A 57,671-nucleotide genomic window follows, 5' to 3' on the forward strand; every position below is an offset into this window, starting at 1 on the left:
AAAGTAGTGAGTACTCTCTCCCGTCGGAGATTTTCTCACTACTAATCTTAGTATGTTTGTCAACTGTAGTGAGTTGATGAAAAGCTAGAGTTCCACAACTGGGAATATCTAGCTTTTTTGTGGCTGAGAATTATTTTGTCGCAGACTCTTTTTAATTTTATAGGTAGAACTATCGGGCTATACAGAAAAAGCTTGATAAGTTTTATGAAACTAAGTATACTAGAAGGTAACAAGCGTTTTCAGACGGTATATTAGGGAGTATACTTAGAAATTGAGAGGGAGATATGAGAATAAGAAAATTTCGATTATTGATGTCCAAGTATGGCTTTAGTATTGCGATTATCCTGATAGAATTATTTCTTGTTTTCGGAATTATTCTTTACATGAGCCAGATTGCTCCGATTATTTGGGTGATTCTTGTATTTTTAATCAGCGTAGCAACCGTTATAGCGATTGTCAATCGTTCGATGTCACCTGAAAGCAAAGTGACTTGGTTGATTGTGACCTTTGTACCGGTGTTTGGTCCACTGCTTTATCTCATGTTCGGTGAGAGAAGACTATCAAAAAAAGAAATGAAACAGCTGAAGGAACTACGCTCCATTACTAACCATGAAAAGAGTGAGTTTGCTCTTCATCAAGGGTTAAAGGATAGAGATAAGTCTGCTTATGGGATTATCAATGCCTTGCTACATATGGATAGCAATGCAGAGGTGTACGAGCAGACAGATTCTCAATTTTTCTCTACTGGAGAGGCTATGTGGAGACAAATCTTAGAGGATTTGAAAAAGGCTGAGAAATTTATCTTCCTGGAATACTACATTGTCGAAGAAGGCTTGATGTGGGACAGCATGCTTGAGATTCTGGAAGAAAAGGCAGCTCAAGGAGTTGAGGTCAAGATGCTCTATGACGATATTGGTTGTATGGTGACTTTGCCTGGGGATTATACTGTTTATTTGCGTTCAAAAGGAATTGATGCTCATAAGTTTAATAAGGTGATTCCTCGTATGACCGTGGCCTATAACAATCGTGACCACCGTAAAATCTTGGTCATTGATGGGCAGATTGCCTATACTGGTGGCGTCAATCTTGCGGATGAGTATATCAACCAGATTGAACGTTTTGGCTATTGGAAAGATAGTGGCCTTCGTATAGACGGTCCAGCTGTTCAGGCTTTTACAAGACTATTTCTCATGAACTGGTACATCAACCGTGGTGAAATCAGTGACTTTGATCAGTATCACTTGGAAAATCAAACGCGGTCTGGAGCAGGTTTGTGCATTCCTTATGGAAGTGGTCCCAAGCCTATCTACCAGATGAAGGTAGGGAAAGTAGTTTATCAAAATCTCATCAATCAAGCGACAGACTTTGTCTATATTACCACGCCTTACTTGATTATTGATTATGATTTGACGGAAGATATTAAAAATGCGGCCATGCGAGGGGTGGATGTGCGAATTGTCACTCCCTTTGTACCCGACAAGGAGCTTATTCAACTGATAACACGAGGAGCTTATCCGGATCTTTTGTCTGCTGGTGTCCGTATTTATGAGTATACTCCTGGTTTTATCCATAGTAAGCAGATGATTGTTGATGATCGATACGCAGTTGTTGGAACCATAAATCTAGATTATCGTAGCTTGGTTCATCACTATGAAAATGCGGTTTTGTTGTACGAAACACCATCGATTGCAGATATTCGTAAGGACTTTGAAGAGATTTTTGAAGTATCGCAGGAAGTATTTCCAGGGACGATCAATCCTACCTGGTATCAAACATTAATCAAGGAAGTGACCCAGTTGTTTGCGCCAATGCTTTAAGTGGAAGAATTAATTGAGAATAGATGATTAGAGGAAGAGGTTGGGACAAAAGTCCTAGCCTCTCAATTTTCTTTGGATTGTCGAGCAAGACGCAGTGGTTGAGTGGGCTCTACTATGCTGATTTCATCATCTTTTACAGCTCTACTCAACTGTGCGGAGGTGGGACGACGAAATCGAATTCTAACGAATTACCGATTTCTGTCCCACTCTCTTTTCTGTAAGCAGTTTCCTTGACATCTTATTTATTTTTCGTTATCATATGTCCATATAATATATGGGAGTCTGTGTACAGTCTGAGAGGAAGTGTTAAACTTCGACCGCACCTGATCTGGGTAATGCCAGCGTAGGGAACGATACTTGGCCTAATTTTGCACCTTTTTCATATATGAAAGAGGTTTTTCTTTTTTCATAAAGAAAAACTGTAAATTAAAAGGAGGTTTGAATGAAAGCAAGCATTGCTTTACAAGTCCTGCCCCTGTCACAGGGGATTGACCGCATAGCTGTAATTGATAAGGTCATTGCTTATCTGCAATCTCAAGAAGTGACCATGGTGGTGACACCATTTGAAACGGTCTTGGAGGGGGAGTTTGATGAGCTTATGCGTATTCTCAAAGAAGCGTTAGAAGTGGCGGGGCAAGGAGCAGACAATGTCTTTGCCAATGTGAAAATAAATATAGGAGAGATTTTAAGCATCGATGAGAAACTTGAAAAGTATAATGAGACGGCATATTAGTCTGCTAGGATTTTTGGGTGTCTTATCCGCTTGGCAGGTGGCGGGACTCTTAAAACTCTTACCAAAGTTTATCCTGCCGACACCACTTGAGATTCTTCAGTCTTTTGTTCGTGACAGAGAATTTCTCTGGTACCATAGCTGGGCAACCTTGAGAGTAGCCTTATTAGGCTTGTTCTTGGGTGTCTTGATAGCCTGTATCATGGCCGTCCTTATGGATAGTTTGGGCTGGCTCAATGACCTGATTTACCCCATGATGGTGGTTGTCCAGACTATACCGACAATTGCCATAGCCCCTATCCTAGTTTTATGGTTGGGTTATGGAATCTTGCCCAAGATTGTTTTGATTATCTTGACGACTACTTTTCCTATCATCGTTAGTATTTTAGATGGTTTTAGGCATTGTGACAAGGATATGCTGACCTTGTTTAGTTTGATGCGAGCGAATCCATGGCAAATCCTGTGGCATTTTAAAATTCCAGTCAGTCTGCCTTACTTTTATGCAGGTCTGAGGGTCAGTGTCTCCTACGCCTTTATCACAACAGTGGTATCTGAGTGGTTGGGAGGCTTTGAAGGACTTGGTGTCTACATGATTCAGTCCAAAAAACTGTTTCAGTATGATACTATGTTTGCCATTATTATTCTGGTATCACTGATCAGTCTTCTGGGGATGAAGCTAGTCGATATCAGTGAAAAATATGTGATTAAATGGAAACGTACTTAAAATAGAGCGTTTTGTAAAAAGAAAAGAGGAAATAAAAATGAAGAAAACATGGAAAGTGTTTTTAACGGTTGTAACAGCTCTTCTAGCTGTCGTGCTTGTGGCTTGTGGCCAAGGAACAGCTTCTAAGGATAACAAAGAAGCAGAACTCAAAAAAATTGACTTTATCCTAGACTGGACACCCAATACCAACCACACAGGGCTTTATGTAGCTAAAGAAAAAGGTTATTTCAAAGAAGCTGGAGTGGATGTTGATTTGAAATTGCCACCTGAAGAAAGCTCGTCAGACTTGGTTATCAATGGTAAGGCGCCATTTGCTATCTATTTCCAAGATTACATGGCTAAGAAATTGGAAAAAGGGGCAGGCATTACTGCAGTTGCAGCAATCGTTGAGCACAATACATCAGGGATCATCTCTCGTAAGTCTGACAATATCAATAGTCCTAAAGACTTGGTTGGGAAGAAATACGGAACTTGGAATGACCCAACTGAGCTTGCTATGTTGAAAACCTTGGTAGAATCTCAAGGTGGAGACTTTGAGAAGGTTGAAAAAGTACCAAACAATGACTCAAACTCGATCACACCGATTGCCAATGGCGTTTTTGACTCTGCCTGGATTTATTATGGTTGGGACGGTATTCTTGCTAAATCGCAAGGTGTGGATGCCAACTTCATGTATTTGAAAGACTACGTCAAAGAGTTTGACTACTACTCACCAGTTATCATCGCTAACAATGACTATCTGAAAGACAACAAAGAAGAAGCTCGTAAAGTCATCCAAGCTATTAAAAAAGGTTATCAATACGCTATGGAGCATCCAGAAGAAGCGGCTGATATCCTGATCAAGAATGCCCCAGAACTCAAAGATAAGCGTGATTTCGTTATCGAATCTCAAAAATACTTGTCAAAAGAATATGCAAGTGATAAGGAAAAATGGGGACAATTTGATGCGGATCGCTGGAATGCCTTCTACAAATGGGATAAAGAAAATGGAATCCTCAAGGAAGACTTGACTGATAAAGGATTTACTAACGAATTTGTAAAATAATGACAGAAATTAGACTAGAACATGTAAGCTATGCCTACGACAATGAAAAGATTTTAGAGGATATTAACCTACAGGTAACTTCAGGTGAAGTGGTCTCTATCCTAGGCCCCAGTGGTGTAGGAAAGACTACTCTCTTTAACCTGATTGCAGGGATTTTAGAAGTCCAGTCAGGTAGAATTGTGCTTGATGGGGAGGAAAATCCCAAGGGGCGCGTGAGCTATATGCTACAAAAGGATTTGCTCTTGGAGCACAAGACGGTGCTAGGCAATATCATTTTGCCCCTCTTGATCCAAAAGGTGGACAAGGCAGAAGCTGTTGCGAAAGCAGATGAAATCCTTGCTACCTTTCAATTGACGGCTGTAAGGGATAAGTACCCTCATGAACTCAGTGGTGGGATGCGCCAGCGTGTGGCCTTACTCCGTACCTACCTTTTCGGGCACAAGCTCTTTCTTCTAGATGAGGCCTTTAGTGCTTTGGACGAGATGACAAAGATGGAACTCCACGCCTGGTATTTGGAGATTCACAAACAGCTGGAGTTGACAACACTCATCATTACGCATAGTATCGAGGAGGCGCTGAACCTCAGTGATCGGATTTATATCTTGAAAAATCGCCCTGGGCAGATCGTCTCTGAAGTCAAACTCGACTGGTCTGAAACCGAAGACAAGGAAGTTCAAAAAATTGCTTATAAACGTCAAATTTTAGCGGAATTGGGATTAAATAATTAGAAAGACAGGGAGTTGGTGAGGATTCTTCATTACCAGCCCCTTTTTCTTTTAAAAAATCGAAAAATTCGGTATAATAGTCAAAGATAGTCAAGGTTTAAAGAGAGGTGGGTTTGTTATGAGACTTAAAAATACATCAGATCATATTGAGGCCTACATCAAGGCAATTCTAGATCAATCTGGTATTGTGGAGTTGCAACGGAGTCAGTTGGCAGATACTTTCCAGGTTGTTCCTAGTCAGATTAACTATGTGATTAAGACTCGTTTTACAGAAAGCAGGGGATACTTGGTTGAAAGTAAGCGTGGTGGTGGTGGCTACATTCGTATAGGACGGATTGAGTTCTCAAACCACCATGAAATGCTCCGCGATTTACTGTATTCGGTGGGCGAAGAAGTTAGCCTAGTTATCTTTGAAGATGTTTTAAGACTCTTGTTTGAACAGGATTTAGTGACTCGTCAGGAGATGAATCTATTATTAGCAATGGCGACAGACCGGGTTTTAGGTGAGGATGCCAATCTTATCCGTGCCAATATGCTCCGACAGTTATTACAAGAGGTAGATAGAAAAGGAAAATAGAACTAAATGAAATATTCAAAAGCATTGAAAGAATGTATAGACAGTGCCTTTCTGGTCGCAAGTCATTTTGGGGCAGAATACCTAGAGTCTTGGCACCTATTGATTGCTATGGCCAATCATAGTTACAGTGTAGCTGGGGCGACTTTAAACGAATTTCCTTATGAGATTGATCGTCTGGAGGAAGTTGCTGTAGAGCTGACTGAAACAAAGTATAGCGATAAGGAAAATTATCAGGAGTTGCCTTTTTCACACCGTTTGAAGGTATTATTGTTGGAAGCAGAGCACGTTGCTTCTGTCGTTCATGCCAAGGTATTAGGAACAGAGCACGTGCTTTATGCTATCTTACATGATGGCAATGCCTTGGCTACTCGTATTCTAGAAAAAGCGGGATTTTCTTACGAAGATCAGAAGGATCAGGTCAAGATTGCTGGACTTCGTCGTAGTCTTGAAGCGCGTGCTGGTTGGACTAGAGATGATTTGAAGGCCCTTCGTCAACGCCATCGTACGGTAGCGGACAAGCAAAATTCTATGGCTAATATGATGGGCATGCCTCAGACACCAAGTGGAGGTTTGGAAGATTATACGCATGACCTTACGGAGCAAGCTCGCTCAGGTAAATTGGAACCAGTCATCGGGCGCGACCAAGAAATCTCTCGTATGATTCAAATCTTGAGTCGTAAGACCAAAAATAATCCGGTCCTAGTTGGAGATGCGGGTGTGGGTAAAACAGCGTTGGCACTTGGTCTTGCCCAACGTATTGCCAACGGAGATGTACCAGCTGAGATGGCTAAAATGCGAGTTTTAGAGCTTGATTTGATGAATGTGGTTGCGGGAACTCGTTTCCGTGGAGACTTTGAAGAACGTATGAACAATATCATCAAAGATATCGAGGAAGATGGCAAGGTCATCCTCTTTATCGATGAGCTTCATACCATTATGGGTTCAGGAAGTGGGATTGATTCGACCTTGGATGCGGCCAATATCCTAAAACCTGCCTTGGCGCGTGGAACTCTGAGAACTGTCGGTGCGACTACTCAGGAAGAGTATCAAAAGCACATCGAAAAAGACGCAGCTCTTTCTCGTCGCTTTGCAAAGGTGATGATTGAGGAGCCAAGTTTAGCAGATAGTATGGCTATTTTGCAGGGCTTGAAAGCAACCTATGAGAAACACCACCATGTCCAAATTACAGACGATGCAGTCGAAACAGCTGTCAAAATGGCACATCGTTATTTGACGAGTCGTCATTTGCCAGACTCAGCAATCGATCTTTTGGATGAAGCGGCAGCAACAGTGCAAAATAAATCGAAACACGCTAAACAAGAAGAGTCAGGTTTAACACCAGCTGATAAGGCCTTGATGGATGGAAAATGGAAGCAAGCAGCTCAGCTCATTGCAAAAGAGCAGGAAGTACCTGTTTATAAAGATGTAGTAGAAGAATCTGATATTTTGACCACCTTGAGTCGCTTATCAGGAATTCCTGTGCAAAAATTAACCCAAACGGATGCCAAGAAGTATCTCAACCTTGAAGCTGAACTGCATAAACGTGTGATTGGACAGGAACAGGCTGTATCTAGTATCAGTCGTGCCATTCGCCGAAATCAATCTGGTATTCGTAGTCATAAACGTCCAATCGGATCCTTTATGTTCCTTGGACCGACAGGTGTCGGTAAGACCGAATTAGCCAAGGCCTTGGCTGAGGTCCTCTTTGATGATGAGTCTGCCCTTATCCGATTTGATATGAGTGAGTACATGGAGAAATTTGCGGCTAGTCGCCTCAACGGAGCACCTCCAGGTTATGTAGGCTACGAAGAAGGTGGAGAGTTGACCGAGAAGGTTCGTAACAAACCGTACTCAGTCTTGCTCTTTGACGAGGTAGAGAAGGCCCACCCAGACATCTTTAATGTCCTCTTACAAGTCTTGGACGATGGGGTTCTGACAGATAGTAAGGGACGCAAGGTTGACTTCTCCAATACCATCATCATCATGACATCAAACCTTGGTGCGACAGCGCTTCGTGATGACAAAACAGTTGGATTTGGAGCTAAGGATATTCGTTTTGACCAAGAAAATATGGAAAAACGGATGTTTGAGGAGCTGAAAAAGGCTTATCGTCCAGAGTTTATCAACCGTATTGATGAGAAGGTAGTCTTCCATAGCTTGTCAAGTCAAGATATGCAGGAAGTAGTTAAGATTATGGTCAAACCATTGATTGCAAGCCTGGCAGAAAAAGGAATTGACTTGAAACTCCAAGCATCTGCCCTAAAACTTCTAGCTCAGCAAGGCTATGATCCAGAGATGGGGGCTCGTCCACTTCGTAGAACTTTGCAAACGGAAGTAGAAGACAAGCTAGCAGAGCTTCTCCTTAAAGGTGAATTGGAAGCTGGAAAGACTCTGAAGATTGGTGTTAAAGCTGGTCAATTAAAATTTGAGATTGTTTAAAAATGTGAGGTTGGAACAGATTGTTTCAACCTCTTTTTTGAAAAGTTGTTGCCCAAATAGCTACTTGGATTGTGCATTTATTTTAAGGATTTCAAAACAGAATTCTCCTGATCCGGTTTTGCATATCAAGTAAAAAATTCTTATCATTTAGCAACGTTTTTATAAAAAATAATAAAAAAGCGTTGACAAACAGAACAAGACAGAGTATAATACAAAATATAAAAAATTATAAAAAGGTTAAACAGATATGAAAAAGAGTATAGCGGTGGTTTTTGGCACCTTTGCTCCCTTACATCAAGGGCATATTGATTTAATCCAAAGAGCAAAACGTCAATGTGATGCTGTATGGGTGGTAGTTTCAGGTTATAAGGGAGATCGTGGTGAACAGGTGGGGCTTACACTACAAAAGAGATTTCGCTATATTCGTGAAGCTTTTCGAGATGATGAGTTGACCTCTGTTTGTAAACTTGACGAAACCAATATTCCACGTTATCCAATGGGCTGGCAGGAGTGGTTGGATCAGATGTTGCAGGCCATTTCCTATGACCAGACTGGTCAGGAGCTTATCTTTTTTGTAGGAGAGTCCGAATACCAACAAGAATTGTCAAAACGTGGTTTTGAGACTGTTCTACAGGAAAGAAAATTTGGAATTTCGGCTAGCATGATTCGTGAAAATCCAAGTAAATATTGGAAATATATCGCTCAACCTTTCCGCCGTCAGTTTACGAAAAAAGTGTTGATTATGGGAAGTGCTAGTAATGGGAAAACAACTCTAGCCAAGGATTTAGCTCGTTTTTATGATGCGCCAGTCAGTCTGGAATATGCACGTGAGTATCAGATAAAAAATAATGTCCGAGATGATGAGCTTACCCCAAAAGACTATTATTACCTTCTATTGGGGCAATATGATCAAACTTCCAAGTTAATCGATAGCCATGCCAATCGAGGCCTGGTCATTGCAGATACCAACTCACTAGTAACCAAGGGCTACTACGATTACTACATGGAAACTGAAGAGCAGGGGGACTTGTCCGTAGAGACCTTTGATAATCTCTTTGTTTCCATCTTAGCCAAGGAAAAGTGGGATCTAATCCTCTTTGTGCAACCTGTTGGCTCTTATGTTAATGATGGTTTTCGAGACATGACCATGGCAGAAGACCATATCCGTCATAGTTTTTCTCAGCATTTGGATATGATGAGGGAGCAATATCTGGCTACTATCCCTCATGTTTATCTAGCTGATGACTATCTAGGAAATTATGAAGCAGCAAAAGTAGCTATTGATGCCATTTACCAAGCAGATTAGGAGAAGAAAATGAAAAAAATAACTGAAAAAATTACACGATTTATTGAAAACTTTAAAAATGTTCACGCAGAAGCTCGTAAAATTGGTTTTGCAGGAGTTATGCGTTTGCTTTGGAAAGACCTCTTTGTGGGACGCAGTCTTTTCCAGTGGCTCTATTTGATTGCTTTATCAAGTGTTCCTCTTATTCTGGAGTTTACACAAAACACAGAAAGTCATGACTGGATTGGTCTCTTGGCCTCTTGGACAGGGATTGTCTGCGTTATCTTAGTAGCTGAAGGTCGAGCTAGTAACTACCTTTTTGGAGCTATTAACTCTGCAATCTATTTGGTCCTAGCTATGAATGCGACTTTCTATGGTGAAGTTTTGACGACTGTTTACTTCTTTGTCATGCAGCCTATTGGTCTCTATACTTGGTTGTCTAATCGGATCAATGAGCAAGGAAGACCAGAGGAGTCTCACTTTGAAGCTAAGAAACTTGGTCTGATTGATTGGCTCAAGTACTTGGCTTTGACTGCCATCATCTGGATTGGCATGGGATTAGCCTACCAAAGTATCAGCAGTGCTCGTCCTTTCCGTGATAGTGTTACCGATGCGACCAATGGTGTTGGTCAGCTCTTGATGACACGTCTTTACCGTGAGCAATGGATTTTCTGGATTGCAACCAATCTCTTTAGTATCTACCTCTGGTGGGGTGAAAACATCCATATCCAAGGGATGTACTGGGTTTATACCATCAATAGTCTAGTCGGTTGGTACCAATGGACTAAGGCTGTCAAGGAGGGATAAGATGACTGAAACGATAATCCCGGCTGGAATGACAGAGAGAGAATATTTTGAGATTCATGCGACTGAGAAGGAATTTTTAGACTGGTACTGCAAACAGGATCTTCCTCAGTATGAAAAACCGAGCGTGACGGTGGATATGGTAGCTTATTGCTTTGTGGAAGGGAAAATCAAACTCTTGCTAATTCGTCGCAAGGCCCATCCTTATCAAAACTGTTTGGCTTTGGTCGGTGGTTTTATGGATAAGAGCGAAGATGCAAGGCATGCTTGTCAGCGTGAAGTGAGAGAGGAGGTTAATCTTGACCTTCCTTTGGAAAAAATCGAACAGTTGATGACAGTGTCTACCCCAGGTCGTGATCCGCGGGGCTGGACGGTTACTATCGCCCACTTGGTGTATCTACCTAGCAGAGCACTCGATCTCGTTCAAGCTGGAGATGATGCCAAGGATGTGGTTTTTGTCGATGTCGATTTTCAGACGGGCAAGTGCTTCCTAGAGGGACTAGAGCTGGGGGAGCAAGCCTTCGCCTTTGACCATTATGCCATTATTCAAGAATCCATCAAACGAATCCAAGGCCGTCTCGATTGGAACCCAACCTTCCTTTATCTGTTGGAGGAGGAATTCACTGTCTATGAAGGAACCGAATTAGTCAATCTCATCAACCCAGGACGACCAATCGTCAGCAATAACTTTCTTGTAAAATACGGAGAATATGTAGAAGAAGTTGGGCTCAAACGAGTTCCTAAAAAGAAACCAAGAAAAACCTATCGATTGAAATAAAAGGTTTGGGAGCAGAAATCGATAGCCCAAGTCTTGATTTCCTAGTTTCAATCCTGAGAAGTTTCAACAAGTCCGATGACTGGTTGAACTTGAGAATAGAGAAAATACAGTTTGTGTCAAAAGTCAATTCAGCCATCGTGTCAAAGACTTATTAGTCATAAAAAAGCGAGGTCGGGAAAAATCTCGACCTCTTTTTGACTACTAAGGATGTTTATCTTTCTTTGAATTGCTCATGATTCGAATGAATAAATCCTTGTATTTATATTTTAAATAGGTTTCGTGTAAATACAATAAAGCCACGTAGACAATCATGAAAATAGCAGTTAGGTAGAACAAATCAAATGTTGTTTGAGCGTAATGAGTAGCTGCCCCATAAGAAACGAAAGCATCTAAAATCACCCAAGGAAGATACTTGTAATATTTACTTAACATAAGCCTACACCTCCAATATCCTATCTCAATTTTATTATAGCCCTTCAAGAAAAAAATGCAAGCGATTACACTTTGAAATATAGCACTTTATCAGGAAGAACTTTTGTGTTTTTTAAAATTCTTTACGAATAAAAGATATAAGAGGGGTAAGAAAATAAATGTACTAAAAAATAATTCTAAAAAATTTTAGATAAATAGTTGACAGATTTAAAAACAAATATTACAATAATGTTACAAAAATATTTCTTAATATTTCAAAAATGTTACAAAGGAGCATAACATGAAAACTAAAACTTCTATCAGATTAATGGCCGTAACTGTACTCGCTTCAACATTACTATTGGGGGCTTGTGGTAATAAGAAAGAAAATACCACAAGTGATAGTTCTAGCAAGACAACACAAGCATCTTCTAGTTCTAAGGCCAGTTCTTCAAGTAAAGAGAACAAAACTCAGAAGTCCTCAAGTTCAACTTCATCAGAAAAAGCTAAGACCTCCTCTTCTGACCAGTCAGAAACTACTGCAAATCAATCCCCAACAACACCAGCACCAGCACAAGAAACAAGACAGAGCCAAGAAGCTTATAACCAACAGGCATCTTCGCAAACTCCCTCAAATCAACAAGGTTCTCAAGCACAGACTAGCCAGTCAACTTATGATCCAACTACTGACCGCAAACTTCAAGATAAGCAAGCAGAACACAACAAACGTTACAAGGGTGTTCTAACCATGGTTGATGGAGATTTCTCTGCTGCAGCTGGCAACTGGAAGGGGGCTAATGGCGAGACTATCACTGTTTCATCAGGTGGTCAATTTACAGTAGAATCTGCTGATGGTAAGAAAGAAAACTACTCGATCCAAGGCTATGCCTATACCCTTGATGATGGTAAATATAATGCCAAAATTGGTGGTGGAAAAGTCATTCAAATTACAACAGGTGCAGATGGTACTGTTTCAAGTGTTACTTTGATTAAGCCATAGACTTCAGTACAGAAATAATTTGTTTAAAAATAGTTCAGTTGATGAGTATTACAGTATTTCGATTTGATAAGACATCATAAATGAACTCCAGAGATGAGATTAACTTAGGAGTATATGTAATTATGTCTACCTGAACTGACCGTTTTTCACTTAGTTTCTCCGAGAGAAGTGGTATAATGAATGCATTAAAGGAAAACGAGTGATGAATCAATGCCAGATAAATTAATTTTACCTCAAAACACACGACTCATGGGAGTGTTCCTGGGTTTTATAGGTGGTTCTTTGGATGTATTCTGTCATATCCAGTACCATAGTTTGGTGGCAACGCAGACAGGGAATATTCTTCTACTGATATCAGATTGGCACGATTCACATGTTATCAATACCATATTGCGATTCTGCTCGATTATATTCTTTTCCCTAGGTTTTCTTTTTGCCTTGTACATGAAAGAATATCGCAAAACAGCCTATTGGCGGGTTAAGATGCTACTTCCTTTATTTATCGGGACCCTTGTTCTGCCCTTCTTTTCCCGCTTTCCTTTATTAGAAGTTCCTTTTATTGCTTTTGGAACAGGCATGATGATGCTAACATTTACGGGTAGTTTGATTGAAGATCATCCCTATGTCATTTTTATGACCTCTGGAAATTACCGAAAAATGTTGACTGCTTTGTATCGCATCGTTAGAGGAGAAGGAGATGTTCAAGAATATCGTCGCCAATCCTTGAACTATGGAATTGTTGTAGGAAGTTTCGTAGTGGGTGCCATTAGCTTGGCTGTATCTATGCATTTTTTTCATGAATGGTCTATCTGGATTGTCAGCTTCAATTTGTTTTTGATCATGTCCTACTATATTGCTAGAGTGAAGCAGCTCGATTTGCAAGATGAAAATATATAAAAATGGCAAATCTCTCAAATTGAGATTTGCCATTTTTGGTATGATGGCCATGTCGTACATCTGAGGTGAAAGTCCTCCGTGGGCTCCTCGCTACCAGTGAACTTTTGAGTAACTGAATTTGTCCATTCGGGGATGGATAAACTATTTCTCATTGGGAAATATGAGGCGCATAGTCACCAGCGTAGATGAGCGATTGCGAACTCGCCTACAAGTGATTATCTGGAAGTAATGGAAAAAGAAACCTAGTTAACTGTGGGCCCTACTTAAGTTAGGAATTACTAAATGGATAGCAGATAAGGTATCTGGCCGGGGTGACCACTATCAATTAGGGCTCAGAGGTCGGTACTTAAACGTGATATATCAAAACCAGTCCTCGAAAACGTGGACTGGTTTCTTACTTGGTTTACTACCTTGAACGACATGTGTTAAAAGTTAGTTGGACCGCCGTATGCCGAATGGTACGTACCGTGGTGGGAGAGGGGCTAGTCTTAGTCCATGTTCTATATGATAATATGTATTTAAATAGAAATATTTACTTCATTTTTCTAAAATTCAATGTTTACTCAGTATGAGGATTTTGAAAGATCGAGATCTAGATTTAGATACATTTTTTCTGAAGACAAATCATTTTGACCACTGAGCAAGAGATTTTCAAAAAAAGCTGTTAAAAACTCAGGACGTCGCTGTAAAATCTTTGCATTATCTAATACCAAGGCATCACGAAAATACTTGGCATGTTGCTGAAATGGTGTATTATCAATATCAAAACCAAACTCACGAAGATACTGAATCAAAAACACAGTTACCGTCCGAGTGTTTCCTTCGCGAAATGGATGAATCTGCCAGATTCCTGAAATAAAATGCTGGATTTGTTTAACCATATCCGCCTGTGTTTGTGTCGCATATGCAACTTGTCTTTCCTGATTAAAATCATAATCCAAGGTCATTTGAATCATAGAGTAATCAGAGTAGACAACACTTTCACCATTCAAAACAGGTTCATTCTTTGTGATATTGGTCTGACGAAATTGCTCCACCGGAATAGAGGGTTCAAATATATCCTGAAACAATTCCTTATGGATAGCAAGTAGGGTCGCAGGACTGAAGCTAAAGCCTCTTCGAGATAATAGTTCCACGATACGAAGAGAAACCAAGTCTGCCTCCTCTGTACTTGCATCAATGGTATGATGATAAGCCTTTGCATCTTCATAAACCTGCTCGTAAGTCAGTTCACCTCGGGATTGTTTCTCAGCCAAAGATTTCATATACTCTGATGGCACTAGATTATCAACCTTCTGTAGACCAAAACCGATCTGCCATAAATCACGCTTAGTTTCATAAGACAAGTTTGGATTGTCAATGTTGTAAGTTGATTGCATAGAAAGGTCCTTTCAATTGTTTTTCTGTGTCATCGGTAAATGGTGAAATGGGTATGGAATTGGCGTAAATTATAAAAATCCTTCACAATAAGTTCTATGAAGAGAAATAATGAAAGAGTTATATTCAACATCCCATGCACTCATTTGTAATGCCTTTTGGATGAATGGTTGGATTAAATGAATAATTCTAGCTTGTATACTTATCAAACTCATAGGCTACACCATTTTGAACTCGTTGGTTTGTTCAAATCCCTCCAACACCTGAGAAGAATGCTGCAATCTTGTACTTCTCAGGTCGGTTCGAACTTAGAAGGTTTGTTGTGTAGGAAGTTGCTTTCTAGAAATTCTTAACAAGAGTAGTATATCATAGATTTAACGAATGTTTATTAATTCTTTTTCACCTAAAGATTTCAATTTTATTGACATCTAATTTACCTTTTATTATCTTGTTGGTTCACCTTGTCATATTACAGTCCTTTTCAGTGAATCTGTGTCTCGTATAAAAATAAACTAAAAATTAACCAAACTATTTATAACGATATCTCCTCGTTTGCTTTATATCAATATTACTATTCTGGGTGTTTAAAATATCATTTAATTTAGAAACTATCTCTCTTTTATTAGAAGTTGAAACTTTTTCAAAATCACAAATTTTTTCAGAAATAGTATCTACATACTCCTCGATTGTCATATTGAAATTCAATTGTTTCTCTAATTTATATTTAAATCCATTGATAAATTCTTTGTCTTGATATAAATCAAAATAATAACTATCAATAAGTTTCAAAATATAAAAATCTAAGATATTACTACTATTATTAAAGAGCCATTTAAATTCTCCCATTGAATCAAATATAACTCTATTATTAAAGTTAGGGTTAAGGTTATTTCTTAAAACATGCTCTAATCTTAGTAATCCGGTTAAAGATAATTTTCCAGAAACGTATTGGAGATTAATATCTCCTTCACTCAAAATATACTCAATTATAAATTGCAAGTCATTTTTGTGCCAGTTGTAATACTCTTTTTTAAATAAACCGGGTAACATATCAGTGAAAATAAAATAGTCTACACAAATTTCATTATTGAATTCATTATTATTAAATTTTTCAAACCTATTTCTAGGGGAATGATTTCTTTCAGTTAACAACCACTGGATATACAATATTTTAAATTTTGACATCCTGTGTCTATTTCCAAATTTCTCAAACCAAGTAATAGTATTGATTTTGTCATTACGAGTGTTCCATAATTTATCTAAAAATTCTTTTGTAATACGATGATTGATATCGGTACTTAATAAAATATTTTTTGCTTTATGAAATAAATAATCTTGATGGTTTTTATTTTCATCCATTATTTTTTTGATATGAGTATCATAAAAATTAATATTATTATCCCAAAGATCACCATCTGTGTATAATAATTGATATAGCATGAATGCTAAGCAATACTCTTCATTCATACTCAAGATAAGTTTCTGTATTTTTTGAGCCTTTAATTTTTGTTTTTTCTGCTCCTCACTATCATCTCCTTTAACTTTCAGTTGACTAAAATCTTCAATTCTTCCTCTATCTAAGTAATTAAAACAGATTTCTGAATAAAACATACTGTTATAGAAATCATTCCGTTTACTCCCATCAAACTCATAATACAACTTTTTAAATTCTGGAAGAGAAAACTCTCTTTCACCTCGCTCGTATTTTTTGAATAGCTGATTTAATTTAAAACGTAAAAAATCTTCATTTTGTCTTTGCAATTCTTTCTCATCTTTGGAATTTTTAATAGATTGTAACTCACTCTTCAAGTCTTCAACTATTACATTTAGATTGATGTTTTTGTTATTAATAAGAGTCTCAAATAGATATTCTTTGATTTTATAATCGCTTGATTGTCTCCAGTATACTCTCGTAGGTTTCTCAATTTGTAAAACTTCAAATGTACCATCTTTTTTCTCAAGACTTTGGAAAACTCTAAGATCCTGCTCAATTAGTTCTTTCCATGTATTCGAAAGAATATTATCCTGAAATTTCTTCAAAAATTCCCACTTATATTTGCAATACTTTCTATAGAAGTTATAGAAATCAGAAATTTGCTTAGATGAAAGCTTTTCTAAATATTCATCGATTGAGTAAGCTAAGTTATAATTTCTCCAATATTCTTTATGAAAGATAGAAAATACAAAGTCATTACGCTCTTCTACATCAATTAATAAAAAACGATTTTCTAGAAAGACGGATACAAAATTATCGACATATTCATCTGGTTTTTTATATACTTTCCAAAATAACTCCTTCATTTCTCTTTGAAGAGAGATAGAAATTTCCTCATTAACACTTGTTTTCCTTAATTCTCTTATTTTTTTCATCTCAGCAGATGACGAATCTTGTTTTTGAATTTTTTTATGAATCCCTTCGGCGTTTAATCTAAAAACATTATAAGCAACACTTATATTCAATTTAAGTAGATGAATATAAATCATGATTACTATTCCTGAACTTGCTTGCCAAATATATTCAAAATAATACGGTTGATGAATAAAATTACTTAAAACAGGCATTGCAACTGTGAGGAGTAAAAGAACATGGAATAATTTTGTCCGAGTGAATCTTGACCAAATTGATTTATCTAGCATGAATTTAGTCTTGCTTACTCCCAGATAATAAGTCTTATCATTTTCCGTTAAAAATTGAAGAAAACCAACGTATATACCATACAGACTAAATACTCCTATTTCAAAACTAATTAACTCAACGATATTGGTATCGGTATTTTGAAACGAAACTGTGGGCACTTTATAAAACTCTTGAACATAGATTAATGTTATCAGTAATAAAAGCAAGACAATCTCACTTATATCTCGCATATGAATACTAATTTTATACTTTAGATAATCCTTAAGATTAATGAACTTCAATATAATATTTCGAACTAGAGGTATACTCAATCCAACAATTCTTAATCCCCACAAAATATCCGATAGAGAATAAAATAGCAATATAATGATAAGAGCAACATCTAAATTTTGTATTGATGTAGAAATTAATTTACATAACAAATACAAATAACCAATTACTATCACTAAATCTAGTTTACTACAACCATTAATAAACAAATTAGTAAAGAATAGAAAGAATAAAATCCCAATTAAAATAAACATATATCCTCCAAGATAACTTGTTCTTTCCAAATTATACCAAAAACCTCAGCAAATTGCCGAGGTTTATAGTTTATTCCACCAATTTCTTCATCTCATCAATACGTACGACGGTCGCATCGTATTTAGCTTGGTAGTCGGCTTGTTTGTCGCGTTCTTTTTGGACGACTTCTGGTTTGGCATTGGCTACGAAGCGTTCGTTAGAGAGCTTCTTACCGACCATATCCAGTTCTTTTTGCCATTTAGCCAGTTCCTTGTCGAGACGAGCCAGTTCTTCTTCGACATTGAGGAGGTCAGCGAGAGGCAAGTAGATTTCTGCTCCTGTGATGACGCTTGACATAGCGAGTTCAGGTGCGGGGATGTTTGATGCGATTTCCAAGTGTTCTGGATTTGTGAAGCGTTTGATGTAGTTGACATTGCTGTTAAAGAAGGCTTCCAAGTCGCTATCGCTGGTCTTAACAAGGATGGTGATTGGCTTGCTTGGAGCTACGTTTACTTCCGCACGCGCATTCCGAACAGCACGGATCAAGTCTTTGAGGCTTTCTACACCAGTGTGGGCAGCAAGGTCTTCAAAGGCTGGGTTAACCGTTGGGTATTCTGCTGTAACGATAGAGCCTTCTGAGATTTGTCCAAAGATTTCCTCTGTCACGAATGGCATGATTGGGTGAAGGAGACGAAGGATTTTGTCCAAAGTGTAAAGGAGAACAGAACGTGTGATGATTTTCTCTTCTTCGTTATCGCTATAAAGGACTTCCTTGGTCAACTCAACATACCAGTCCGCAAACTCGTCCCAGATGAAGTTGTAGAGGATGTGTCCAGCCACACCAAACTCAAACTTGTCAAAGTTTTCAGTAACTTTTCCAATCGTTTCATTGAGGTTATGGAGAATCCAGCGGTCAGTGACATTTCCAACTTCCTTGTTAACAACTTTTTCCACATTAGCAGTTGCTTGCTCAAGGGTCAATCCTTCATTGTTCATGAGGATGTAGCGAGAGATGTTCCAGATCTTGTTGATGAAGTTCCATGAAGCATCCATTTTCTCATAAGAGAAGCGCACGTCTTGACCTGGTGCAGAACCGTTTGAAAGGAACCAACGAAGGGCATCGGCACCGTATTTCTCAATAACATCCATAGGGTCAATCCCGTTACCGAGAGATTTCGACATCTTGCGTCCTTGCTCGTCACGAATGAGACCATGGATAAGAACGTTTTGGAATGGCTGACGGCCAGTGAATTCCAAGGATTGGAAGATCATACGAGACACCCAGAAGAAGATGATGTCGTAACCTGTAACCAAGGTTGAAGTTGGGAAGTAACGTTTGAAGTCTTCTGAGTCGACATCCGGCCAGCCCATGGTTGAGAATGGCCAAAGGGCAGAACTGAACCAAGTGTCTAAGACGTCTTCGTCCTGAGTCCATCCGTCACCTTCTGGTGCTTCTTCACCGACGTACATTTCACCCTCGGCATTGTACCAAGCAGGGATTTGGTGCCCCCACCAGAGCTGACGAGAGATTACCCAGTCGTGGACATTTTCCATCCATTGGAGGAAGGTATCGTTGAAACGAGGTGGGTAAAATTCTACCTTGTCATCTGTGTCTTGGTTGGCAATGGCATTCTTAGCTAATTGGTCCATCTTGACGAACCATTGCGTAGACAAGCGTGGCTCAACCACAACACCTGTACGCTCTGAGTGGCCAACACTGTGAACACGTTTTTCGATTTTGACGAGGGCACCGATTTCTTCCAACTTAGCAACGACTGCCTTACGAGCTTCAAAACGGTCCATGCCTGCAAATTCAAAGGCCAAGTCATTCATAGTGCCGTCATCGTTCATAACATTGACTTGTGGCAAGTTGTGGCGTTGACCAACCAAGAAGTCGTTTGGATCATGAGCAGGTGTGATTTTCACGACACCTGTACCAAACTCAGGATCAGCATGCTCATCCCCAACGATTGGGATTAATTTATTAGCGATTGGAAGGATGACGTTTTTACCAATCAAATCCTTGTAGCGTGGGTCTTCTGGGTTGACCGCAACGGCAACGTCCCCAAACATAGTCTCAGGACGAGTTGTGGCAACTTCAAGGGCTCGTGAGCCATCTTCCAGCATGTAGTTCATATGGTAGAAGGCACCTTCGACATCCTTGTGAATCACCTCGATATCAGAAAGGGCTGTGCGAGCTGCTGGGTCCCAGTTGATGATAAACTCACCACGGTAAATCCAACCTTTCTTGTAAAGGTCCACAAAGACCTTGCGAACCGCTTTTGACAAACCTTCGTCAAGAGTGAAACGCTCACGAGAGTAGTCTACAGAAAGCCCCATCTTGCCCCATTGTTCCTTGATGGTAGTGGCATATTCGTCTTTCCATTCCCAAACTTTCGTCAAGAAAGACTCACGGCCGAGGTCATAACGCGTAATGCCTTCTCCACGCAAGCGCTCCTCAACCTTAGCTTGAGTGGCAATACCAGCGTGGTCCATACCAGGAAGCCAAAGTGTATCAAAACCTTGCATACGTTTTTGACGGATGATGATATCTTGAAGAGTTGTGTCCCAAGCGTGACCAAGGTGGAGTTTACCTGTAACGTTTGGTGGTGGAATCACGATTGAATAAGGCTTAGCCTTTTGATCTCCTGAAGGCTTGAAAACATCCGCATCAAGCCATTTTTGGTAACGACCAGCCTCAACCTCGGCTGGATTGTATTTAGGTGAAAGTTCTTTAGACATGTGTTTGTCCTTTCTCTATTGTATTCATTTTATTTTGAATTTGCTTAGCAGCTTCTTCTGCAGACAAATTCGTATTATTTATTTTAAAGTAGTGGTGCAGCTCATTCGGTTGATGTTGGGAATTTAATTGAAGTGTTTCAGCGGTCTCTAAAATTTCTCTTTCAGATACCTCAATATGTCGTTTTAAGGGTTTGTGCTTCAACCGGTTCTCCGTTCGATTTCGACGTAAGCGCTCTTCAAGACTTGTTTCCAACTCCACAAAAAGAATCTCTTGATGAAAGTTATCCAATAAATCCTGAATTTGTTTTAAATACATCAGCTGGTACTTATTTGAAAAATCAATTACGTCAGTTAAAATTACTGATCGCTGATTTCTTGCACTTGCTCCAAGGAAAGAAAAGGTCATTCCACGAACAAATTCCCACATTTCCTCTGTAAAGTCCTGATAGATTTCTAATGCAAAATCGATGGCTTGATGGTTATAAAAGAGGGTAGCATCTGTCAGTCGAGATAACTCTTGACCAATCGTCATTTTTCCTGATGCTGGAGCACCAATGATGAAAAGATGCATCAAATTACCTCCCACTCACTCCTCAGCAAACCATATATCAGACTGTCACAGCGGTTTCCTTGAACATCCTTTCTGTCTCTTATTCGAGCTTCGAGGGTAAATCCAAGTTTCTCTGCGACTCGTTTACTTTGAAGGTTGTAACCAAAGCAAGACAATTCAATCTTGTGAAGCTCCAGTTCTTTAAAAGCTAAATCAATCAAGGCACGGGCCGCTTCAGGCACATAGCCTCGTCCCCAATAGTCTGGGTGCAAGGTATAGCCAATCACCAGCACATCGTCTTCGTGGCGATGGTTGAAATCAACAGAGCCGATAATCTTATCAGTCCCTTTGACCACAATCCCATAACCATCTGGGAGATTGTCCTTTTGATTGCGCTCGGGAAGGATATGTTCTAGGTAATAAATCTCATCTTCCAAGGTCTTGACGGGTGAAAAGCCTGCTGGGTAAGAGACTTCTGGACGACTAGCATAGTCAAAGATATCCTCTACATCTGCCACTGTTCGGACTCGCAGGACCAGTCGCTCTGTTTCGATTCGTTCTGGCAGTTCAGCTCTTGTCATTCTTCTTCCTCGCTTTCTTGATGAAGATTCCCATGGGATCGACTCGGTCATCTAGATAACGGTAAACGCGCTGATGGCCGTCCCCCATAAAGTAAGTCGGCGCAAAACGGTCATTTTTAAAATGGCCCTTGTCATCTAAGAGCTCTGGATCAGCCAGTCGCTCGAGAATCTTGGCAAAGATATGGCAGATGCCATCTTCCTCGATAATTCGATCTACCTGGCAATCCAAAACGACTGGACAAGCCTCTAAAATCGGTGCCTGAGTTCGTTCAGAAATCTCATAGTCAAGCCCCAGGTGTTTCAATTTCTCCCGATGACTGATAAAGCCAGCCTGCTCCATCTCAAGCATGAGGTTTTCGTCAGGGATGTTCACAGTGAACTTCTGGTAATGCTTAATCTGGTCTGCCGCATTTTCCTCAGCACCAACCCCGATGACTAGCCAATCGCCTAGACTATAGGAGGAACTGCAGGTCGTGATATTGTGCTCAAAGTTCTGGTCCTGATACCCCAAAATGAAGATTGGAAAACCAAAGTAGAGCTTACTTGTTTTAAAAGATTGTTTCATGACAACCTCCTTTTACTAGGTCGCAACAAAAAAATCGCCCCTGTCATTAATCTGACAGGGACGAATGTGTTAATCCGCGGTACCACCCAATTTCGGGCAGATGCCCGCATCTCTCGTCTTTTAAACAAAAAGACATTTATATTTCATTTTTTAATTTCATCCATTAGCAACCAGTTTTGACACATTTGTGGACTTCTCAGCACCGCCACTTTCTGTAAAATGTGGGACTCAAAACACCTCTAATGGCTTTATTTTAACAAGTTTTTGATGGAAAAGCAAGGAACAAGAAAGATTACTTGAACTTAATGCCGTTTTCTTTTAATTTCTTGATAGTAGCTGGACCGATTCCTTTCAAAGCAAGGAGTTCTTTTTCTGTCCAGTTTTTGAAGTCAGCAGCAGACTTGATCCCTTCATCGTAGAAAGTTTTAGCGCGGTCTACTGAAAGTCCCCCTAGGTTTGCTGCGAAATCTTCTACAGAGGTAGCAACTTTTTGAGCTTGCTCTTTGGTTGCTTCTACAGTTTTTTCAACCTTTTTAGAGACAACTTTACCTGCATCGCTTGCTGCTTTTTCAGCATGTTTCACAACTTTTTTTGTTTCTTCGACAACCTTGTTTACAGTGTTTGAAAATGCACCTGAGCGACGGAGGCTGTTTCTTAATTGTTTTTTACGTTGGAGTGTCTTTGACATGATAAAATCCTTTCAATAAAAAATCCCTGTGGCTGAACAAGGATCGAATCTCTATGGTTTTATTGTATCAACTTTCTTTAGGAATTGCAAGGCTTGATATACTGGAAATATAGGAGATATATGGGAAATTTCGCCGTAGAATGATAGGCGATAATAGAAGAAAAGTGAAAAATATGGTATAATGAAACGATAGATTTTTGAATAGGAATACAATCATGTTTGGATTTTTAAAAAAAGATAAAGCAACAGAAACCCCGACAATGGTGCCAGACCACATCGGTGTGATCATGGATGGGAATGGCCGTTGGGCTAAAAAACGGATGCAGCCACGAGTCTTTGGCCATAAGGCTGGGATGGATGCTTTGAGAAAGGTAGCTATTGCTGCTAGTGATATGGGCGTCAAAGCCTTGACAGTCTATGCCTTCTCAACTGAAAATTGGACACGTCCAGACCAGGAAGTCAAGTTTATCATGAACTTACCTGTTGAATTTTATGATAAGTTTGTTCCCGAATTGCATCAGAAGAACATGAAGATTCAAATGATTGGGGAGACTGATCGTTTGCCGAAGCAGACTTTTGATGCTCTTAAAAAGGCAGAAGAGCTGACTAAGTTAAATACAGGATTGATTCTCAATTTTGCCCTTAATTATGGTGGACGAGCTGAGATTACACAAGCGGTCAAGTTGATTGCACAGGATGTTTTAGATGCTAAGATCAATCCTGGTGATATCACAGAGGAATTGATTGGGGAATATCTCTTTACGGGACATTTGCCAAAAGTCTTGCGTGATCCTGACTTGATTATTCGAACCAGCGGTGAACTTCGTTTGAGTAATTTCTTGCCTTGGCAGGCTGCTTATAGCGAGCTCTATTTCACGGATGTCTTGTGGCCTGACTTTGATGGGGAAGCCTTGAAAGATGCTATCATCGAGTACAATCATCGCAATCGTCGTTTTGGAGGAGTTTAGGAGATATTATGATACAGGATTTACAAAAGAGAACCCTTTTTGCTATCTTGGCCTTGGCTATCTTTATCCCAATCGTGGCGATTGGTGGCTTATGGCTTCAGATTGCCATGGGGATTGTGGCTATGTTGGGAGTACATGAGTTACTGCGCATGAAGGGTTTAAATACCATGACGCCTGAAGGACTCTTGACTTTACTAGCGACCTTTGCTCTGACCGTACCTTTGGAAAACTACTGGAAGTTTTTACCTGTAGATGGGAATGTTGTAGCTTATAGTGTCGTGATACTGATTTTACTAGGGGCAACAGTCTTCAGCAAGAACTATACCATTGAGGATGCTGTTTTTCCGATTGCCATGAGTTTTTATGTTGGCTCTGGCTTTAATGCTTTGGTCGATGCTCGTATCGCAGGTTTGGATAAGGCGCTTTTGGGGCTTTGTATGGTCTGGGCAACCGATAGTGGAGCCTATCTAGTAGGGATGAAGTTTGGTAAGAGAAAACTAGCTCCGAGAGTTTCCCCTAACAAGACCATAGAGGGTGCTATGGGAGGTATATTGGCTGCTATGCTAGTGACTTTGATTTTTATGCTAGTTGATAGTACTGTTGCTTTACCTTATGGGATTTACAAAATGATGGTTTTTGCTATTTTCTTTAGTATAGCTGGTCAGTTGGGAGATTTGATTGAAAGTGCTATGAAACGTCACTTTGGTGTCAAAGACTCAGGCAAGTTTATCCCAGGTCATGGTGGGGTATTGGATCGTTTTGATTGCATGCTGGCTGTCTTCCCTATTATGCACCTCTTTGGCTTATTTTAAGGAAAGGTAAATAGAAATTAAATGATAGGATTACTAACATTTATCCTGGTCTTTGGGATTATCGTAGTGGTTCACGAATTCGGCCATTTTTACTTTGCTAAGAAATCTGGGATTTTAGTTCGTGAATTTGCCATCGGTATGGGCCCCAAAATCTTTGCCCATATAGGAAAAGATGGAACTGCTTATACCATTCGTCTCCTGCCACTTGGTGGTTACGTTCGGATGGCAGGTTGGGGTGAAGATACGACAGAAATTAAGACTGGAACTCCTGCAAGCCTAACATTGGCAGCGGATGGTAAGGTCAAACGCATCAATCTCTCTGGTAAAAAGGTTGACCAGACAGCTCTGCCAATGCAGGTCACTCAGTTTGATTTTGAGGATAAACTCTTTATTAGAGGCTTGGTCTTAGAAGAGGAAAAGACTTTCTCAGTAGACCATGATGCGACCATTGTGGAAGCTGATGGAACGGAAGTTCGTATCGCTCCCTTAGACGTCCAATATCAGAATGCGACTGTCTGGGGCAAATTGATTACCAACTTTGCTGGTCCTATGAATAATTTTATCCTAGGAGTCGTCGTTTTCTGGATCTTGATTTTCATGCAAGGCGGTGTTCGTGATACGCAAACGAACAATTTCAGCATTATTCCAGATAGCGCTTTGGCTAAGGTTGGAGTTGAAAATACGGCCCAAATTACTAAGGTCGGCAGTTATGAGATTTCAAACTGGTCAGATCTGATCCAGGCTGTTGATGCAGAAACCAGGGACAAAACAGATCCCGTTTTGGATGTGACAGTCTCTGAAAATGGAACTGAAAAACAAGTGAGTGTGATACCTGAAGAAAGCCAAGGACGCTATATCTTGGGTGTTCAACCGAGACTCAAATCAGATATATGGTCTATGTTTATGGGTGGATTTACAACTGCGGCTGATTCAGCTTTGCGCATCCTCAATGCTTTGAAGAGTCTGATTTTTCACCCAGATTTGAATAAGCTGGGCGGTCCCGTTGCTATCTTTAAGGCAAGTAGCGATGCTGCCAAGAATGGACTGGAAAATGTCTTGTACTTCTTGGCTATGATTTCCATCAATATCGGGATTTTTAACTTGATTCCAATCCCTGCGCTAGATGGTGGAAAAATCGTGCTCAATATCCTAGAAGCGATCCGTCGCAAACCACTAAAACAAGAAATTGAAACCTATGTCACTCTGGTCGGAGTTGTCATTATGGTCGTTTTGATGATCGCCGTAACTTGGAATGACATCATGCGAACCTTCTTTTAAGAAATAGAGGAGTCATTATGAAACAAAGTAAAATGCTTATCCCAACGCTTCGCGAAATGCCAAGCGATGCTCAAGTTATCAGTCACGCACTTATGTTGCGTGCTGGTTATGTTCGTCAAGTATCTGCAGGTGTTTACTCTTACTTACCACTTGCTAACCGTGTTATCGAAAAAGCTAAGAAGATCATGCGTCAAGAGTTTGACAAGATTGGTGCGGTTGAGATGTTGACTCCAGCACTTCTCAGTGCTGACCTTTGGCGTGAGTCTGGCCGTTATGAAACCTACGGTGAGGACTTGTACAAATTGAAAAACCGTGAGAAGTCAGACTTTATCTTGGGGCCAACTCACGAAGAAACTTTTACAGCTATTGTCCGTGATTCTGTCAAGTCTTACAAACAATTACCTTTGAACTTGTATCAAATCCAGCCTAAGTATCGTGATGAAAAACGTCCACGTAATGGACTTCTTCGGACCCGTGAGTTCATCATGAAAGATGGTTATAGCTTCCACGCTAACTACGATAGCTTGGATGTAACCTATGATGAGTACAAGGCTGCTTACGAGCGTATCTTTACTCGTAGTGGCTTGGACTTCAAGGCAATCATCGGTGACGGTGGAGCTATGGGTGGTAAGGATAGCCAAGAATTTATGGCCATCACACCTGCTCGTACAGATCTTGACCGTTGGGTTGTTTTAGACAAGTCCGTCGCATCATTTGACGAGATTCCTGCAGAAGTGCAAGAAGAAATCAAGGCAGAATTGCTCAAATGGATGGTTTCTGGTGAAGATACCATTGCCTACTCAAGTGAATCAAGCTATGCAGCTAACTTGGAAATGGCAACCAACGAGTACAAACCAAGCAATCGTGTTGTGACTGAAGAAGAAGTATCTCGCGTGGAAACACCAGGTGTCAAATCGATTGATGAAGTCGCAGCCTTCTTGAATGTCTCTGAAGAGCAAACAATCAAGACCTTGGTTTATATCGCAGATGAGGAGCCAGTTGTAGCTCTATTGGTTGGCAACGACCAACTTAATGAAGTCAAATTGAAAAACTACCTTGGAGCAGATTTCTTGGAGCCAGCAACTGAGGCAGGAGTGAAAGAATTGTTGGGAGCTGAATTTGGTTCTCTTGGACCAGTTGGTCTACCTGAAAATGTTAAGATTATTGCTGACCGCAAGGTGCAAGATAGTCGCAATGCTGTTGCTGGTGCTAACGAAGATGGTTACCACTTGACTGGTGTTAATCCAGGTCGTGATTTCACTGCTGAGTATGTCGATATCCGTGAAGTTCGTGAGGGTGAGATCTCCCCAGACGGACAAGGTGTTCTCAACTTTGCGCGTGGTATCGAAATTGGTCACATCTTTAAACTGGGTACTCGTTACTCAGCAAGTATGGGAGCAGATGTCTTGGATGAAAATGGTCGTGCTGTGCCAATCATCATGGGCTGCTACGGTATCGGTGTCAGTCGTCTCCTTTCAGCAGTTATGGAGCAACACGCTCGCCTCTTTGTTAACAAAACGCCTAAAGGTGAATACCGTTATGCTTGGGGAATCAACTTCCCTAAAGAATTGGCACCGTTTGATGTGCACTTGATTCCAGTTAATGTCAAGGATGAAGCAAGTCTTGACTTGACTAATCGTATCGAAGAAGCCTTAGTCAACAAAGGCTACGAAGTCTTGACAGATGACCGTAATGAACGTGTCGGAGTTAAATTCAGCGATAGTGACTTGATCGGTCTTCCAATTCGTATCACTGTTGGTAAGAAAGCAGCTGACGGTATCGTAGAAGTGAAGATCAAGGCGACAGGAGATACAATCGAAGTTCACGCAGATAACTTGCTTGAAACCCTTGAAATCTTAACCAACAAATAAAATCTATAATCAGAAGAAAAACAAGATAAAAATGTAACTAGTTTTTGCCTTGTTTTTTCTGTATAATGAGAGAAAGTAAGACTCAATGAAAATCAAAGAGCAAACTAGGAAACTAGCCGCAGGTTGCTCAAAACACCGTTTTGAGGTTGTGGATAGAACTGACGAAGTCAGTAACACATATACGGCAAGGCGACGTTGACGCGGTTTGAATTTGATTTTCGAAGAGTATAAACATTAAAAGCGTAAAAAGAGGTAGTACTATGCTAAAATTTCCAAAGGATTTTGTCTGGGGGTCCTCAACTTCTGGACCACAGACAGAAGGACGAGTGCCTGGTGACGGCAAGGGAGATAATCTCTGGGATTATTGGTACCAAGTAGAGCCAAACCGTTACTACAATGATATTGGACCAGACAAAACGTCGACCTTCTATGAAAACTGGGAAAAGGATATCGAACTCTTGTTAGAAACTGGCCACACAGCCTTTCGAACTTCTATCCAGTGGTCTCGTATTTTCCCACAGGGCCGTGGAGAAGTCAACCCTCAAGGGGTGGCTTTCTACCGTCAGGTATTTGAAGCCATCAAGGCCAAGGGTATTCGCCTCTTAGTCAATCTCTATCACTTTGACCTGCCTTTTGCCCTTCAAGAAGATGGAGATGGTTGGGAAAATAAAGCAACTATTAAAGCTTATGAAGACTATGCTCGTTTCTGTTTTGAGACCTACGGTGACCTTGTGGACCAATGGATTACCTTCAATGAGCCTATCGTTCCTGTAGAGTTTGGCTATTTTTATGATGCCCATTATCCACATAAGGTGGATGCCAAAGCAGCGGTTAAGGTTGCCTATCATACACAACTGGCGAGCACTCTTGCAGTTAAGGCTTGTCATGAAGTCTTGCCTAGTTCTAAGATTGGGATTGTCCTCAACTTGACACCAGCCTATCCACGTAGCCAACATCCTGCAGACGTGAAAGCTGCTCGCATTGCTGACCTCTTCCAGGCACAATCTTTCCTAGATCCGTCTGTTTTAGGAGCTTATCCAGAAGAATTGGTGGAGATTTTAGCTGAGCATGATTTGCTGCCAGAATACACAGCCGAAGAATTGGAACTCATTCGTGAGAACACCGTTGACTTCCTAGGAGTCAACTACTACCAACCTTTGCGTGTTATGGCGCCGCGTTTTGCTAAGCATCCTGACAGTCCGCTCTTGCCAGAGCATTTCTATGAACCTTACGTCATGCCTGGTCGTAAGATCAATCCACACCGCGGTTGGGAAATCTATGAGCAAGGAATTTATGACATTGCCCAAAATATCAAGGAAAACTACGGCAATATTGAGTGGATGCTGACAGAGAATGGGATGGGCGTTGAAGGTGAAGATAAATTCCGTGAAAATGGAATGATCCAGGATGATTACCGTATCGACTTTGTCAAAGGTCATCTGCGTGAGCTTCATCGTGCTATCGAAGACGGTGCCAACTGTAAAGGCTACTTGATCTGGACCTTTATCGATTGCTGGTCATGGCTCAATAGCTATAAAAACCGTTATGGTTTGGTCGAGCTTGACCTTGAAACGCAAGAACGTCGCCTGAAAAAATCAGGCCACTGGTTCAAAGAACTCAGCGACAATAATGGATTTTAAGCTACTTTTCAAATAGATTCAAAAAAACCATTGGAAATGAACTCCTCGATTTGAGAGTTTCCAATGGTTTTTCTTGTTTTATAATAGTCCGATAAAAAGCATCAAGGCTGATAAAACAATGAAAGCTAGGCTTGCTAGACCACGTTGGCCTGGACTGTAAATTTTTCGTTCGCCTCGAACTGGGAAGACGATAGCTAGTAATGCGCCACCGACAGCTCCACCTACGTGTCCAGTAAGACTGATACCAGGTATTAAAACACTACCTACTAGGTTGATGACCAAGAGGGAGAGATAGGATTGACCAAGCTGTTGGAGGTAGGGATTGCGTGAAGCATACCGAAGGACGACAATAGATGCGAACATGCCGTAGAGGGCAGTTGAAGCACCTGCGGTAATGGCATCAGGGCTAAAAACTAGGACAAAGAGATTTCCCATCATACCTGATAGAAGGTAGATAAAGAAAAACTGTTTGGAGCCAAAGATTTGCTCCATCTGACGTCCCAAGAAGTAAAGGGATAGCATATTGACTAAAAAGTGCTCCAAGCCAATGTGGACAAAGGTTGCTGAGAATAGGCGCCAGATTTGTTCAGGCATGGCTTTGATTGCTGGGGGATAAACAGCTCCGAATTTATACAAGGTGGCTGCGCTTGTGTAATTGAAACCACTAGTTAGAAACATGAGTATAAAAACCAGGGTTGTCACGAGTAGAAAGAAGCTCGTGGCAGGATACCGACGATCAAAAATTTCTTTCATAGATGAGTACCTCCTCAACGGGAATATCATGTGGATCAGGATGGAAATCCTGAATCTGACAAGGATAAAGTGTGCTGATGGTGTGACCAGTAAAATGCTCCAAGTAACGGTCGTAGTAGCCACCTCCATAGCCAACCCGATAAGCAGAAGGATTGAAAGCTAATCCAGGAACATGGATTAAGTCAATCTGAGATGGCTCAAAGACAATAGCTTTCCCCTGTGGTTCAAGGAGACCAAAAGAATTTCTTTCGAGCTTCTCTGGTTCATAGAGCACCAGGTCCATTTTCCCTTGTGGATAAGTTTTGGGAATGAGGATAGTCTTCCCATCTTTTTGAGCTTGTTCGATGAGTTCAGCTGTCTGAAATTCATGAGGAAAAGATAGGTAAGTGGCAATAGTTTTTGCTTCCTTATAAAAAGGATGTTGAAAGAACTGCTCTGTGAGCCAATCGTTCATGCTCTGCTTTTCTTCCTTAGATAGAGACTTGAGTTCTTGTAAGACCTGCTTGCGTAAGCTTTTTTTCATAGTTTACTCCGCAACTTTCTTTGCTAAGAAGCTTGATACAGCTTCGACACCGATAGCTAGAGCTTCTTCTTTAGGACTCATCTTTGGATGGTGAAGGGCGTAGGGACTATCAATACCTAGCCAGAACATGACGCCAGGAACCTTTGAAAGAAGATACCCAAAGTCTTCTCCTGTCATGGCAGGTTCAATATCGATTAGTTCAATGCCCTCTTTTTCATCAAAGAAGGTCATCAATTCACGGGCTAGTTCAGGGTTGTTTTCGACAGGCAAATAACCTCCCTGCTTGAGTTCAACTTCCACTTCCATATCAAAGGCAGCTGCCACACCTTCTGCGATAGCTTTGACACGTTTTTGAACCAAGAGACTCATATTGTGTGTAAGAGCTCGAATGGTTCCATGTAAGAAGGCTGTATCAGCGATGACATTATTGGTTGTACCAGCTTGAAAAACACCGAAAGTGACAACAGCTCCCTCGATAGGATCGACATTACGGCTGACAACCGACTGAACTTGGGTCACAAAATAGCTAGCTGCAACCAGAGCGTCGTTGGCTTCATGTGGAAAGGCAGCGTGACCGCCTTTACCCTTAAAGCGAATCTTAACTTCACATGTTCCTGCAAAGAGTGTATGGGTATTGGTCGCAATTTGTCCAACTTTTAAGTCTGGACGAACATGAAGTCCATAGAATTGGTCAGGCAACCAGTCGCCAAAAGCATCATCTTCATACATGAGCATACCACCTGCTTCGTTTTCTTCTGCAGGTTGGAAGAGAAAGAGGAGATTGTTTTTTGGTTGGTTTTCTAAAGCACGTTCGAGACTTCCCAGGGCAATGGTCATGTGAAAATCATGTCCACAAGCATGCATGCGTTCTGGGTGCTGAGAGGCAAAAGGAAGACCTGTTTGTTCAACAATCGGGAGTCCGTCGATGTCTGTTCGCCAACCAATGGTACGTTCTGGCTGACTTCCTTGCAAGTAAACTAAAATACCTGTTCGCCAGGTACGAATCTGAACAAAATCCTTACCAGCTGTTAATGTTTCAATAACATTGAGTAAATAAGCGTGAGTCTTGAATTCTTCTAAACCAATCTCAGGAATTTGGTGAAGATCGCGTCGAGTTTGAATCAAATCTAACATAGTTAATTTCCTTCTATTGATACGAGAAAGAGGCTGGAAATATTTCCGCCTCTGTTACTAATTACAAGGTGCGAAGCGCATCCTCTAGCGCTGTTTTTTGTTGGGTTTGGCTATCGATTTCCTTGATAACACGAGCTGGGACACCTGCTACCACAACATTTTCAGGAACATCTTGAGTGACGATAGCGCCTGCTGCAACAACAGAACCACTACCGATTTGAACACCTTCGATAACTACAGCGTTAGCACCGATGAGAACATTGTCACCGACACGGACAGGTTCAGCACTAGCTGGCTCGATAACGCCTGCAAGAACAGCACCTGCACCAACGTGGCTATTTTTACCGACAATAGCGCGTCCACCAAGGATAGCTCCCATATCAATCATAGTGCCAGATCCGATTTCTGCACCGATATTGATAACAGCCCCCATCATGATAACAGCGTTGTCGCCAATCTCAACCTGGTCACGGATGATAGCACCTGGCTCGATACGCGCATTGATATCACGTTTATCAAGGAGAGGCACAGCAGAGTTGCGAGCATCTTGTTCAACAACATAGTCCTTGTTTTCTGTAAGTCCTTCAAGAAGTGGAGCGATATCTTTCCAGTCTCCAAAAAGAACATTCCCAAGCTTGATAACAGAGGCAGGGATAGCTCCAGCAAGTTGCCCCTCAAAGGTCACTTTTACACTTGTCTTTTTCTCAGCATTTGCGATAAATTGGATAATTTCTTGTGCATTCATTTTTGTAGCAGTCATAGGTGTCTCCTCACTCTTTGTAATGCTTACTATTCTACCAAAAAAGGCTTCAATTTTGAAGCCTTAAGTGTTAAAAGAAGGTGTTTAATTCTTGGATTTAGATTCTTCGATGGACAAGAAAACCATAGGAACGATAATCAAAATCATGGCCAGTACCAAGAAACCATCCAGAACCATGCCAAGGAAAAGAACACTAAGAATAGCAGAGGATAGCGGTTCGCTTGCACTGACGACTGACACCACCAATGGGGAAACGAGAGAGACAGCCTTCATCGATAGGAAAAAGGCAAAGGCAGTTCCCAAAAAGGCAATAGTCAAACAAATACAGATACTGATGGCATCAACCTGGAAGCTAATCTTATAAACGGGGTAGAGAAAATTACTAAAAAGGCCCGCGATAATCATTCCCCAACCAACAGTTGGCACAAAACCGTATTTTTTAGCAAAGCGTTGGGGTAAGATAACATTGAACATGACACCTAAGGCACTGAGAAGTCCTGTCAGTAAAGCAAGAGGAGTGATGGATAGCTTAGACAAATCGCCTTTGGTAGCCATCAAAAAGACCCCGAGCATAGCAGTCAAAACATAGAAAATTGCTTTTTTAGAAGCTTTTTTCTTGTAGATGATGCGATTATATAGAAGTATAAAGACAGGACTGATAAATTGGAGGATGGTGGCAGTGGTAGCGTTGGAATACTCGACACAGAGATAGAAGAAAAACTGAACAGAAAAAATCCCTAAGATGGCATAGGCCAGAAAAGGCAGGTAATTGTTTCGATTTTTCCAGATCTCGAAGAGTTGGGACCGGAGTTTAAGACTAGATAAGACGATTACGAAACCACCTGCGACGAGTAGACGCATAGAAGTAATCCACCCTGAAGATACTTGATAATGTGAAAAAAAGTACTCTCCTAAGATTCCACAGATCCCCCAGATCAAGCCAGATAAGAGAGAATAAATGGTTCCCTTAAAAATATTCTTTTGATATTTATTCATGTTGCTATTGTACCATGAAATGAAAAAAGAAAAAAGAGAGTGGAGAAAAATCATTTCTTTCCCACTCTCAATGATTGTGCTAGTTAGCGCTGTTGATTGCTACTTCTGTTATTGGAACTAGAGCTACTATTACTGTTCCCGTTACTAGTTAGAAGTATTACTACGATTATTATTGTTACTACTATTGTTATTGTTTGATGAGGAAGAAGATGCTTTTGGTAGGCTTCCTAAAATGGTGTTCCAAGCGTTTTGGTAGTCAGCATCACTTCCACCAATAGCGAATTTATAAGTGGTAGTCGGAGCACCAGCTTGGTTAGCCCAGTAACTTGTTACCATTTCACCAGTCACATTAACCTCTTTACCATTGATAGTAACCTTACCTGGTTTTTGACCAGTTGATTTGAGGACTTGAGATGAAGTGACACTTGAGTCGAGACTAAAGCGTTCTGAACCCCAAGAAGAAGGGGCTGCTTGTTGAATGGCATTTACCAGATGAGCCATATATTTTGCATTACGGTAGTGTCCTGCACCTTTACCAAGTGGTCGGTTATCATCATGACCAAGCCAACCACCAAGGGTTAATCTTGGAGTTGAAAGCATGAGCCACATATCGCCATCTTCATTGGTCGTACCAGTTTTACCAATCCAGTCAGCACCCGCTAAACTTGGGTTGATAGTGGCAAGATCGCTCTGGAAGCTTGAAGTCACTTGGGAAGAAATAACATCTCTTAGTAAGCTCTGCATAATGGTTGCAGTTGCTTTAGAGTAGACTTGTACAGGTTCATCTTTGTGCTCATAGATAACCTCGCCGCTGGTTTTTTCGATTTTCGAAATCATGTATTTTTTATGGTAAACACCATTGTTAGCCAAGGTTTGGTAGCCATTTGTATGCTGGGCTACAGTGACATCGATTCCTCCCCCCATAGGAAGACTTTCAATGCCATATTCTGGAATCTCGTAGCCCATTTTTTCCATGTAGGAACGGACATCAACTCCTTTTTGAAGAAGTAACTGATAGGTCCAGTAGGCTGGGATATTCCAAGAGTAATTCAGAGCTTCTTTCAGACTCATCATGGCAGTACCAGAACTATTGACATACATGATAGGATTTCCGTTAGAGAAGTTAGTTGGGTAGTTAGATAAGATGCTTGCACTTCCCATCAAACCTTGGTCAATCGCAATACTGTAGGCTAGGATTGGTTTAGTAGTTGAAGCAGGAGACCTTTTAGTGTTAAAGGCGTGGTTGTTTTGATTACTTTGGTAATCACGACCACCGACAAATCCTAAAATGGCGCCTGTTTGGTTATCCATCAAGACATTTCCGACTTCTGGTTGACCAGTATCATCATCGACAAGGTAGCCATAGTTTGCAACTGCACCTTGCATGGCTGTATGGATAGCTTTATCAATTGTAGTTGTGATACGGTAACCACCATTTTGAATCTCTTTTTCAGCCAATTCATGATAAGATTTTTGGATAGATTCGTTCTTTAGTTCTGGTGCAGAAACGTTATCTTTTTTGACCAGATAATCGTACATGAGGTTCGTCGCCTCATCAAGCGCAGTGAAGTAGAGGAAACCTTTAGCAGTTACGTTGACATTTTCTGCTGGCAAGAAGTCTTTCTTAATATCGTACGCTTTATAGGTTTCGTAATCTTCTTGGCTAAGAACTCCAGTTCTGTACATATTGTAGAGAACATCTTTTGAGCGCTTGATTCCAAGTTCAATATCTTCTTCGCTCTTCATCTCACCAGTAGACTCATAAGGTGAGTAGGAAATGGGGCTTTGTGGTAAACCTGCTAGGAAAGCTGCTTGAGGAATGGTTAGTTTGCTAGCATCCACTCCGAAAATTCCAGTTGCAGCCTGCTGAGCACCTGCGATATTTTGTCCCTTGTTATTGCGACCAAAAGGTGCAACATTTAGATAGGTAGTCAGGATTTCATCCTTATTCATAGCACGTTCTAGGGCTAGAGCATCTACGATTTCACTGGCTTTACGAGCAAGCGTAGGAGCATCACCAACTACTTGTTGTTTGATGAGCTGTTGTGTTAGGGTAGAACCACCACTCGAAGAACCAAGGCCGATAAAGTTTCCTAGACTGGCACGAATGACCGCTTTAGGAACGACACCATTGTGCTCTGCAAAGTGTTCGTCCTCGGTTGCAACGATAGCTTGCTTGAGATTATCTGAAATGGCATCTGATGACACAGATGTGCGAAGTAGATCGCTTTCAATAGCCCCAATCATAGAACCATCTGCATAGCGAATCTCAGAAATAGATGAAATATTGTTGACCTGTTTAACCAAATCCTCCGTTTGAGGGACACTAACTTGATCAAAGAGAGAAACAGCATACCCCAAAACAACCCCAGTCCCGAGGAGACCGCCAATAAAAGCTAGGATGCAAAGTGTGTTAAAAGTTGCTTTTATTCCAAGTAAAATCTTGGCCCCAATAGTCCAAATGGTTAGTTTTGTTTTGACTTTCTTATTTTTATCTGGATTTTTTTTGGAAGTTGTTAATTTTAGAGACCGAAGTAAGGCCAGTCCTTTTTGTTTGATTCTTGTTACATGTTTGTTCATAGAATTCCTCACTCTTTATTATTATACCATAAAAGCAATTATTGCAAGAAATTAGGCTTAGAACAGGGCTTTGGATAGGGATTGGGTCTTGAGATTTAGACATTGAAAAAAGCCAGATTTAAACTAAATCTGACTGTTTGACAAATTGTTTATTTGTCTCCTGAAAGTTCTTTTCCAAGATCAATCAAGTAGTCCTTCAAGTGGTCTTTGACTTGTGGATGTTTGAGAGCGTATTCGATGGAAGTCTTCATAAATCCAAACTTGTCTCCAACATCATAACGAGCACCCTTGAATTCACGAGCAAATACTCGTTGAGTTTTGTTGAGAGTATCGATGGCATCTGTTAGCTGGATTTCATTTCCGGCACCAGGTGTTTGATTTTCAAGGATACCGAAAATCTCTGGTGTGAGGAGATAACGGCCAATAATGGCTAGATCACTTGGTGCGTCTTCAGGTGCTGGTTTTTCAACGAAGGTTTCAACACTGTAAAGACCATCTTTGCCTTCTCCTTGAGGAGCGATGACACCGTATGAAGAAACTTCTTCGTGTGGGACAGGCATTACGGCGATAGTAGAAGCGTGAGTCTTCTCATAATCATTCATGAGTTGCTTGGTCAATGGAACAGCTTTGTCATCAGTGATATCCATGAGGTCATCTCCAAGCATGACCACAAAAGGTTCATTTCCGACGAAAGCCTTTGCTTGTAAGACGGCATCTCCGAGTCCACGTGGGTGTGTTTGACGGATGAAGTGAAGACGCATACCAGTTGTTTCATCAACTAGCTTCAAAAGGTCTGTTTTTCCTTTTTCCTTGAGGTTGTATTCTAGTTCAAAGTTTGAGTCAAAGTGATCTTCGATAGAACGTTTTGACTTTCCTGTTACCACAAGAATGTCCTCAATTCCAGACTTGAGAGCTTCTTCAACGATAAACTGGATGGTTGGTTTATCCACGATTGGCAACATTTCTTTGGCCAAAGCTTTAGTTGCAGGTAGGAAACGAGTTCCAAGTCCCGCAGCAGGGATAACGGCTTTTCTAACTTTTTGCTTCATGAGCTTCCTTTCTAACGGTGACTAAGACCACTCGTTCTCTGCCTTGAACTCATTGCTCATGAGTTCAGAAACGGCATCCTTAATATTAACATTTTCATAAATAACTTGGTAAATGGCTTGGGTAATAGGCATATAAACTCCGAGTTCTTGCGCCAATTCGTAAGCAGCTTTGGTTGTTGAAATTCCTTCAATGACCATTCCCATATTTGCTTCGATATCTGCCAAGGCTTCGCCACGCCCAAGAGCATCTCCTGCACGCCAGTTACGTGAGTGGACAGAAGTTCCGGTAACGATTAAATCTCCAACCCCAGAAAGTCCACTGTAAGTTAATGGATTTGCTCCAAGTTTAACTCCCAGACGGGTAATTTCTGCCAGCCCGCGCGTGATAATAGCAGCTTTGGCATTATCCCCAAATCCAAGTCCATGAAGGGCACCTGCACCAACAGCGATGATATTTTTAAGAGCACCAGCTGTTTCCACTCCGATCACATCCGTATTGGTATAAAGGCGGAAGTAGTGGTTACTAAAGAGTGTCTGAACATATTGAGCAGTTTGTAAATCCTTGGATGCAGCCGTAATCAAGGTGATGTCACGTACAATCGTTTCTTCCGCATGGCTAGGACCAGATACAACCACAATCTCACTACGCAATTCTTCAGGGATTTCTTCTTCTAGAATGGTTGAAAGGCGTTTGTGGCTATTGGGTTCGAGGCCTTTTGAAGCATGCATGACCACCACTTTATGATCCAAAACAGCAGCCACTTGTTGAGCTACCAATCTGGTCACCTTGGTTGGCACCACAAACAAGACAGCATCAACACCCTTCAAGGCTTCTGCCAAATCATGATAGGCAACAATTTTTTCGTCTAATACAGTATCCTTAAAATAGCGTTTGTTAGTATGTTGTGTATTGATTTCGTCAATTTGATCAGGAATATTTCCCCAGATACGCACTTGGTGTCCGTTGTCATTAAGAACTTGTGACAGTGCAGTACCCCATGAACCAGGCCCTAAAACAGCGATGGTTTGTTTGTCCATATTTTCCTCCTTCTGAGAAAGCACTTTCTTATATTCTACCATAAAAAGCCCTATCATGCATCTATAGAATTCATTAAGAAATTTTTGTCAGACTATTTATGTATCTGAGAAAGAAATTGAAAAAATGACAGTAGAATAATAGGGTGTTCATGGGTCAAAACAATAAAATCACGAAAAGAGAAACAATATTCCCCCTAAAAATGGTATAATAGGAGCATCACGAAAATTGGAGAGACGCTATGAGTTTTTACAATCATAAAGAAATCGAGCCTAAGTGGCAGGGCTACTGGGCTGACAATCACACTTTTAAGACAGGAACAGACGCTTCAAAACCTAAGTTTTATGCGCTTGATATGTTCCCTTACCCATCTGGAGCGGGTCTTCACGTAGGACACCCAGAAGGCTACACAGCGACTGATATCCTCAGCCGTTTCAAACGTGCGCAAGGCTACAATGTCCTTCACCCAATGGGCTGGGATGCTTTTGGTTTGCCTGCAGAGCAATACGCTATGGATACAGGTAATGACCCAGCGGAATTCACAGCAGAAAACATTGCCAACTTCAAACGCCAAATCAATGCGCTTGGATTCTCTTACGACTGGGATCGTGAAGTCAACACAACAGATCCAAACTACTACAAGTGGACTCAATGGATTTTCACTAAGCTTTACGAAAAAGGCTTAGCTTATGAAGCTGAAGTGCCAGTAAACTGGGTTGAAGAATTGGGAACAGCCATCGCCAACGAAGAAGTTCTTCCAGATGGAACATCTGAGCGTGGTGGTTATCCAGTTGTCCGTAAACCAATGCGCCAATGGATGCTTAAAATCACGGCCTATGCAGAGCGCTTGCTCAATGACTTGGATGACCTTGACTGGCCAGAGTCTATCAAAGATATGCAACGCAACTGGATCGGTAAATCAACTGGTGCCAATGTCACTTTCAAGGTGAAAGGAACTGACAAGGAATTCACCGTCTTTACGACACGTCCTGACACCCTTTTTGGTGCTACCTTCACTGTTTTGGCGCCTGAACATGAACTAGTAGATGCCATCACGACACCTGAACAAGCTGAGGCTGTGGCTGACTACAAACACCAAGCTAGCTTGAAATCTGACCTAGCTCGTACAGACCTTGCCAAGGAAAAAACAGGGGTTTGGACTGGTGCTTATGCTATCAACCCTGTTAACGGTAAAGAAATTCCAATCTGGATTGCGGACTACGTTCTTGCTAGCTATGGTACAGGTGCTGTTATGGCTGTACCTGCCCACGATGAGCGTGACTGGGAATTTGCTAAACAATTTGGACTTCCAATCGTAGAAGTACTTGAAGGTGGGAACGTTGAAGAGGCTGCCTACACAGAAGATGGACTTCACGTCAACTCTGACTTTTTGAACGGTCTCAACAAAGAAGACGCGATTGCTAAAATCGTGTCTTGGCTAGAAGAAAAAGGCTTTGGTCAAGAAAAGGTTACCTACCGTCTTCGTGACTGGCTCTTTAGCCGTCAACGTTACTGGGGTGAGCCAATCCCAATTATTCATTGGGAAGATGGAACTTCAACAGCCGTTCCAGAAAGTGAATTGCCACTTGTCTTGCCAGTAACCAAGGACATCCGCCCTTCAGGTACTGGTGAGAGTCCGCTAGCTAACTTGACAGACTGGCTTGAAGTGACGCGTGAAGATGGCGTCAAAGGTCGTCGTGAGACCAACACCATGCCACAATGGGCAGGTTCAAGCTGGTACTACCTCCGCTATATCGATCCACATAACACAGAAAAATTGGCTGATGAGGACCTCCTCAAACAATGGTTGCCAGTAGACATCTACGTGGGTGGTGCTGAACACGCTGTGCTTCACTTGCTTTACGCTCGTTTCTGGCACAAATTCCTCTATGATATCGGTGTCGTTCCAACTAAGGAGCCATTCCAAAAACTTTTTAACCAAGGAATGATCTTGGGAACTAGCTACCGTGACCACCGTGGAGCTCTTGTGGCGACTGACAAGGTTGAAAAACGTGACGGTTCCTTCTTCCATGTGGAAACAGGGGAAGAGCTGGAGCAAGCCCCAGCCAAGATGTCTAAATCTCTCAAGAACGTTGTCAATCCAGACGATGTGGTGGAACAATACGGTGCTGATACCCTTCGTGTTTATGAAATGTTCATGGGACCACTCGATGCTTCCATTGCTTGGTCTGAAGAAGGCTTGGAAGGAAGCCGTAAATTCCTTGACCGTGTTTACCGTTTGATTACAAGTAAAGAAATCGTTGCGGAAAACAATGGCGCTCTAGACAAGGTTTACAACGAAACTGTTAAGGCTGTCACTGAGCAAATCGAGTCTATGAAATTCAACACAGCCATTGCTCAGCTCATGGTCTTTGTCAATGCGGCTAACAAGGAAGATAAACTTTATGTAGACTACGCCAAAGGCTTTATACAATTGATCGCTCCATTTGCGCCTCACTTGGCAGAAGAACTCTGGCAAACAGTCGCAGCAACTGGCGAGTCTATCTCTTATGTGGCTTGGCCAACATGGGACGAAAGCAAATTGGTTGAAGACGAAGTCGAAATCGTCGTCCAAATCAAAGGGAAAGTCCGTGCTAAACTTATGGTCGCTAAAGACCTTTCACGCGAAGAATTGCAAGAAGTGGCTCTGGCTAACGACAAAGTTAAAGCAGAGATTGATGGCAAAGAAATCGTAAAAGTGATTGCGGTACCTAACAAACTCGTTAATATCGTTGTGAAATAACGAGTTTATTAGCCCTATCTGCCACCTTCAATAGTCCACTGGACTATTGAAGCCAACCAAACTTGTAAATATTGTTGTGAAATAAATTTAAAAGTCCTTCAGAGCTAAGTTCTGGAGGATTTTTTGTAGATTACCTGTGAGATGTGATATACTATTCACATCTTTAAACTTATAAAAGTGAGATAAGGAGAATACTATGCCAGTAAATGAATATGGTCAGATAATTGGTGAACCTGTAGATAATACACCTGGAGTTTTACCCTCGCTTGTACGGATAGAAGGAAAGTATACGATTCTAGAAGCTCTTTCGGTGGAAAAGCATGCGGAGGATTTGCTGGCTGTTTATGGTCCAGATAGCCCTCGTGATATGTGGACCTATCTCTTTCAGGAGCCAGTAGAAAATCTCGAAGAATTAATCGTAGCTTTGAAGCAAATGCTTGAGCGTAAGGATCGTTTCTATTATGCGATTATCGATAAAGTGACTGGAAAGGTGTTGGGGACTTTTTCTCTCATGCGTATTGATCAAGCCAATCGCACCATTGAAGTTGGCGCGGTGACCTTTTCTCCGTCTCTCAAACAGACCAGGATGGGAACAGAAGCCCACTATTTGCTTGCTCGTTATGTCTTTGAAGAGCTTAACTATCGCCGTTATGAGTGGAAATGTGATGCACTAAATCTACCTTCTAGAAAAGCAGCAGAACGTTTGGGTTTTATCTACGAAGGCACCTTTCGCCAAGCTGTTATTTATAAAGGGCGTACTAGGGATACGGACTGGATGTCTATGATTGATAAGGACTGGCCAAGGGTTAAAGCTCGTTTTGAATCGTGGTTGAAGCAAGATAATTTTGATGAAAATGGACAACAGATTAAATCTCTACGAGAATGTTAGGAAGGTTTGCTATGATTAAGATTACAAAAGAAACATCTGTTTCACTTGATGATGTTTTGCATCTCTACCAGGCAGTTGGTTGGACAAATTATACAAATCAGCCCCAAATGTTGTCCCGAGCTTTATCTCATTCACTGGCCATTTATCTAGCGCGTTATGGTGAGGAAATCGTTGGTCTAGTTCGCTTGATTGGAGACGGTTTTTCTTCGGTTTTTGTCCAGGATTTGATTGTTTTGCCAAGCTATCAGCGCCAAGGGATTGGTAGCGCCTTGATGAAGCAAGCTCTAGCTGATTATAAGGATGCCTACCAAGTACAACTAGCGACAGATGAGTCAGAAAAGACTCTTGGATTTTATCGTTCCTTAGGTTTTGAAACCTTATCTAGTTTTCAGTGTACGGGTATGATTTGGGTGGACAGAAAAAAATTACAATAAATCTTTTCACTTAAGTTAACTTTAAGTATTCTTGTTTATCATATACTTATTAAATAAAGACCTCCTAACTTTATTTAATAAAAAATCCTAAACTTTTCTTTTTCATAATAATCTCCCTAAAGAAGTCACCAAATTCGGTGGCTTTTTTGTTATGTGACTTTCAGAGATATTTCATTGGTATTCGTTGTTTTGAACAAAAGTAAAAGTTCGTGTCAAGGGTAACGCGGATATCCATATAATACAAAGATCGTCGTATCTTCTATTGTTTAGAAACTTGATGCCTTTAAAATTGGTGTTATTAAACTTTTTAATGACCTACTTGTGATCCTGATAAAAAGTATCTGATTTATCGTGGTTTTATCAAAAGGTATCGAAATATGAAACAATTAAATTTTTCAAAAAGAAGATTGTCGAGGAAATCTCGTGTAACAATATAGTATTTTGTGAGGAAGTAAGACTATGGAAAAATACTTTTTCTTGATGAAAATCTATATCTAGTATATAATCAATCTATAACGTATAGATTGGAGATATATCATGGCTATAAGCATATCGAAACAATACAATTTTAAACTGAATGAAGCTACTATGGAACAAGCTCGAAATATTATCAAGGAAAAGGGCATGACAATGACAGATGCTATTTCTTTATTTGTAGAGCAAATAGTCCTAGAGCAAGATTTGCCTATTAAGACGGCCGAAGATTTGCATAGAGAGCAGTTAATTGCTGAATTACAAGCCCAATCTGAACGTGCCTTGAGAGAATATGAGGCAGGTGAAGGAACTTCCCTAGACAATGTGAGGGCACGCTATGGCTTATAAAGTGATTCTTTCAAAAGAAGTTGAACAAGCTATCAACAATATACACGAATATATAGCTACGGTACTTTTATCCCCTCAATCTGCTAAAAATACTGTGACAAAAATTTTAGATGGTTTAAAAAGTTTAGAAGTCTTTCCTGAGGCTGGTTTTGATGCTGATGTGAAAATCGGTGTAAAGATTAATAGTAAGTATCCTACACGAGGAAAAATTATAGATCAATACGTTTTGCTTTACTTTATTGATCAGACACAAAAGACTGTTTTTCTCTCCCATTTATTTCACACCAAGAGTGACTATGTCACCTTGCTACAAAAAGACAATAAAAAAAGTTCAAAATCTTAAGCTAACTTTAAGTCTTGTCTTGTATCATTTAGCTATTAAATAAAGACCTCCTAACTTTATTTAATAAAAAATCCTAAACTTTTTTTTCATAATAATCTCCCTTAACTCCACCGGAACTGGTGGAGTTTTTTGGCTCTATTTCAGGCTTTTTGGGAATTTCCTAAAAATAATTTTCGGATTTTGGTCGGGGAATTGGCGGGGACTTTTTAGCGAATATGACTAAGAAATAGGTCTGTAGTCGTTTCAGCGAGTTATCCTCAACTTGGTTATAACGATCTGTCATATAGATCTTTGTATGACCTAGTGCCTGACCGAACTGCTAGGTTGGAACTCGTGAAATAATGTGAGGAAGTGGTACATCATATGAAAGTCTGTCGTTTCATTTAATGGATTAAAATGTTGGTTTGACTAATTTGAGTTGATGAGCGCCCATGTTCATTGATAGTGATGTAATCTTTTGTTTTCTTTGATAATTCCTAAGGTTCTCTTAATGTTGAAAGTCTTATTGGACAAGGGAGTAAAACTTTGACAAAAATCGTGAACTGTGCGATAATGGAGAGGAATTAAGGATTAGTTCTATATCATAGGCTAGAAAAGACCCCAAGCTAACTTCCAGATTAATCTTGGGGTCTTTTTGACACTATTTATCCTTGTTTAGCCATTTATCGACTAATACTCTTCGAAAATCAAATTCAAACCACGTCAGCTTCACCTTGCCGTATATATGTGACTGACTTCGTCAGTCTTATCTGCAACCTCAAAGCTGTGCTTTGAGCAACCTGCGGCTAGCTTCCTAGTTTGCTCTTTGGTTTTCATTGAGTATATGCGAAGAACGACACCGACCACAATTGGTCCGATGATAGTTTTGAGTACTAGTTCCATTATGGGCTATTTCACCTCATTTCGCAGGCGGTGTAGCAGTGCCGTAGAATATTATATCTAAACTCGGGAGCCACCAAATTCGGTGGCTTTTTTGTTTGTGGGCTGGATTTTTGCTATAATAGGAACATGAGTAGAATTTTAGATAATGAAATCATGGGTGATGAGGAGTTGGTAGAACGTACCCTCCGCCCCCAATATTTACGTGAATATATCGGTCAGGACAAGGTCAAGGATCAGCTGCAAATCTTTATCGAAGCAGCAAAAATGCGTGATGAGGCGCTGGACCATGTTCTTTTGTTTGGCCCTCCAGGTCTCGGGAAAACAACCATGGCTTTTGTCATTGCCAATGAACTGGGAGTCAATCTCAAACAAACATCTGGTCCCGTTATCGAAAAAGCCGGTGATTTGGTAGCGATTTTGAATGATTTGGAGCCAGGAGATGTTCTTTTTATTGACGAGATTCATCGCTTGCCTATGTCGGTGGAAGAGGTGCTTTACAGTGCTATGGAAGACTTCTACATCGACATCATGATTGGTGCGGGGGAAGGTAGTCGCAGTGTCCATCTAGAATTACCACCTTTTACCTTGATTGGTGCGACGACACGAGCAGGAATGCTGTCAAATCCTCTTCGTGCACGTTTTGGGATTACTGGTCACATGGAGTATTATGCCCATGATGACTTGACAGAAATAGTCGAGCGGACGGCAGATATTTTTGAGATGGAAATCACACATGAGGCAGCATCTGAGTTGTCCTTGCGTAGTCGTGGGACCCCTCGTATTGCCAATCGTCTCCTCAAGCGCGTGCGCGATTTTGCCCAGATAATGGGCGATGGCTTGATTGATGATGTGATTACGGATAAGGCCTTGACCATGCTGGATGTAGACCATGAAGGCTTGGACTATGTAGACCAGAAAATCCTTCGTACCATGATTGAGATGTACGGTGGGGGTCCTGTCGGTCTAGGAACTCTTTCTGTAAATATCGCTGAAGAGCGTGAGACGGTAGAGGATATGTATGAACCTTACCTGATCCAGAAAGGCTTTATCATGCGAACTCGTTCAGGACGGGTCGCGACAGCCAAGGCTTATGAGCATTTGGGGTATGAATATATTGAAAAATAAGGCTGAAATTTTAGATTCTTTTAGAGAAAATCCTGACATGATGGCTATTCTGACCATCATCCGTGACATGGGGTTGAAAGATTCCTGGTTGGCAGCTGGTTCGGTCCGAAATTTTATCTGGAATCTCTTGTCAGATAAGCCAGCCTTTGACCGTGAAACGGATGTGGATGTGATTTTCTTTGACCCAGATGTGAGTTATGAAGATACGCTGGCTATAGAAAGCAAGTTGAGAGAGGACTTTCCCCAGTATCAGTGGGAGTTGAAAAATCAAGTCTATATGCATCAGCATAGTCCCCACACACCTCCGTATAGAAATTCCTGCGATGCCATGAGTAAGTATCCTGAACGTTGTACGGCAGTAGGGCTTCGCTTGCAAGCTGACGCAACTTTAGAGCTCTTTACCCCTTATGGTTTGGAGGATATTTTGAACTTTCAAGTTCGTCCAACTCCTCATTTCTTAGAAAATCAAGATCGAATGAAGCTCTATCAAAAGCGTTTATCCAAGAAAAATTGGCGAGAAAAATGGAAAAATCTTACAGTTAAAAATACTTAAGGAAACTTTAAGATAGGAGTTGTATACTTATCTCATAAGTTAAAAAGACCTTAACTTATACTCCTAAAACTTTTTCATAATAATCTCCCTATAAAAAAATTAAGTCGCCCAATCAGGCGGCTTTTTTTGATGGAGCGATGATTCGATATATAGTAGATTGAACCTAGAATAGTACGCTACGGATTTTAAAACATTGCTAGAAATTGATCTGACTTTTCTTTCTGGTCAATTTGTTTATATTTTATTTCATCCTACTGATTTTTTACAATAATATTTGATTTTTTAAAGGTAAATAGATGATTTTTGGATAAAAAAAGAATCTTAAATTCAGGTAAAATCTACAAAACAACAAGTCATTTGTGTTAATATATTTTTTATACAAATCTTTGGACAAAGCAGGCTCTAATGTGCTATAATAAGGTGTTATAGATTGAGCTTTATATCAAAATTTTTTAAGAGTATACCATTGCTTGTCAGGGTGAAAAAGAGAAAATATCCATGTAACATGGCTGTGTATCTTAAGAATGTTTTGGTGTTTAGTTTTTTATAAAAAATGAACTCAAGGAGAAAAAAACATGTTTTTTAGACGTCAAGAAGGAGAGTATCGAGAAACCGATCGTGTAACTAGATACAAACTGATTAAGTCAGGGAAACATTGGTTGCGTGCCTCAACGTCTTTATTCGGGCTATTTAAGGTTCTTCGTGGTGGTATTGATACTGCTCAGGTGACAACTGAAGTTGTGGAAGATCGTGTCTCAACTTCTTTAACCGGGATAGATGTCCTCAAGGGGATAGCTGCCGCGGGGGCTGTTGTTGGTGGTGGAGTTGCCACTCATACGCAAGTCCATGCCAATGAACAGCTGGCTGTAGAGAAAGTCGTGGATGGTACTGACAATCTAGTGAATTCTGATCAGGTTGTTTTGGGAACTGTCAATAAGGATGAGGAGCAGCAAACGTCTGTTTCAACATCTAACTCTATCAGTGAGAGCATCTCGCTATCAGATTCTACAAGTGCCTCGACCTCAGTCTCAACAAGTCTATCTGAGTCCGTAAGTGCTTCGACCTCAGCTAGCACGAGCACCAGTGTTTCATCTTCAACTTCAGCTAGCACCTCGTCTTCATTGAACGATTCTGCTTCAACATCAGATAGTGCTTCAACTGTTGCAAGCAGTTCTCACTCTGAGACTTCGCATGTAGAAGGTTCACAAAGGGTTTCTAGCGAAAACACTATCAGTAACGACAGAGTATCAAGAGCTACAGTAGACGCTAGCGATGCTCAGGTCAATCCTAATCTTTCTAGTGCTCTTTCAACAGCAGAAAACTTTACAAGTCAAAATGCGAGTCTGACAGCTACGACTACAGCGACTCTTGCTGCGACAACGACAGCAGAAACAAGCGCTAAAAAGCAAGCAGAAGACCGTAAGAAACTGGCAGCCCTTTCAGCAGAAATGGGAGAATACCTGGCTAAAGCCGTGGACCTTCCAGATACAAGCTCAGCCATTCTTAAGGTGAAATCTGCTATTGCTGAGATTGAGTCTACTCTCAAGGATCCAAACGCTGACCTAGGAACAGTTGTCAAGACAGCTACTTCAGCTCGCAACTCTATCGCCAATGCGGTTTCACGTGCAACCTCTGGCCAACGTGATAGCCGTAATGGACAACCAATGGCAACGGGAGAAAATCTCCGAGGTATTTCTCCGATTGCGGTAAACAATCACACCACAGCTCAACTTGAACAAGGTAGTTATTCAAGTTCTAATCGTGAGGTTGTCTGGAAAATCAAAATGCATTCGCAGAGTCCGCTTAATTACGCAGGTCTGATCGCGCAGGTGGATAGAAACACAACCATCACTCGTGTTCTTTTCAATGGACAACCAATGGAAAAACGTGGTGGTTCTGGTAATGAGTATGTATTCAATAAGCGCCATGATTTGAATAGAAACCTTGAAGCGACTATATTGGTGTATGCGACGGTAAACAATCGTTCTAACGCAGCTACTTTGAATGCTCAAGTGGCGACAAGCAGTCAACCGTTTACAAGCGCCAGCAATTCTGGGAATTATAGTAGCTCAATGAGCTCAACCGTTACGACTGGTGAAGCAGGTAATAACCGTGCAACATCTAAGCCGCCTACCATTAGTTTGCCTACAGATGTCACTTATTATAATGATGACTCTATTGCCACAATCAACATGCCGATGAGTGATGACAAGGGGTTGAGAACATTAGCTGCAGGACCTAATAATACAATCATCACTGGCTTAACTGCACCTAATTATCCAAGAAATGCAAGAGGTGTCGTCGGGGATTTCGGTGTTTATCAGAATGGTAGGTTTGCTGGTTATCCAAAGAGTTATACGGTAAATATACAAGGTACGCTTGGTCGACACAATGGAGCATGGGAGCCCTATGCTACTGGTGCGCATATTATTGAATATGTTGTAACAGATACTGACGGACAAACAGATACGGCACATATGACTCTCCATATCAAAGGCTTCAATGAACGTAACGAGCCTGTGAGTGGTGATACTGTTACGGTTAACAATCCGTCATCTTTGAGCGAGACTGAGAGAGCTCAAATTCTTGAAAACTTTAGGAACAATAGTAAAAATGCCACTATCCTCAACAGTTCTGATTACAAGAAAAATTCTGAAGGTAATCACGAAATAACGGTGTCTAATACGGGTGAAATCACTATTACTTATCGTGATAACACTGTGGATGTCGTTCGAGCTAGCGTAAGAGCTGAAACGGTACCTCCTGTGCCTGGTGTTACAGTGACGCGTGATGGCCAGACCATCCAAGCAACAGAGAGCCCAGACCCTAGCCGTGGGAAGGAACACATCGTCTATGCTGGTGATGACTTTACAGTTGATTTCACAGCGTATGATAATAGCGGGAAACTAAAAGAGTTTAAGATTATCTCCAAAGCGGACGCTAATCGACCTGCTTTAACAACCAACTTCTTCCAAGGTGATAATGATACAGGAGATGAGTATGGTAAAGGTGTGGTTGACCATCTAAATAGTGGCGATATCAATGCTACTGAGAGCAGTCCAGCTCATATCGTTGTAAAGGCCCATCTTAGGGATGATTTGGAGTGGAAGTCAGGAAATACTTGGCAACGAAATGCGGTTGCTACCGACCAAGTAAATAATCGAAATGTCACAACAGGAACTGGTAATGTTCGTATCACTCAAGGACAACTGAAAGACCGTCTTAAAGTAATAAATCCTGACTTTACACCTGTAGCAAATAAAGATAGCTTAACAGATGATGAAAAGGCAGCTGTCAAGACTGCCATCTATGCTAAAAATAATCAGGCAATACACCGTATCAAAGATATTCAAGTTGCAAACGATGGAACTGCAACGATTATTTATAAGGATTTAACAAGAAATACTATTTCTCGATCTGTTACAGTTAATGAACGTCCAAAACTGGAGATTCATTATGATAATGCTACAACTAAGGAAATCTATCTATACCGTGGGGAAGAAGTTAATGTAACCTTTAGAGCAACTGATGATTCTGGCAAGATTTCTTCATTGAAGTTTGAAATGCAAGGTACAGCTGACAGTACTAATGGTACAAACTATGCAGGATATACTGGAATTACTCGTTCAAATCCGATCGCTAGCTTAACGAATCAAACCGATGCAAAGATTACCCTTACAGGCACTCTAGCAAAAAATGTACCGTTAGCATCATTTGAACGCTATTTAATGGCAACAGATGACCAAAACACCTCTGATAGTAACCATGCAAAAAACGGTATAACCGACAATGGTTATGTCAAATTTGTAATCAAAAGCCAGACTGATAAATATACTGCTGTAGCGAAGGCATCGACTATTTATACCTATACTGGTGAAACGGCAACGGATTTAAACGATGCTACGAACTTTGTCCAGCTTGATGGTGGAGGACAGCTCCCTCAAGGAACGACTGTTTCATGGGTTAGTCGCATTGACAACACATCTGCTGGGACAAAAAGTGCAGTTGCACGGGTTACTTATTCTGATGGCTCGACTGATGATGTAACAGTTAACTATACTGTTTATCCAAAAGTTGAAGTTAAAACTTATAATGGTGTAAAAGGTAAATTCTATGCCTTTAAGTCAGATCAAGGTAATGATAAAGTTACTGGCGGAGACTGGGCTAATAATATCGGTGGAACAATCCAACAATATACAAATTTGGGGGATTCAAGTCTGTCAGGGACAACATGGTCTTATAAGTATAAAATAAATAATCAAGGTAACGAAATTACAACCCCTGTTGGAACACAGCCGTTTGGCGCAATTTGGCATACTACGGGTTCAGAAGCTGAGAGCCATAGTACAACCTATACGCTAATTGCCACATATCCAAAAGGACGTTTTGGGGATGTTTCAACAAGCAATCCAGCCTTGACAAGTCAGACAAACTTTGATTATACAGTTGTTGATCCTGTAGCTAAACAGGAGTACGTTACAACTGTGGCAAATAAGACTCCATTAGCAGAGATTATTAAAAATCCAGGAGAGGCACTTAAAAATTCGAACGAAAGTGTATCCTTCCCAACAGGAACTACCTTTAGTTGGGATCAGGCTCCTGATGATGCTATGCTGGAAAACGCAGGAGTTTATACACGAAAAGTAAGAATCACTCTTCCACAAGGATCTTACAGCGGAACTGCTAATAGTAGAACGGTTGATGTGACTATTAAGGTTAATCCACAAGCACCGGTTATCTCAGTTGCTTCTACCAACGAAACAGGTGGTTTGCCAAATCGTTCAATTGTTGTGACCAATGTCACACCTGGAGCTCTTGTAACCTTGACTTTAGCAGGGCATACATTCGAGAAGAGAGCTAAAGATAATGAAACAAGCGTAACCTTTGAACCTGCAAAACTGCAAGACGCATACGACGGCAACAATGGTCTTCTTCCAACAGGCGATGTAACTGTTAAACAAAGCAAGGTCTTTACAAATCCTAGCACTGGTGCAAATGAAACCTTGGAATCAGCTACAACGACGAAGACGATTACCAAGGAAACTGAACAGCCTAATGTTACTGTCAAGGTTGAAGTGTTTGATGAGGATACAAATTCTTGGGTAGAAGCACCTAGATTCCCACATAATTCTGATAAGATTTACAAAATTTATGCAGGGGATAAATTCCGTGTCATTGTCCAAACTTCAGATAACAGTGGAAAAGTTAAAAATATCGAAGCTTGGAATAATGAAACAAGTGAGCAGGAGCGCTGGATTACAACAAAGATTGTTGATGATTATGCTACAGGAGGAGTAGCTATCCAAAAAACAAATGATCCTGTCGAAGCATCTCTAGCTAAACCATATACTCATCAGTTGACTACTGATGGAATTTATAATCCTAATCAAATTTTTAATCCAAGAAAAGATTATACTAGTACTGCAACTCCGGATAATGATGAAACACCAAATACTTGGACACGATTTGCTAGAGTTAGAGACCTTTCTAATAACACAACTGCTGAGAAATATATCATTCGACAAGCACCATTGAGTGAGAAGTATACTCCTGTTGTACCAACAGTTATCCAGGTATCAAATGTAACAAATCCTACGGAGCAAGATCGAGCGAAGATTCTTAAAGAAATTAAAGAAGCGAATAAGAATGCAAAACAAGTCAAATCTTATGCAGTGGATAATAACGGGAATGTTATAGTCACATATGACGATAACACGACGGATATATTTAAACCAAAATTATCTGATTCAGATTCTAGAAGTGCAAGCACATCAGCAAGTACATCTGCTTCAACAAGTGCAAGTACGTCAGCGTCAACAAGTGCAAGTACCTCAGCAAGTACATCTGCTTCAATAAGTGCAAGTACGTCGGCATCAACGAGCGCAAGCACCTCAGCAAGTACGTCCGCTTCAACAAGCGCAAGCACGTCAGCAAGTACGTCCGCTTCAACAAGCGCAAGCACGTCAGCAAGTACGTCCGCTTCAACAAGCGCAAGTACTTCAGCAAGCATATCGGCATCAACGAGCGCAAGTACTTCAGCAAGCACATCGGCTTCAACAAGTGCAAGTACTTCAGCAAGCACGTCCGCTTCAACAAGCGCAAGTACTTCAGCAAGCATATCGGCATCAACGAGCGCAAGTGCTTCAGCAAGCACATCGGCTTCAACAAGTGCAAGTACGTCAGCAAGCACGTCCGCTTCAACAAGCGCAAGTACGTCGGCTAGCACGTCAGCGTCAATAAGTGCAAGTACGTCAGCAAGTACATCAGCATCAACAAGCGCGTCAACCTCAGCCTCTGAGTCAGCGTCAACAAGTGCATCGACATCAGCATCTGAATCAGCGTCAACAAGTGCGTCAGAGTCAGCAAGCACATCGGCTTCTGAGTCAGCATCAACAAGTGCATCGACATCAGCGTCAGAGTCAGCATCAACAAGCGCGTCAACATCAGCCTCTGAGTCAGCAAGCACAAGCGCAAGTACGTCGGCTAGCACGTCAGCGTCAACAAGTGCATCGACATCAGCATCTGAGTCAGCATCAACAAGTGCATCGACATCAGCGTCAACAAGCGCGTCGACCTCAGCATCTGAATCAGCGTCAACAAGTGCAAGCACCTCAGCATCTGAATCAGCAAGCACAAGCGCATCAACATCAGCGTCAGAATCAGCAAGCACAAGTGCAAGCACATCAGCGTCTGAATCAGCGTCAACAAGCGCATCTGAATCAGCGTCAACAAGTGCAAGCACCTCAGCATCTGAGTCAGCTTCAACAAGCGCGTCGACATCAGCATCTGAATCAGCGTCAACAAGTGCAAGCACCTCAGCATCTGAATCAGCAAGCACAAGTGCATCAACATCAGCATCTGAGTCAGCGTCAACAAGTGCAAGCACATCAGCATCTGAGTCAGCAAGCACAAGCGCGTCAACATCAGCATCTGAATCAGCGTCAACAAGTGCAAGCACATCAGCATCTGAATCAGCGTCAACAAGTGCATCGACCTCAGCATCTGAATCAGCAAGCACAAGCGCATCAACATCAGCGTCTGAATCAGCAAGCACAAGCGCGTCAACATCAGCATCTGAATCAGCAAGCACAAGTGCAAGCACATCAGCATCTGAGTCAGCGTCAACAAGCGCGTCAACATCAGCATCTGAGTCAGCATCAACAAGTGCAAGCACATCAGCATCTGAATCAGCAAGCACAAGCGCATCAACATCAGCGTCTGAATCAGCAAGCACAAGTGCATCGACCTCAGCATCTGAGTCAGCATCAACAAGTGCATCGACCTCAGCATCTGAGTCAGCATCAACAAGTGCATCGACATCAGCATCTGAGTCAGCAAGTACAAGTGCATCGACATCAGCATCTGAATCAGCATCAACAAGTGCAAGCACCTCAGCATCTGAGTCAGCAAGCACAAGCGCGTCAACAAGTGCAAGCACATCAGCATCTGAATCAGCAAGCACAAGTGCAAGTACATCAGCATCTGAATCAGCATCAACAAGTGCATCGACCTCAGCATCTGAGTCAGCGTCAACAAGTGCATCGACATCAGCATCTGAATCAGCAAGCACAAGTGCAAGTACATCAGCATCAGAGTCAGCGTCAACAAGCGCGTCAACATCAGCGTCAGAGTCAGCAAGCACAAGCGCGTCAACATCAGCATCTGAATCAGCAAGCACAAGCGCATCAACATCAGCATCAGAATCAGCAAGCACAAGTGCAAGCACATCAGCATCTGAATCAGCGTCAACAAGTGCGTCGACCTCAGCATCTGAGTCAGCGTCAACAAGTGCATCGACCTCAGCATCTGAGTCAGCATCAACAAGTGCATCGACCTCAGCATCTGAATCAGCGTCAACAAGTGCAAGCACATCAGCATCTGAATCAGCAAGCACAAGCGCATCAACGTCTGCTTCAGAGTCAGCAAGCACAAGTGCATCAACATCAGCGTCTGAATCAGCGTCAACAAGTGCAAGCACATCAGCATCTGAGTCAGCATCAACAAGTGCATCGACATCAGCATCTGAATCAGCATCAACAAGTGCATCGACATCAGCATCTGAATCAGCATCAACAAGTGCATCAACATCAGCATCTGAATCAGCAAGCACAAGCGCGTCAACATCAGCATCTGAATCAGCATCAACAAGTGCATCGACATCAGCGTCTGAATCAGCGTCAACAAGTGCATCGACATCAGCGTCTGAATCAGCATCAACAAGTGCATCGACATCAGCGTCTGAATCGGCATCAACAAGTGCATCGACATCAGCATCAACAAGTGCATCGACATCAGCATCTGAGTCAGCATCAACAAGTGCATCGACATCAGCATCTGAGTCAGCATCAACAAGCGCATCAACATCAGCGTCAGAGTCAGCATCAACAAGTGCAAGCACATCAGCATCTGAGTCAGCATCAACAAGTGCATCGACATCAGCATCTGAGTCAGCAAGCACAAGTGTGTCAACATCAGCGTCTGAATCAGCAAGCACAAGTGCGTCAACATCAGCGTCAGCGTCAACAAGCGCGTCAACATCAGCGTCTGAATCAGCAAGCACAAGTGCATCGACCTCAGCAAGCACAAGTGCATCGACCTCAGCGTCTGAATCAGCATCAACAAGTGCATCGACATCAGCATCTGAATCAGCATCAACAAGTGCAAGTACATCAGCATCTGAATCAGCGTCAACAAGTGCATCGACCTCAGCGTCTGAATCAGCATCAACAAGTGCATCGACCTCAGCGTCTGAGTCAGCAAGCACAAGCACGTCAACCTCAGCGTCTGAATCAGCATCAACAAGTGCATCGACATCAGCGTCTGAATCGGCATCAACAAGTGCAAGTACATCAGCATCTGAATCAGCATCAACAAGTGCATCGACATCAGCGTCTGAATCAGCATCAACAAGTGCATCGACATCAGCATCTGAGTCAGCGTCAACAAGTGCATCGACATCAGCCTCTGAGTCAGCAAGCACAAGCGCATCAACAAGTGCAAGCACATCAGCATCTGAATCAGCAAGTACAAGTGCAAGCACATCAGCATCTGAATCAGCATCAATAAGTGCATCGACCTCAGCGTCTGAATCAGCAAGCACAAGTGCATCGACATCAGCATCTGAATCAGCAAGCACAAGCGCGTCAACATCAGCGTCTGAATCAGCGTCAACAAGTGCATCGGCATCAGCGTCTGAATCAGCAAGCACAAGTGCAAGCACATCAGCATCTGAGTCAGCGTCAACAAGTGCATCGACCTCAGCGTCAGAGTCAGCATCAACAAGTGCATCTGAATCAGCATCAACAAGTGCATCGACCTCAGCATCTGAATCAGCGTCAACAAGTGCATCGACCTCAGCATCTGAGTCAGCAAGCACAAGCGCGTCAACATCAGCGTCTGAATCAGCGTCAACAAGTGCATCCATGATTCATTCGACTTCAACTAGTCAATCTGCTCAAACTAATACAACTAAGACTCGTAAGCAACTTCCAAATACTGGAACAACGGCTTCAGCTACAAATGCTCTCCTTGGAGTTGTAGCAGGTCTAACAGGATTAGGTTTAGTAGCTAAACGTCGTAAACGTGATGATGAAGAATAAATCTTCTAACGATTCTATTAGTTGATTAATTCGATCAAAAAACCTGAAAGATATAACTTTCAGGTTTTTTAGTTTTAAAATAGGCTCTTGCCAGTTTGTCAAGCGACGTCTAGCGCCCAAGAGCCCTACGACTTTACAAGACACCTCTACTTTAACATAAAGAAAAAGTAGTGAGTACTCTCTCCCGTCGGAGATTTTCTCACTACTAATCTTAGTATGTTTGTTAACTGTAGTGGGTTGAATAAAAAGCTAACATCTGGAGAGGACAATCGTTGTCCTCTCCATTTTTATATTCAGAGCGATGAAAATTCGTTTCTTAAAGTTGTCAAAGTTTCTAAAACCAAAGGCATTTCGTTTGATAAGTTTGATGAGATTATTGGTCGCTTCCAATTTTGCGTTGGAATAGGGTAATTGAAGGGCGTTGACTATTTTCTCTTTGTCCTTGAGAAATGTCTTAAAGACAGTCTGAAAGACAGTCTGAAAAATAGGATGATCCTGCTTTAGATTGTCCTCAATAAGTCCGAAAAAATTGTCTGGTTCCTTATTCTGAAAGTGAAAAAGTAAGAGCTGATAGACATTGTAGTGGTGTTTCAAGTCTTCTGAATAGCTCAAAAGCTTGTCTAGAATCTTGATGTTTGGGTCTTTAATATCAAGGAGTTTTGTGATAAAATGTAATTGTTCCATATGGATCTTTCTAATGAGTTGTTTTGTTGCTTTTCATTATAGATCTTATGGGACTTTTTTTCTACACAAAAATAGGCTCCATAAGATCCATAGGGGATTTACCCACTACAGAAATTATAGAGCCACTAATTGAACTTTTGTCTATTCGTAAAGCAATTGAAATTCAATATTCTTTGCCAGAGTTAGAAAAAATAAGGTTCTTAGGGTTATCTCACTTTATGAAAGTGCATAAAAATGGTATAATATATAGTAGAGTTTTTCATTTTAAAATCTTTGTATTGTTTAGAACATTTATTGCTTTTTATGATATAAGAAAAATCTCAGGAGAATTAGATTATTAAATATTAGTTGAAATAAAACCATAGAAATAATGATTTTGGTTTAAAGATGATATAAAGTGATAATCGAGATATAAAGGATTTATGATAGAAATCTGTTTCAATTACTTAGAGATTATCGTCATAAGGAAGTTCTATAACTACTTCTTTAAGTTGATATGTGTTGTTTCCACGATATGAAAAACGATGGCAGTTAGTTTCAGTTTATATTGCGGTTGAAAATTAAATGTATGTAATAACTATCTATGTATAAAGTAACTTCTATAATATCCAATATAAATTGGGTGGCAGAAGTTGTCTTTTTCATTGTCTTTATCATAAAAAAAGTATGAGAGATATGAAAAAAAAATTAGGAGTGGGATTGTATGGGAAAGGAATTAATTAGTGTCATTGTTCCAGTTTATAATGCTGAAAAATACTTACAGAAATGTTTAGATAGTATTTTGGAACAAACATATCAAAACTTGGAAATTATTATTATAAATGATGGTTCTACAGATAACTCGGGACAAATCTGTCAGGAATATGAAAAACAGGATGATCGTATCATCTATATAGAAAAAGAAAACAGTGGTGTATCTGATACGCGAAATGCTGGTCTGGATCGAATGACAGGAACGTATGTTACCTTTGTTGATTCGGATGATTGGGTGGAACCAAACTATGTTAATTTTTTATATGAGAAAGTGATAGAATATCAAGCAGATATTGTAGTTGGAAATTATACTAGTTTTAATGAGTCTAATTCAGTTTTTTATTTCCACATCTCTACTGACTATTATGAAAAAGTATATGATAATAAGTCTATAATACCTTGTTTATACGACTCTAAAGAATTGTTAAAGTCTGCTTTGATTGTACCCTGGGGGAAAATTTATAAAAAAGAAATAATAGCGAATTTGCGTTTTCCAATTAATAGAATTGGAGAAGATGCATTATTTAATTTGAAGGCCTTATTAGATTCTGAAAAAGTTGTTTATGT

The 57,671-nt window shown here is 41.0% G+C and carries 40 protein-coding genes, 4 pseudogenes and 1 riboswitch (1 of these 45 running past the window's edge); of the genes and pseudogenes, 27 read left to right on the forward strand and 17 right to left on the reverse strand.

Annotated elements, in window-relative coordinates; all coding sequences use genetic code 11:
* Positions 1–284: 284 nt before the first annotated feature.
* The 10 genes from cls to M1R56_RS05760 all read left to right on the forward strand — a co-directional run bounded on the left by cls (position 285) and on the right by M1R56_RS05760 (position 10,924).
* Positions 285–1,817: a cardiolipin synthase gene (gene cls / locus M1R56_RS05715; protein WP_248034942.1), complete on the forward strand. Its 1,533-nt coding sequence runs from the start codon at positions 285–287 to the stop codon at positions 1,815–1,817.
* A 264-nt stretch (positions 1,818–2,081) separates the two neighbouring features.
* A riboswitch (TPP riboswitch) is annotated at positions 2,082–2,184 on the forward strand.
* A 75-nt stretch (positions 2,185–2,259) separates the two neighbouring features.
* A complete protein-coding gene (locus M1R56_RS05720) occupies positions 2,260–2,550 on the forward strand; it encodes a thiamine-binding protein (protein ID WP_248034945.1) in 291 nt (96 codons plus the stop codon).
* The gene (locus M1R56_RS05725) at positions 2,513–3,271 is read left to right on the forward strand and encodes an ABC transporter permease (RefSeq protein WP_248034947.1); all 759 of its coding nucleotides are present in this window, start codon (positions 2,513–2,515) and stop codon (positions 3,269–3,271) included. Before M1R56_RS05720 ends, M1R56_RS05725 begins: the two co-directional genes overlap by 38 nt.
* Positions 3,272–3,308: 37 nt before the next feature.
* A complete protein-coding gene (locus M1R56_RS05730) occupies positions 3,309–4,316 on the forward strand; it encodes an ABC transporter substrate-binding protein (RefSeq protein ID WP_248034949.1) in 1,008 nt (335 codons plus the stop codon).
* Complete coding sequence (locus M1R56_RS05735) at positions 4,316–5,044, forward strand: ABC transporter ATP-binding protein (RefSeq protein ID WP_248034951.1); 729 nt, start codon at positions 4,316–4,318, stop codon at positions 5,042–5,044. The genes M1R56_RS05730 and M1R56_RS05735 overlap by 1 nt, the downstream gene beginning before the upstream one ends.
* Before the next feature lie 115 nt (positions 5,045–5,159).
* The gene (locus M1R56_RS05740) at positions 5,160–5,618 is read left to right on the forward strand and encodes a CtsR family transcriptional regulator (RefSeq protein ID WP_001237459.1); all 459 of its coding nucleotides are present in this window, start codon (positions 5,160–5,162) and stop codon (positions 5,616–5,618) included.
* Between the two features lie 6 nt (positions 5,619–5,624).
* A complete protein-coding gene (locus tag M1R56_RS05745; protein ID WP_248034953.1) occupies positions 5,625–8,057 on the forward strand; it encodes an ATP-dependent Clp protease ATP-binding subunit in 2,433 nt (810 codons plus the stop codon).
* 247 nt (positions 8,058–8,304) lie between these two features.
* Positions 8,305–9,363, forward strand: coding sequence for an AAA family ATPase (locus tag M1R56_RS05750; protein ID WP_248034955.1), 1,059 nt, complete (start codon positions 8,305–8,307; stop codon positions 9,361–9,363).
* 9 nt (positions 9,364–9,372) lie between these two features.
* Positions 9,373–10,149 carry a nicotinamide riboside transporter PnuC gene (gene pnuC / locus M1R56_RS05755; protein WP_248034957.1) on the forward strand — a complete coding sequence of 259 codons (777 nt, stop codon included), beginning with the start codon at positions 9,373–9,375 and terminating at the stop codon, positions 10,147–10,149.
* Position 10,150: 1 nt separating this feature from the next.
* Positions 10,151–10,924: an NUDIX hydrolase gene (locus M1R56_RS05760; RefSeq protein ID WP_049503793.1), complete on the forward strand. Its 774-nt coding sequence runs from the start codon at positions 10,151–10,153 to the stop codon at positions 10,922–10,924.
* A 201-nt stretch (positions 10,925–11,125) separates the two neighbouring features.
* Here M1R56_RS05760 and M1R56_RS05765 read toward each other — a convergent pair whose 3' ends face one another.
* Complete coding sequence (locus M1R56_RS05765) at positions 11,126–11,356, reverse strand: hypothetical protein (RefSeq protein ID WP_049549587.1); 231 nt, start codon at positions 11,354–11,356, stop codon at positions 11,126–11,128.
* Positions 11,357–11,636: 280 nt separating this feature from the next.
* On the opposite strand from M1R56_RS05765, the gene M1R56_RS05770 reads away from it, so the two are divergent.
* From M1R56_RS05770 to M1R56_RS05780, 3 genes and pseudogenes are all read left to right on the forward strand, one after another.
* Complete coding sequence (locus M1R56_RS05770; protein WP_248034959.1) at positions 11,637–12,335, forward strand: hypothetical protein; 699 nt, start codon at positions 11,637–11,639, stop codon at positions 12,333–12,335.
* A gap of 210 nt (positions 12,336–12,545) precedes the next feature.
* The gene (locus tag M1R56_RS05775; RefSeq protein ID WP_248034961.1) at positions 12,546–13,232 is read left to right on the forward strand and encodes a YoaK family protein; all 687 of its coding nucleotides are present in this window, start codon (positions 12,546–12,548) and stop codon (positions 13,230–13,232) included.
* Between the two features lie 106 nt (positions 13,233–13,338).
* Positions 13,339–13,669 (forward strand): annotated as a pseudogene (locus M1R56_RS05780) (group II intron maturase-specific domain-containing protein); the annotation flags it as partial.
* Positions 13,670–13,795: 126 nt separating this feature from the next.
* Here the strand turns inward: M1R56_RS05780 and M1R56_RS05785 are convergent.
* The 7 genes from M1R56_RS05785 to M1R56_RS05815 all read right to left on the reverse strand — a co-directional run bounded on the left by M1R56_RS05785 (position 13,796) and on the right by M1R56_RS05815 (position 22,877).
* Positions 13,796–14,611 carry a Fic/DOC family protein gene (locus tag M1R56_RS05785; protein ID WP_248034963.1) on the reverse strand — a complete coding sequence of 272 codons (816 nt, stop codon included), beginning with the start codon at positions 14,609–14,611 and terminating at the stop codon, positions 13,796–13,798.
* A gap of 526 nt (positions 14,612–15,137) precedes the next feature.
* Positions 15,138–17,771 carry a hypothetical protein gene (locus M1R56_RS05790; RefSeq protein WP_248034965.1) on the reverse strand — a complete coding sequence of 878 codons (2,634 nt, stop codon included), beginning with the start codon at positions 17,769–17,771 and terminating at the stop codon, positions 15,138–15,140.
* A gap of 70 nt (positions 17,772–17,841) precedes the next feature.
* Entirely contained in the window at positions 17,842–20,493 is a 2,652-nt protein-coding gene (locus M1R56_RS05795) for a valine--tRNA ligase (protein WP_248034967.1), read from the reverse strand.
* A complete protein-coding gene (locus M1R56_RS05800) occupies positions 20,486–21,064 on the reverse strand; it encodes an AAA family ATPase (RefSeq protein ID WP_248035028.1) in 579 nt (192 codons plus the stop codon). Before M1R56_RS05800 ends, M1R56_RS05795 begins: the two co-directional genes overlap by 8 nt.
* On the reverse strand, positions 21,064–21,624 hold the full coding sequence (locus tag M1R56_RS05805) for a GNAT family protein (protein ID WP_248034968.1): 561 nt from the start codon (positions 21,622–21,624) through the stop codon (positions 21,064–21,066). The genes M1R56_RS05800 and M1R56_RS05805 overlap by 1 nt, the downstream gene beginning before the upstream one ends.
* A complete protein-coding gene (locus tag M1R56_RS05810) occupies positions 21,611–22,189 on the reverse strand; it encodes a flavin reductase family protein (protein ID WP_248034971.1) in 579 nt (192 codons plus the stop codon). Before M1R56_RS05810 ends, M1R56_RS05805 begins: the two co-directional genes overlap by 14 nt.
* Before the next feature lie 292 nt (positions 22,190–22,481).
* Positions 22,482–22,877: a helix-hairpin-helix domain-containing protein gene (locus M1R56_RS05815; protein ID WP_223140451.1), complete on the reverse strand. Its 396-nt coding sequence runs from the start codon at positions 22,875–22,877 to the stop codon at positions 22,482–22,484.
* 215 nt (positions 22,878–23,092) lie between these two features.
* Between M1R56_RS05815 and M1R56_RS05820 the strand changes: the two genes are divergently transcribed.
* The 5 genes from M1R56_RS05820 (at position 23,093) to M1R56_RS05840 (ending at position 29,446) form a co-directional block, all read left to right on the forward strand.
* Positions 23,093–23,845, forward strand: coding sequence for an isoprenyl transferase (locus M1R56_RS05820; protein WP_248034973.1), 753 nt, complete (start codon positions 23,093–23,095; stop codon positions 23,843–23,845).
* Positions 23,846–23,853: 8 nt separating this feature from the next.
* Positions 23,854–24,657 (forward strand): phosphatidate cytidylyltransferase, encoded by an 804-nt coding sequence (locus M1R56_RS05825; RefSeq protein ID WP_248034975.1) that lies wholly within the window; start codon positions 23,854–23,856, stop codon positions 24,655–24,657.
* Positions 24,658–24,678: 21 nt separating this feature from the next.
* The gene (gene rseP, locus M1R56_RS05830; RefSeq protein WP_248034978.1) at positions 24,679–25,935 is read left to right on the forward strand and encodes an RIP metalloprotease RseP; all 1,257 of its coding nucleotides are present in this window, start codon (positions 24,679–24,681) and stop codon (positions 25,933–25,935) included.
* Positions 25,936–25,952: 17 nt separating this feature from the next.
* Positions 25,953–27,806, forward strand: coding sequence for a proline--tRNA ligase (locus M1R56_RS05835; RefSeq protein WP_248034980.1), 1,854 nt, complete (start codon positions 25,953–25,955; stop codon positions 27,804–27,806).
* A 260-nt stretch (positions 27,807–28,066) separates the two neighbouring features.
* The gene (locus M1R56_RS05840) at positions 28,067–29,446 is read left to right on the forward strand and encodes a glycoside hydrolase family 1 protein (protein ID WP_248034982.1); all 1,380 of its coding nucleotides are present in this window, start codon (positions 28,067–28,069) and stop codon (positions 29,444–29,446) included.
* 78 nt (positions 29,447–29,524) lie between these two features.
* Here the strand turns inward: M1R56_RS05840 and M1R56_RS05845 are convergent, their stop codons facing one another.
* The 8 genes from M1R56_RS05845 to M1R56_RS05880 all read right to left on the reverse strand — a co-directional run bounded on the left by M1R56_RS05845 (position 29,525) and on the right by M1R56_RS05880 (position 38,279).
* On the reverse strand, positions 29,525–30,199 hold the full coding sequence (locus M1R56_RS05845) for a rhomboid family intramembrane serine protease (protein ID WP_248034984.1): 675 nt from the start codon (positions 30,197–30,199) through the stop codon (positions 29,525–29,527).
* On the reverse strand, positions 30,183–30,722 hold the full coding sequence (locus M1R56_RS05850) for a 5-formyltetrahydrofolate cyclo-ligase (RefSeq protein ID WP_248034986.1): 540 nt from the start codon (positions 30,720–30,722) through the stop codon (positions 30,183–30,185). Before M1R56_RS05850 ends, M1R56_RS05845 begins: the two co-directional genes overlap by 17 nt.
* 3 nt (positions 30,723–30,725) lie before the next feature.
* Positions 30,726–31,856 carry an N-acetyldiaminopimelate deacetylase gene (locus M1R56_RS05855; RefSeq protein WP_248034988.1) on the reverse strand — a complete coding sequence of 377 codons (1,131 nt, stop codon included), beginning with the start codon at positions 31,854–31,856 and terminating at the stop codon, positions 30,726–30,728.
* A 61-nt stretch (positions 31,857–31,917) separates the two neighbouring features.
* Positions 31,918–32,616, reverse strand: a complete 699-nt coding sequence (gene dapD / locus M1R56_RS05860; RefSeq protein WP_248034990.1) for a 2,3,4,5-tetrahydropyridine-2,6-dicarboxylate N-acetyltransferase — start codon at positions 32,614–32,616, stop codon at positions 31,918–31,920.
* An 84-nt stretch (positions 32,617–32,700) separates the two neighbouring features.
* Positions 32,701–33,612, reverse strand: a complete 912-nt coding sequence (locus tag M1R56_RS05865) for an EamA family transporter (RefSeq protein ID WP_248034992.1) — start codon at positions 33,610–33,612, stop codon at positions 32,701–32,703.
* 144 nt (positions 33,613–33,756) lie between these two features.
* Positions 33,757–36,192 (reverse strand): penicillin-binding protein PBP1B, encoded by a 2,436-nt coding sequence (pbp1b, locus tag M1R56_RS05870; RefSeq protein ID WP_348982766.1) that lies wholly within the window; start codon positions 36,190–36,192, stop codon positions 33,757–33,759.
* 149 nt (positions 36,193–36,341) lie between these two features.
* On the reverse strand, positions 36,342–37,241 hold the full coding sequence (gene galU / locus M1R56_RS05875; protein WP_248034993.1) for a UTP--glucose-1-phosphate uridylyltransferase GalU: 900 nt from the start codon (positions 37,239–37,241) through the stop codon (positions 36,342–36,344).
* Between the two features lie 21 nt (positions 37,242–37,262).
* Positions 37,263–38,279, reverse strand: coding sequence for an NAD(P)H-dependent glycerol-3-phosphate dehydrogenase (locus M1R56_RS05880; RefSeq protein WP_248034995.1), 1,017 nt, complete (start codon positions 38,277–38,279; stop codon positions 37,263–37,265).
* Positions 38,280–38,518: 239 nt separating this feature from the next.
* Between M1R56_RS05880 and leuS the strand changes: the two genes are divergently transcribed.
* The 8 genes and pseudogenes from leuS to M1R56_RS05925 all read left to right on the forward strand — a co-directional run.
* On the forward strand, positions 38,519–41,020 hold the full coding sequence (gene leuS / locus M1R56_RS05885; protein WP_248034997.1) for a leucine--tRNA ligase: 2,502 nt from the start codon (positions 38,519–38,521) through the stop codon (positions 41,018–41,020).
* 196 nt (positions 41,021–41,216) lie between these two features.
* Positions 41,217–41,909 (forward strand): GNAT family protein, encoded by a 693-nt coding sequence (locus M1R56_RS05890; protein WP_248034998.1) that lies wholly within the window; start codon positions 41,217–41,219, stop codon positions 41,907–41,909.
* A gap of 11 nt (positions 41,910–41,920) precedes the next feature.
* Positions 41,921–42,343: a GNAT family N-acetyltransferase gene (locus M1R56_RS05895; RefSeq protein WP_248035000.1), complete on the forward strand. Its 423-nt coding sequence runs from the start codon at positions 41,921–41,923 to the stop codon at positions 42,341–42,343.
* 537 nt (positions 42,344–42,880) lie between these two features.
* Entirely contained in the window at positions 42,881–43,165 is a 285-nt protein-coding gene (locus M1R56_RS05900) for a type II toxin-antitoxin system RelB/DinJ family antitoxin (protein ID WP_153225285.1), read from the forward strand.
* Entirely contained in the window at positions 43,155–43,508 is a 354-nt protein-coding gene (locus M1R56_RS05905) for a type II toxin-antitoxin system RelE/ParE family toxin (protein ID WP_248035002.1), read from the forward strand. The genes M1R56_RS05900 and M1R56_RS05905 overlap by 11 nt, the downstream gene beginning before the upstream one ends.
* A gap of 1,008 nt (positions 43,509–44,516) precedes the next feature.
* Complete coding sequence (gene ruvB, locus M1R56_RS05910) at positions 44,517–45,515, forward strand: Holliday junction branch migration DNA helicase RuvB (protein WP_282434679.1); 999 nt, start codon at positions 44,517–44,519, stop codon at positions 45,513–45,515.
* Complete coding sequence (locus tag M1R56_RS05915; protein WP_248035004.1) at positions 45,496–46,068, forward strand: nucleotidyltransferase family protein; 573 nt, start codon at positions 45,496–45,498, stop codon at positions 46,066–46,068. Before ruvB ends, M1R56_RS05915 begins: the two co-directional genes overlap by 20 nt.
* Positions 46,069–49,883: 3,815 nt before the next feature.
* Positions 49,884–55,667 (forward strand): annotated as a pseudogene (locus tag M1R56_RS05925) (Rib/alpha-like domain-containing protein); the annotation flags it as partial.
* A 249-nt stretch (positions 55,668–55,916) separates the two neighbouring features.
* Here M1R56_RS05925 and M1R56_RS05930 read toward each other — a convergent pair.
* Positions 55,917–56,297: pseudogene (locus M1R56_RS05930) on the reverse strand (transposase); the annotation flags it as partial.
* A gap of 757 nt (positions 56,298–57,054) precedes the next feature.
* Here M1R56_RS05930 and M1R56_RS05935 point away from each other — a divergent pair.
* Positions 57,055–57,671, forward strand: a pseudogene (locus M1R56_RS05935) (glycosyltransferase) (it continues 1,478 nt past the right edge of the window).

Source organism: Streptococcus sp. oral taxon 431 (assembly GCF_023115445.1).
Lineage (GTDB): Bacteria > Bacillota > Bacilli > Lactobacillales > Streptococcaceae > Streptococcus.

What these genes read in the sequence shown, in the direction of transcription:
- M1R56_RS05795 (WP_248034967.1), bottom strand. Translation starts at nt 20,493, where the DNA reads ATGTCTAAAGAACTTTCACCTAAATACAATCCAGCCGAGGTTGAGGCT.
- M1R56_RS05840 (WP_248034982.1), top strand. Translation starts at nt 28,067, where the DNA reads ATGCTAAAATTTCCAAAGGATTTTGTCTGGGGGTCCTCAACTTCTGGA.
- M1R56_RS05790 (WP_248034965.1), bottom strand. Translation starts at nt 17,771, where the DNA reads ATGTTTATTTTAATTGGGATTTTATTCTTTCTATTCTTTACTAATTTG.
- dapD (WP_248034990.1), bottom strand. Translation starts at nt 32,616, where the DNA reads ATGACTGCTACAAAAATGAATGCACAAGAAATTATCCAATTTATCGCA.
- leuS (WP_248034997.1), top strand. Translation starts at nt 38,519, where the DNA reads ATGAGTTTTTACAATCATAAAGAAATCGAGCCTAAGTGGCAGGGCTAC.
- M1R56_RS05800 (WP_248035028.1), bottom strand. Translation starts at nt 21,064, where the DNA reads ATGCATCTTTTCATCATTGGTGCTCCAGCATCAGGAAAAATGACGATT.
- M1R56_RS05895 (WP_248035000.1), top strand. Translation starts at nt 41,921, where the DNA reads ATGATTAAGATTACAAAAGAAACATCTGTTTCACTTGATGATGTTTTG.
- M1R56_RS05835 (WP_248034980.1), top strand. Translation starts at nt 25,953, where the DNA reads ATGAAACAAAGTAAAATGCTTATCCCAACGCTTCGCGAAATGCCAAGC.
- M1R56_RS05730 (WP_248034949.1), top strand. Translation starts at nt 3,309, where the DNA reads ATGAAGAAAACATGGAAAGTGTTTTTAACGGTTGTAACAGCTCTTCTA.
- M1R56_RS05725 (WP_248034947.1), top strand. Translation starts at nt 2,513, where the DNA reads ATGAGAAACTTGAAAAGTATAATGAGACGGCATATTAGTCTGCTAGGA.
- M1R56_RS05735 (WP_248034951.1), top strand. Translation starts at nt 4,316, where the DNA reads ATGACAGAAATTAGACTAGAACATGTAAGCTATGCCTACGACAATGAA.
- pnuC (WP_248034957.1), top strand. Translation starts at nt 9,373, where the DNA reads ATGAAAAAAATAACTGAAAAAATTACACGATTTATTGAAAACTTTAAA.
- M1R56_RS05850 (WP_248034986.1), bottom strand. Translation starts at nt 30,722, where the DNA reads ATGAAAAAAAGCTTACGCAAGCAGGTCTTACAAGAACTCAAGTCTCTA.
- M1R56_RS05820 (WP_248034973.1), top strand. Translation starts at nt 23,093, where the DNA reads ATGTTTGGATTTTTAAAAAAAGATAAAGCAACAGAAACCCCGACAATG.
- cls (WP_248034942.1), top strand. Translation starts at nt 285, where the DNA reads ATGAGAATAAGAAAATTTCGATTATTGATGTCCAAGTATGGCTTTAGT.
- M1R56_RS05720 (WP_248034945.1), top strand. Translation starts at nt 2,260, where the DNA reads ATGAAAGCAAGCATTGCTTTACAAGTCCTGCCCCTGTCACAGGGGATT.
- M1R56_RS05805 (WP_248034968.1), bottom strand. Translation starts at nt 21,624, where the DNA reads ATGACAAGAGCTGAACTGCCAGAACGAATCGAAACAGAGCGACTGGTC.
- M1R56_RS05825 (WP_248034975.1), top strand. Translation starts at nt 23,854, where the DNA reads ATGATACAGGATTTACAAAAGAGAACCCTTTTTGCTATCTTGGCCTTG.
- rseP (WP_248034978.1), top strand. Translation starts at nt 24,679, where the DNA reads ATGATAGGATTACTAACATTTATCCTGGTCTTTGGGATTATCGTAGTG.
- galU (WP_248034993.1), bottom strand. Translation starts at nt 37,241, where the DNA reads ATGAAGCAAAAAGTTAGAAAAGCCGTTATCCCTGCTGCGGGACTTGGA.
- M1R56_RS05890 (WP_248034998.1), top strand. Translation starts at nt 41,217, where the DNA reads ATGCCAGTAAATGAATATGGTCAGATAATTGGTGAACCTGTAGATAAT.
- M1R56_RS05760 (WP_049503793.1), top strand. Translation starts at nt 10,151, where the DNA reads ATGACTGAAACGATAATCCCGGCTGGAATGACAGAGAGAGAATATTTT.
- M1R56_RS05740 (WP_001237459.1), top strand. Translation starts at nt 5,160, where the DNA reads ATGAGACTTAAAAATACATCAGATCATATTGAGGCCTACATCAAGGCA.
- M1R56_RS05845 (WP_248034984.1), bottom strand. Translation starts at nt 30,199, where the DNA reads ATGAAAGAAATTTTTGATCGTCGGTATCCTGCCACGAGCTTCTTTCTA.
- M1R56_RS05750 (WP_248034955.1), top strand. Translation starts at nt 8,305, where the DNA reads ATGAAAAAGAGTATAGCGGTGGTTTTTGGCACCTTTGCTCCCTTACAT.
- M1R56_RS05905 (WP_248035002.1), top strand. Translation starts at nt 43,155, where the DNA reads ATGGCTTATAAAGTGATTCTTTCAAAAGAAGTTGAACAAGCTATCAAC.
- M1R56_RS05810 (WP_248034971.1), bottom strand. Translation starts at nt 22,189, where the DNA reads ATGAAACAATCTTTTAAAACAAGTAAGCTCTACTTTGGTTTTCCAATC.
- M1R56_RS05785 (WP_248034963.1), bottom strand. Translation starts at nt 14,611, where the DNA reads ATGCAATCAACTTACAACATTGACAATCCAAACTTGTCTTATGAAACT.
- ruvB (WP_282434679.1), top strand. Translation starts at nt 44,517, where the DNA reads ATGAGTAGAATTTTAGATAATGAAATCATGGGTGATGAGGAGTTGGTA.
- M1R56_RS05775 (WP_248034961.1), top strand. Translation starts at nt 12,546, where the DNA reads ATGCCAGATAAATTAATTTTACCTCAAAACACACGACTCATGGGAGTG.
- pbp1b (WP_348982766.1), bottom strand. Translation starts at nt 36,192, where the DNA reads ATGAACAAACATGTAACAAGAATCAAACAAAAAGGACTGGCCTTACTT.
- M1R56_RS05915 (WP_248035004.1), top strand. Translation starts at nt 45,496, where the DNA reads ATGAATATATTGAAAAATAAGGCTGAAATTTTAGATTCTTTTAGAGAA.
- M1R56_RS05815 (WP_223140451.1), bottom strand. Translation starts at nt 22,877, where the DNA reads ATGTCAAAGACACTCCAACGTAAAAAACAATTAAGAAACAGCCTCCGT.
- M1R56_RS05865 (WP_248034992.1), bottom strand. Translation starts at nt 33,612, where the DNA reads ATGAATAAATATCAAAAGAATATTTTTAAGGGAACCATTTATTCTCTC.
- M1R56_RS05855 (WP_248034988.1), bottom strand. Translation starts at nt 31,856, where the DNA reads ATGTTAGATTTGATTCAAACTCGACGCGATCTTCACCAAATTCCTGAG.
- M1R56_RS05880 (WP_248034995.1), bottom strand. Translation starts at nt 38,279, where the DNA reads ATGGACAAACAAACCATCGCTGTTTTAGGGCCTGGTTCATGGGGTACT.
- M1R56_RS05745 (WP_248034953.1), top strand. Translation starts at nt 5,625, where the DNA reads ATGAAATATTCAAAAGCATTGAAAGAATGTATAGACAGTGCCTTTCTG.
- M1R56_RS05765 (WP_049549587.1), bottom strand. Translation starts at nt 11,356, where the DNA reads ATGTTAAGTAAATATTACAAGTATCTTCCTTGGGTGATTTTAGATGCT.
- M1R56_RS05770 (WP_248034959.1), top strand. Translation starts at nt 11,637, where the DNA reads ATGAAAACTAAAACTTCTATCAGATTAATGGCCGTAACTGTACTCGCT.
- M1R56_RS05900 (WP_153225285.1), top strand. Translation starts at nt 42,881, where the DNA reads ATGGCTATAAGCATATCGAAACAATACAATTTTAAACTGAATGAAGCT.